We start from the raw sequence: 57,244 nt of genomic DNA, 5'->3' as shown, positions 1-57,244 counted from the left end.
GGCCTGGGTCTCGGCAACGCATTCGGCAAGCCGCGAGATCGGCACGCACACATCCGTCGATAATGCCGTCAGTTCCGGCGCCAGCGCACGGCATGCCCAGTAGGCATCGTGGCGCGCCTTCCAGAGCTTGTTGCGCTCCTCGGCATTGGCTGTCCAAAGAAACTCGCCACCGCCGCATTCGGCGGCAATCTCGGCAAACTGTGCAGATTGCAACGCAACTGTCTCCTCCGTGCCATGGAACTCGAGGAAAAGCGTCGGCTTCTCGTCGTAGGTAAGGCCCGAATAACGGTTGCAGGCGCGCATCTGCATCGCATCCAGCAGCTCGATGCGGGCGACGGGAATTCCCATCTGGATCGTCATAATGACGGCATCGCAGGCCGCCTTCACATCCGGGAATGCGCAGGCGCCGCCAGCGATCTTCTGGGGAATGCCCTGCAGGCGCAGCGTGACAGACGTCAACACGCCGAGCGTGCCTTCCGCGCCGACGAACAGCCGGGTCAGATCATAGCCGGCGGATGATTTCTTGGCGCGGCGCGCGGTGCGAATTTCCTCGCCATTGGCGGTGACGACGGTCACTGCCAGCACATTGTCCTTCATCGTGCCGTAGCGCACGGCGTTCGTGCCTGATGCGCGCGTCGACGCCATGCCGCCGATCGAGGCGTTGGCGCCGGGATCGATCGGGAAAAACAGGCCGGTGTCGCGAAGATAGGTGTTGAGATCCTCGCGCGTCACGCCGGGCTCCACCGTGCAGTCGAGATCCTCGGCATTGACTTCAAGCACGCGATTCATCCGGCTGAAATCGATGGAAATTCCACCCTGTGGCGCATTCACCTGCCCCTCCAGGGAAGTGCCAGCGCCAAAGGGAATGATCGGCACCCTGTGCTCCGCGCAAGCCTTGACGACGGCCTGCACATCCTCGCTCGTTTCAGCGAAAACGACGCCATCGGGAAGCTGCGCGGGAATATAGGTGGTGGTGTGGGCATGTTGCGCGCGAAAGCTTTCGCCGGTCTGGAAGCGCTCGCCGAATGCCTGTTTCAGGACGCCGAGAACGACTGATATCCCAGCCTCGTTACGTATCCCCGCCTTCGCATCAGCCAGAACCATAATCCGAATCTCCTATCGCGCGCATCGAAAGGCGTTAACCTTTTGACGGTTCTATGGGACATAGAAAGAGCGGTGTCCAGTCATGAAAAATGACCCGCATTCCTGACCTCATATTGCGCCTCGCGCCTTCGGGATCGGACCGGCCTCAAAGTCTTTGAAAAGGCCCCGCACAAGGAAACGCCACGGCTCAATATGCGTAAATTTTACGCAGACGCCGCACAAAATATCCGCCGAATATGACGCCCCATTGCACTGGGACCGGCAGCTAGTGGAGATCAGCGTCTCACAGGCGACTGGCATGCCGCTTGCTTTTTGCCTTCCAGCTTACATAGCCCGATTGGAAGGACATTCGATGAAGCGCAGACAATTGCTCATGGCACTCGGCATCGCGATACTCGCGACGGGATCGCTTTCCGCCCCGCACGCAGCAAGGGCCGACGCCTTGAGCGACATCGCATCGCGCGGCACGCTGCGCGTCGCCGTTCCGCAGGACTTCCCACCCTTCGGCAGCGTCGGCACGGACATGGCACCAATGGGCTATGACATCGATATCGCCAACCTGATCGGCGAAAAGCTCGGCGTGAAGACTGAACTTGTGCCGGTCACCAGCGCCAACCGCATTCCCTATCTGCAGACGAACAAGGTCGATCTGGTGATTTCGAGCCTCGGCAAGAATCCTGACCGTGAAAAGGTCATCGATTTCTCCGACGCCTATGCGCCCTTTTTCAACGGGATCTTCGGCCCGGCTGAGACGGCCGCCGCCAAGCCGGAGGATCTTTCCGGCAAGACGATCGGCGTCACCCGCGGCGCGATCGAGGATCTGGCACTGACGAAGGTCGCGCCACAAGACGCGACGATCAAGCGCTACGAAGACAATAACGGCACCATCTCGGCCTTCCTCTCCGGCCAGGTGCAATTGATCGCCACGGGCAACGTCGTCGCCGCAGCGATCCTTGCCAAGAACCCACCGAAAAAGCCGGAGATGAAATTCCTCATCACCAACTCGCCCTGCTATATCGGCCTCAACAAGAGCGAGCCGGCCCTGCAGAAGAAGGTCGATGAGATCATCGCCGCCGCCAAGGCCGATGGGACGCTGAACAAGATCTCGGAGAAGTGGCTCGGCGCCGACCTTCCCGCCGGCTTCTGATCAACGCACGACGGACCGCGCTGCCCGCTGGCGGCGCGGCCTGTCCGAGCGAGGCATCTTCCCATGCGCTATCATTTCGACTTCAGCTGGCTCGCCGAATATTACCCGGTCCTGATCAAGGGTGTCCTCGTCACGCTCGAGCTGACCCTGATCGGCGCCGTGCTCGGCATCATTCTCGGCATAGCCTGCGCCTGGGTGCGTGCGCTCGGCCCAGGCTGGCTCAAACCTCTTGTCGCCACCTATGTCGAGCTGATCCGCAACACGCCATTTCTGATCCAGCTCTTCTTCATCTTCTTCGGCCTGCCCGGCATCGGTGTCCAGATGAACGAGATGACGGCCGCCAATCTCGCCATGGTCATCAATCTTGGCGCCTATAGCTGCGAGATCATCCGCGCCGGCATACAGGCAACCCCGCGCGGCCAGTTCGAGGCCGGCGCCAGCCTCGCGATGACGCCATTCGAGACCTTCCGTCATGTCGTCCTCGTGCCCTCCCTGCAGCGCATCTGGCCGGCGCTGTCATCACAGGTCGTCATCGTCATGCTTGGCTCCTCGGTCGTCTCGCAGATCGCGGCGGAAGATCTGACCTTCGCGGCAAACTTCATCCAGTCGCGCTCCTTCCGCGCCTTCGAAGCCTATTTCGTGTCCACGGCGATCTATCTGGCGCTGGCAATCCTGCTCCGGCAGGCGCTTGCGGTCGTCGGCGCATTGATCTTTCCCCGCAGGGCCAGCCGATGATCCAGTTCACCACTTGGGATATTCTGCGCGGCCTGCTGCTGGCCACGCGCTGGACGATACTTCTGTCGCTGGTCTCCTTTGCCGGCGGCGCCATCGTCGGCGCAACCCTGCTGTTCCTGCGCATTGGCAAACGCAAGGCCGGGCGCATCGCCGTCAAGTATTTCGTTGAGCTGTTTCAGGGCACGCCGCTGCTGATGCAGCTCTTCCTCGCCTTCTTCGGCCTGGGCCTGTTCGGCATCGACGTACCGGCGTGGCTCGCTGCGGGCGCTGCACTGACCCTCTGGTCGGCCGCCTTCCTTACCGAAATCTGGCGCGGCTGCGTCGAGGCGGTCGCCAAAGGCCAATGGGAGGCCTCCGCCAGCCTCGGCATGGGCTATATCCAGCAGATGCGCTACGTCATCCTGCCGCAGGCGCTGCGCATCGCCGTGCCGCCGACGGTCGGTTTCTCCGTGCAGGTCGTCAAGGGCACCGCCCTCACCTCGATCATCGGCTTCGTAGAGTTGTCGAAGGCCGGCACCGTCATCACCAATGCGACCTTCCAGCCATTCACCGTCTACGGCTTCGTCGCACTCATCTATTTTGCCCTGTGCTGGCCGCTGTCGAAAAGCAGCCAGATCCTGGAAAGGAAGCTCAATGTCGCTCATCGAGGTCACTGAAGTCCGCAAGAGCTTTGGCACCAACGAGGTTCTGAAAGGCATCAACCTCGATGTGGAACCCGGCGAGGTGATCGCCATCATCGGCAAGAGCGGCTCGGGAAAGTCGACGCTTCTGCGCTGCATCAATGGGCTGGAGACGATCAACGACGGCTCGATCTCGGTCGCAGGAGCGCAACTCCTGCCCGACGATTTGCACCTGAAGGCGCTGCGGCTGAAGGTCGGCATGATCTTCCAGCAATTCAATCTGTTTCCGCATCTGAGTGCGGGCCGCAACGTCATGCTGTCGCAGATGGTCGTCAAGAAGATCGCCAAGGCCGAAGCGGAGGCCATGGCGCGACGGATGCTCGATCGCGTCGGCCTCGGGCACAAGTTCGACGCCTATCCGGACGAACTCTCCGGCGGCCAGCAACAGCGTGTCGCCATTGCCAGGGCACTCGCCATGCAGCCGATCGCGCTTCTCTGCGACGAGATCACCTCGGCGCTCGACCCGGAGCTGGTCGCCGAAGTTCTCGCCGTTGTGCGCGAACTGGCAAGCGAAGGCATGACGCTGCTGATGGTGACGCATGAGATGAAATTCGCCCGCGACGTCTGCTCCCGTGTCGTCTTCATGCATCAGGGGCGAGTTCACGAAATCGGGCCACCAAGCGACGTCTTCGCCAATCCACAGACGCCGGAACTCAAGCAGTTTCTCGGCCACCACTGAAAGCCCGTCAGCCCCGCCGTCCGCCTCCCCGCACCATATTGCCCCAAGCACCGGGCGCGATGCCGAAGGCCTTCTTGAAATGTCGGGTCAGATGGCTTTGGTCGGCAAAGCCGGTCGCAGCGGCAATTTCGGCGATCGGCTCACCCTGGCTGATCATGATCTTTGCCTGCTGTAGCCGCCGCATCAGCAGGAAGCGGTGCGGGCTGGTGGCGAAGGCAGCTCGAAAATGCCGGGCGAGCGCAAACCGATCAAGCCCGGTGATCCGCTCAAGGTCCTGTGAACTCACACCCCGGGTCACATGAGCCTCGAGATAGTCGCGCGCCGCTTTCGCCTGCCCCCAGGCGATGCTCCCTAGCGGCCTCAGCGGCAGGCGCGCATGCTGCACGAGGCCATCGGCAAGCTGTGAGACGAAGTCGTCGACGAAGAGTTCATCGAGTTCACGGTCGAGTTCGCCAAGTGCTGCCAACAGCAGGCCGGCAAAGCGGTTATCGTCAATCACAGGCTCGTCGACAAAAGGCAGGCCTATGCGCGCCGCCTCCAGACACTGAAACAGCACGGAAGGCTCCAGATAGAGCATCCGGTAGACAAGGCCGTCATCGGTTGCCGCGCCGCCGTCATGCAGCTCGTCCGGATGCAGGACGATCACCCGCCCCGGCAGGCTGTAGCGCTGCTCGCCACGATAGCGGAAGGTCTGAACGCCGCGCATGGTGACCCCCAGCGCATAGGTGTCGTGCCGATGGAGATCGAAGGCGTCGCCGCGAAATTGCGCCTGTATGCGTTCGATGCCCGGATAGGCGGGCGCCGACAGGATGCGGTTCGCTTCAGGCGTCACGCACAAACGTTCAAGACCCTCGAAGATCTGTCCGGCTACATCCTCGCGCAACGTCCCATTTCCAGACTGCATGAAAGTGACCACCGATGTTCGATACCAAAATCGCGATCGTCCTGCGAAGCGACCTTCAATCCTGGCAAAAACTGAATGTGACCGCATTTCTCACAAGCGGCATAGCCGGACAAAATCCGGAAATCATCGGCGAACCCTATCGCGATCGTGCCGGCAACGTCTACAACGCATTATCGATCCAGCCGATCATCGTCCTCTCGGCCGACGAAAGCAGCATTGCCACCATCCATCGCCGCTCGCTGGAACGCGGCGTCACCTCTTCGCTGTTCATTGAGGAAATGTTTGCGACCGGCCATGACGCGGCCAATCGCGCCGTCTTTTCCGAATTCGCCCCCGAAGACGCCAAGGTCGTCGGCATCGCCATCCGGGCCGACAAGAAGATCGTCGACAAGATCACCAAGGGCGCAAGCATGCACGCGTGATGACAGCGCGCAAGAAAAACGGCCGGATCGTGAGACCCGGCCGTTTTGGATTGAGAAAGGCTTAGCCGTTCTGCGTGATCGGCGCGATCTGGATCTCGACGCGGCGGTTCTGGGCGCGTCCAGCTTCGCTCGCGTTGGATGCAACCGGCTGCGTCGGACCGAAGCCAATGGCAGACATGCGGCGCTGGTCGATGCCCTGGCTGCCAAGGTAAGAGGCAACCGAGCCGGCGCGGCGTTCGGACAGATCCTGGTTATGCTGCAGGCTGCCGGTCGAGTCCGTATGACCGTTGACGTCGATCAGCGTGCGGTTGAACTTGCGCAGAACGATGGCGACCGAATTAAGCGTCGCGAAGAATTCCGGCTTGATCGCATCCCGGTCGATATCGAAGGTGATCGCTGACGGCATGTTCAGGATGATGCGGTCGCCGGCGCGGGTAACCGAAACCCCGGTGCCCTGCAGCTGCGCGCGCAGCTCGGATTCCTGCTGGTCCATATAGTTGCCGATGCCGGCACCTGCGAGTGCGCCAACGCCGGCGCCGATCAGCGCTGCATTGCGGCGCGAAGACGGCGAATGACCGATCAGAAGGCCGGCCACAGCACCGACGCCCGCACCGAGTGCCGCACCGCCTGCCGTGTTGGACATCTTCTGCTCGCCCGTATAGGGGTCGGTCGTCGTGCATGCGTTCAAAAAGGCCGCCGCTAGGGCAAGCATGGCAATTTTCTTGATCATAGAATCGTCGCTCTCCAGTTCGATGGCCGCAGCAGATATGAAGCATTGCGGCAATATGATGAAGAGAAAACTTCTCCGGACCGTTGTCCCCTGTGCACAGCGCAAACGTGCGGCTTTTCAGAACACCAATCGCCGCCCCGAGATCCCGAGGGGTCGACGATTAGAGATTCTGGAAGAGCTGCAGCACGGTGTTGTAGCTCGCATTGGCGATCGAGAGTGACTGCAGTCCGAGCTGCTGCTGCGTCTGCAACGCCAGGACCTTGCTGGACTGCTGCTCCATATCGGCGTCCACGAGCTTGCCGACGCCGCTGGTCAGCGAATCGCTGAGCTGCTGGGCGAACGCCGTCTGCAGACCGATGCGGGATTCGAGAGAACCGAAGGCGGAGCCGATTGTGTTCAGCTGCTGCAGCATCCCCGTCACGGTGTTGACCATATCGGTCAGGGCACCCTTCGTCGTATTGGCATCGAGCGAGATTTCGACCTGGCCGCTCGTATTGCCGTTCTTGCTGCCGATCAGCACATAATCCTTGGCGGAACCGGCGGCGGTGGCAAAGGCCGTCGACGTCAGCACGCCGTATCCGCCGGAGCCGCTCGACCGGTCGTCGATCAGGTAACGCGCATCGCTTGACGTGATGGTCCCGCTCGTCGATGTCACGCCTTCGTAGCTCAGCATGCCGATCGAGACGGTTCCATTGCTGCCGCGGATGAGAGAACCGGGCACCTGATGCGGCTGCGTCGGATCGGTGCCATCCTCCAGCACGGTCCAGTTGACACCGTTGAAGGTCGCCGACTCCCCGACATTGCGTAACTGCTGCTTGAGCTGCGTGATCTCATCATTGAGCTTGGTCCTGTCGACGCTCGTCTCGTAGGCGCTGACCAGCTTCGTCCTGATCTGCGTCACGACGTCGATCGCGCTGCTGACGCCCGTGGACGCGGTATTCACCGTGGATGCCGCAAGGCCGAGCGCATCCTGCACCGACGAGATCGCGCCGATGTCGGTATGCGTCAAAACCGAGATTTTCCAGTAGGTGGCATTGTCATTGGCCGTCTGCACCCGCAGTCCGGACGACATTTGCCGCTCCGCATTGGTCAATTTTGCCTGGGTGTTCTTCAACACTTCCAGCGCTGTATTCACAGAGGGACTGACCCTGATGAAGGTCGAAAAAATACTCACGGCACACGAACTCCGGACGCAACAATACGCAACAAATACAGGGAGACATCGGAACCTTGCCGCGGGCGCTCATGCACGCGGGCCGAGAGTATCGGCGGACGAGGAGCCGGGCAAAAACAACACCCGAACCCCAGCGGTTACATGCCGCTATGATTAGCAAACACGCTTAATAAACCGCTAATCGGAACGCATGATTTACCATAAATGAGAGCGTGGGACGAAGAGAAAGCAACTCATCCGTGCCGCCTTCATTCCGCAGCCCTCAGATTGGCAAGCTTCGAACGAAGTGCGGCATCCGACATCTCATCATGCAAGCGCTGCTCCTCGTGGGTTTGTGGCTTCGCAAAGCGGGCAATGAGGAGGTAGGCGACAGGCGTGATGTAGAGCGTCACCAATGTCGCAAAACCTAGCCCGCCGACGATCACCCAGCCGAGCGCGACGCGCGCCTCCGCGCCGGCCCCTTCGGCAAACACCAGCGGCACGCCGCCGAGGATGGTCGCGATCATGGTCATCATGACGGGGCGCAGACGCAGCGCACAGGCCTTCTCGATCGCATCGCGCACACCCTCGCCCTTGTCACGGAGCTGGTTGGCGAATTCGACGATGAGGATACCGTTCTTCGCCATGACGCCGACGAGCAGCACCAGCCCGATCTGGCTGTAAATGTTGAGGCTGGAACCTGTGATGACCAGAGCGAAGACCGCGCAGGCAAGGCCCAGCGGCACCGTGGACATGATGATCAGCGACGACAACACGCTTTCGAACTGCGCGGCCAGCACAAGGAAGATGATGACGATGGCAAAGCCGAAGGTCAGCGCCATGCCGCTGGAATTTTCCTCCAGCGTCGCGGCTTCCGCCAGCGGCATCAGCCGCGCGCCGGGCGGCAATAGCGGCGCCGCGATCCTCGTGACCTCTTCGACGGCTTGTCCCAGCGACATGCCGTTCTTGAGGCCGGCGGTGATCGCAACCGAGGCCAGCTGCTGCTCGCGGGTCAGCTGCGGCGCGACCGCATTTTCCTTCAGGGACGCGATTACCGACATCGGCACGATCTTGCCATCGCCCGTCTTCAGGAAGACGTTTTCGAGATCCGTGGGATCGTCGATCGGGCGCATCGTCGAGGTTAGCAGCACCGGGTAGGATTCGCCGGCAACGAAGACATCGACGACGGAACGCCCTTCCAGCAAGGACTGCAGCGCCACCGAAAGGCCCGCTATGTCGACACCGAGATCGGACGCGCGCTCGCGGTCGATGGCAACGGAGACCTGGGCCTGCGTCGGTTCGTTGTTGAGCCGGGGCGTGTCGAACTGCCCCGTCGCGTCGAGTGCCTGCACCAGCTTCAGCGCCGATTCCGTCAGCGCCTCGTGATTGTTGCCGATGAGTGCCATCTGTACGCCGCTGCCGGCGCCACGGATACGCAGGCTGTTCGCCTGAACGACGTTACCGCGAAGAGCCGGCACATCGGCCATGGCGCGATTGATATCGGAAACGATATCCTGCTGCGTGCGATGCCGTTCGCTCCAGGGCGCCAGCGTCAGCACCATGAAGCCGCTGTTCTTCTGGCTGTTCATGCCAGAGATCGCGTAGATGTTGCGGATATCGCCGCTATCCATCAGCGGCTGCAGCCCCTCCTCGACGCGCTGCAGCTGATCCTTCGTATAATCGAGCCCCGCTCCCTGCGGCGTCGTCAAGCGAAGCATGACCATGGCGCGGTCTTCGTTCGGCGTGAGCTCGCTTTTGACATTCAAGAACGCGAGAACAGCGGCGGCGGAAAACAGGGCGCAGAAGACGATGACGACCAACGGCCCGTTCAGGCAGGCTCGCAACGTTCGCCGGTAGACATCGGCAAACAGCTCGCCGAAGCGCCCGAGCACGCCATGATCCTCGCGCATCTCCTTGGTCAGCATCCGCGAAGCAAGCATCGGGCAAAGCGTCAGCGCCACGATGGATGACAGGCCGACTGAGAAAGCAAGCACGAAACCGAACTCGCGGAACAGGCCGCCCACCTGCCCCGGTAGAAACGACAGCGGAATGAACACAGCGGCAAGCGTCGCTGTCGTCGCGATAACGGCGAAGAACACCTCGCGGGTGCCAAGCACGGCCGCCGCCCGCGGCCCGATCTTCTCGGCCCTGCGGCGCACGATATTCTCAAGCACGACGATGGCGTCGTCGACCACGAGGCCGGTGGCCAGCACGATCGCCAGCAGCGTCAGGATGTTGATGGAGAAGCCAACCATGTAGAGCGCGGCAAGCGTGCCCGTCAGCGCCACCGGCATGGTGACGACCGGGATCAGCGTTGCCCGCCAATCGCGCAGGAAGAGGTAGATGACAACGGTGACGATCAGGGCCGAAAGGATCAGCGCCAGCACGACCTCGTGGATCGCTCCCTGAATGAAGACGGCGTCATCGCTGGTAATGACGATCCGCGTCCCCTCCGGAAGCGTCTTCGCAAGCTGCGCAACGACGCCCTTCACGCCTTCGGAGATATTCAGCGTGTTCGACTGCGCCTGACGGATAATGCCAAGCCCGACACCCTGCACGCCGTTGGAACGCAAGGCGGTCGTCCCGTCGCGCGGACCGAGCGTCACGGTGGCGACATCAGAGAGCCGGACGCGATCTTTAATAATCAGCCGCGCGAATTCTTCCGGTGTCTGTAGCGCCGCGGTGGCGCGCACGACGATATCCTGGCGCGCGCTTTTCAGCGACCCCGCAGGCACGTCGAGGGCCGCAGTCGCAAGCGCCGTCGTCAGATCGCCAATCGTCAGCCCTCGCCCGGCAAGCGCTGCCTGATCGACATCGATGCGGAAAACCTTCTCCTGATCGCCGTAAAGCTCGACATCGGCAACGCCTTCCACCGAAGCCAGTCGATCGGTGATCTCCTTGTCGACGAGCTGCGTCAGGTCATCCATCGTCAGCGTATTGGAGGTGACGGCAAGGCGCATGATCGGCTGCGAATCCGAATCCGCCTTGACGATCTGCGGCGCATCGGCCTGATCTGGCAATTGCTCGGTGATACGGCCGATCGCATCGCGCACATCGTTGGCCGCGACGGAAAGATCCGTGGCATCGGAAAACTCCAACGTCACTCTGCTTTGCCCAAAGGAGGAGCTGGAGGAGACCGACTTCAATCCGCTGACGCGGGCTACCGCGCCTTCGATGACCTTGGTCAACTCCTGGTCGATCGTCTGCGGCGACGCGCCGTCGAACATCGTTCTGACAGTGACGACGGGACGGTCGACGTCAGGCAGTTCGCGGACTTCGACGCCGAAATAAGCGGCGAGACCGGCAACGACCAGCAGCGTATTGAAGACCAGCGCCAGGATCGGCCGGCGCACGAAGATTGCCGTGAATGACTGCTTGGCGTGGCTAGCACCGGATTCGGTCACATCATCATTGTGGCCGGTCATTGCGTGATGACCTCCGTCGCCTGGGCGACATCGCGCGCAAAGCGCACGTCGCCGCCCTCGGTCACGCGCTGCAGCCCCTCGATGACGACGGGATCGCCATCGCGAAGATCGCCCTTGACCAAGACGGCATCAGGATTGCGTTGGACGATACTGACCCGCACCTTCGACGACTTGCCGTTAGCGACGCGCCAGACATGGGCGCCCTCCCCATCCCATTGCACGGCAAGCGGATCGACGGACGGATAGGTATCGCCGGCAAAACGCATGCCGACGTTGAAGGACATGCCGGCGCGGAGCTCATCGGCGGCATTGTCGATGCGCGCGCGAATGCGCAGGGTCCGGCTGGCGCCATCGACGCGATTGTCCACCGCCTCGACCGCACCCGTGAAGACGCGTCCTGGCAGCGCAACCGATGTCGCCTCGACCGGCTGATCGACCTTGACCGTGTTGGCAAAGCGTTCCGGCACCCAGTAATCCACCAGAATCTCGGAGCGATCATCAAGCATGACGATGCTGGTGGCCGTCGTCACGTTATCACCGACGACAACGGGCACGATGCCGACGATGCCATCGATCGGCGCAACGACGTCGCGGCGCTTCAGCGCCAGCTCCGCCGATTGCAGCGCGAGTTTCGCACCCTGCTCGACGATCTCGGCGTCGAAGACATCCATGCGCGAAACGCTGGATTTGATATTGCGATAAAGCTGAGATTTCTCGGAGGCGCTCTTCAGCGCCACTTCCGCCTGGCCGCGGGCAATGATCTGCTCGTCATCGTCGAGGCGCGCCAGCACCTGCCCCTGCTTCACGCGGTCGCCGGATTTGATGAGGATTTCACGGATCGTGCCGGCCGCCTGCGGCATGACGACCACGGAACGAATGGCATCGCCCGTGCCGATCGCACTCAGGCGATCATTGACGATAGCGCCAACCACTGGCTCGGTGACCACCAAAGGCACATTCTGCCCGCGCCGCCCTGCGCCATTGGCCGCATCCGCCTGTTTCCCACCATTGCTGTTCTTGCCAGGCGCAAGGACCGCTACGGCAGCCTCGGGAACACCTACGCCTCGCAAAAGGCCGGCTGCGCCGGGCACAAAGGCCACGGCGGCGGCAAAACCTGCTACCAGCAAGAAAAAACACAAGGAAAGTTGCTTCCAGGCGGTCATGTACGTCTCCGGCTCTTTGTGTCAGAGGCGATGAAATCGCGTCGTCAGTTCGGTATGGCCTCTTTTCGTCAAGCGCACTGACTGAGGCCAAATACGGGTCGGCGGTGGTATAACGCACGATTGTGCCCGATTTGCTGCAATATCGTTTTTTTATACATATGCGGCAAGCTTTGCTGCCGATTATGACGAAGTTGTAATCTTTGCGCGGACAACGAGGCGTTTTATTCGTAGCCCAACGTCGCCTATCGAACACCGAAAAGGCGTTTCCCCCACTGCTTTCTCCCTGTGAATGTGCACTTTTTGTTCTATTTTCGGCCCGTTTCTTTTGCCTTTCAGGGTAGAATCATTACATTGGGCCGCATGACCATCGGACATGACGACATTCCCTTCTTTGACGAGGAGCCGGAGCACCTGGCGCCGCGCCGCGCTGCGCCGGATACCGGCAGCATCGGCGGCGGCATTGCGGCACGCGCCATGGCAGCGCGCGACAGCGGTCGCCGGCCGGACTATCTCTCAGGCCTCAATCCGGAGCAGACGGAAGCCGTGGAGACGCTCGACGGCCCCGTTCTGGTGCTTGCCGGCGCCGGCACGGGCAAGACGCGGGTGCTCACGACCCGTATCGCCCATATCCTGTCCACCAACCGCGCCTTCCCCAGCCAGATCCTTGCCGTCACCTTCACCAACAAGGCGGCGCGCGAGATGAAGGAACGCGTTGCCCTGCTCGTCGGCGGGGCGGTCGAAGGCATGCCATGGCTCGGCACCTTCCACTCGATTGGCGTCAAACTGCTGCGCCGTCATGCCGAATTGGTGGGCCTCTCCTCCAGCTTCACCATTCTCGATACCGACGACGTTACCCGCCTGATCAAGCAGTTAATCCAGGCAGAGGGCATCGACGACAAGCGCTGGCCGGCCAAGCAATTCGCCGGCATGATCGACACCTGGAAGAACAAGGGCCTCGGCCCGGCCGAGATTCCGGAGGGCGACGCCCGCGCCTTTGCCAATGGCAAGGGCCGCGAACTCTACGCCGCCTACCAGAATCGCCTGAAGACGCTGAATGCCTGCGACTTCGGCGACCTTTTGCTGCATCCGATCAACATGTTCCGGCAGAATCCGGATGTGCTGAAGGATTATCACCAACGCTTCCGCTATATCCTCGTCGACGAGTATCAGGATACCAACACGGCGCAATATATGTGGTTGCGCCTCCTGGCGCAGCGGCCGAAGGGCGAGTTGCAGAATGTCTGCTGCGTGGGTGACGACGACCAGTCGATCTATGGCTGGCGTGGCGCGGAAGTGGACAATATCCTTCGCTTCGAGAAGGATTTTCCTGGCGCCAAGGTGATCAAGCTCGAGCGCAACTATCGCTCGACCGAGCATATTCTCGGCGCCGCGGCCCATCTGATTTCCCATAATGAAGGCCGGCTCGGCAAGACGCTGTTTACCGACCGTTCCGATCCCGAAGACATCAAGGTGCAGGTGCACGCCTCCTGGGATTCCGAGGAAGAAGCCCGCGCCATCGGCGAAGAGATCGAGCAGCTTCAGCGCAATCAGCATAGACTGAACGATATGGCGATCCTGGTGCGCGCCTCCTTCCAGATGCGTGAATTCGAAGATCGTTTCGTCACGCTCGGCCTCAACTACCGCGTCGTCGGTGGCCCCCGCTTCTATGAGCGTCTCGAAATCCGCGACGCCATGGCCTATTTCCGCCTGGTCTGCCAGCCGGCCGACGACCTCGCCTTCGAGCGCATCGTCAATACGCCGAAGCGCGGCCTTGGCGACACCACCATACGCGCGCTGCATGATTATGCCCGCGCTCGCAACATCCCGATGCTGGCGGCAGCAGCCGACATCATCGAGACCGACGAGATGAAGCCGAAGCCGCGCAAGGCGCTGTTCGACGTCGTGCAGTCCTTCCGCCGCTGGCAGGGCCTGCTCGAAAACACTCCGCATACGGACCTTGCCGAGCAGATCCTCGAAGAGTCCGGCTATACGGACATGTGGAAGAACGACAAATCGGCGGAAGCGCCCGGACGGCTGGAAAACCTGAAGGAACTCATCCGCTCGATGGACAGTTTCGAATCCATGCGCGGGTTCCTGGAGCATGTCGCGCTCGTCATGGATGTCGAGCAGAACGAAAACCTCGACGCCGTCTCGATCATGACACTGCACTCGGCCAAGGGCCTGGAATTCGAGACCGTTTTCCTGCCCGGCTGGGAGGAAGGCCTTTTCCCGCATCAGCGCTCGCTGGACGAAAGCGGCCGTGCGGGCCTGGAGGAAGAGCGCCGTCTCGCCTATGTCGGCCTCACCCGCGCCAAGCGCCGCTGCCACATCTGGTTCGTCTCCAATCGCCGCATCCACGGCCTATGGCAGTCGACCATCCCTTCCCGCTTCCTCGACGAATTGCCGATCACCCATGTCGAAGTCGCCGAGGTCGAGCAATCCTACGGCGGTTACGGCCGCGGCGGCTATGGCCAGTCGCGCTTCGACAAGGCCGAGCCCTTCGCCAACTCCTACTCTACCCCAGGCTGGAAACGCGCCCAGGCCAACAAGACCGACGCCACCCGCGACAATTGGGGCTCTCGCTCCGGCCACGCCGTGGAACGCATCGGCTATGGCGAAAGCGGCCCGAAGACCCGCACCATCGACGGCGAACTGGTGGCCAAATCCACCTCCTCAGAACCCTCGAAATTCATTGTCGGCGACCGCGTCTTCCACATCAAGTTCGGCAACGGCAATGTGTCGGAGATCGAGGGTAACAAGCTGACGATCGAGTTTGATCGGGCGGGGCAGAAAAGAGTGCTGGATGGGTTTGTGGAAAGGGTGTGAGCAGCTGGATCATCCGGTTTGGGACCAGAGTGTTTAGAGCCTACGAGCACCAGACTCACTTTGGGCGTCTCCTCTCCCAGCCCTCCGTCATCCTCGGGCTTGACCCGAGGATCCACGCACAAGCATTCAAATCGGACGCATTATATCCAATAAAGCCATGAGCGTGGCACGGATGCGTACAAAGCCGTCGTCATTGTCGGCAACTAGCAAGGCCTGTGCTTGGATCCTCGGGTCAAGCCCGAGGATGACGGAGTGTAGAGTACAATAGAGTGGCAAACGCAAACACCACCGTCCGGTATTCCTAGCTCTTGACGACCATCATCTCCGCCAGCATCCTGCACGCATGGGTGGATATACTTACATCATCACCAACCACAAACGTGGCACGCTATACATCGGCGTCACAGCCGATCTTGAACGTCGCATCTATGAGTATCGTGAAGGTCTGACGCCTGGATTCGCATGGAAATACGGATGCACGCGGCTCGTCTGGTATGAACACCACGCAGACATCGTTTCAGCCATACAGCGGGAAAAGTCCCTGAAACGCTGGTATCGCCAGTGGAAGATCGAGCTGATTGAGAAAGCGAATCCCGATTGGCGTGATTTATACTATGAGCTGTGGTGAGATTTCAGGCTCTCTGACCACCTGCGCATCCCGATCCTTCAGCCACAGCCCAAACTCCTTGACCACCGCCACCACCTTCTCCAGACGGCATCCGTCCTCCGTCAACGAATACTCGACCTTCACAGGAACCGTGGGATAGACCGTGCGGTTAATAAGACCGGCCTCCTCCAGCGCACGCAGGTCCAAAGTCAGCATTCTCTGCGAGATGCCCGGCATCAGCCGCCGCAACTCGTTGAAGCGTTGTGGACCATCGACCAGATAGGACACGATCAGCAGCCGCCAGCGCCCCCCCAGCAAATGCATCGCCTCCTCGACGGAGCAGCCTGTGACGGTCTTTTTCATCGGATATACCTCATGTGCATGCCGGTATAATTTTTGTACCTAGATGTCAAACTTTTCCGTTCTTACTATTCCATACCAATCGGACTACATGGATCAACGACCACCTTTCCAAGCGAAAGCTGGCACTGGAAACACCATGGAGGCCCCTGATGAAATTGTACTATCTGCCCGCAAGCTGCTCGCTCTCGCCCCATATCGTCATCAACGAACTCGGTCTCGACGCTGAGCTGATCAAGGTCGATCACACCAGCCACAAGACCGAGGCGGGGCTGGATTTCTACGACATCAACCCGCACGGCTATGTCCCCCTTCTCGAACTCGCCGATGGCAATCTCCTGCGAGAGGGGCCGGCCATCGTTCAATATCTGGCGGATTTAAAGCCCGAATCCGGGCTGGCCGCTGCCGCCGGCACGATGGAGCGCTACAACCTGCAGGAAATGCTGGGCTTCCTGTCGACGGAGATCCACAAGGGCTTCATTCCGCTCCTCTATGCGCGGCTGGCGGGGAACTATGTCGAGACGGCAAGACCGAAACTCGAGAAGCGATATCAATGGATCAACGAGCATCTCGCCGGTCGCCCCTTCCTGATGGGCGACAGGTTCACGGTAGCCGATGCCTATCTGTTTGCGCTCACCGGCTGGGGCCAGGCCGAGTGGCTCAAGTCCTACTACAAGGCCGGCATCCACTTCGATGGGCTGCGCAATCTCGAAGCCTGGTACGCTCGCATGAGGCAGCGTGACGCCGTGCGGAAGTCTATCGAGGAAGAAGGATTGGCTTTCGACTGATCGCCGAACGCCCCGGCTCACTCGCTCTTGGTAGGATGTATCGACGGCGCTGGCTCGACGGCTGGCGACCGTCGACGCAAAACTGGATGTTGCCAGTGCAGCCGGCTGCGCTTCCTAGGCAAGATGATCCCGCGCTTGCTACGCTTATCCCTGACGTGTGGGGAGTAAGCCCGAGTCTACTATTTCAGATGCCCAATGACTTTGAAGCCTTGTTCAGTATCTTCAATGGGGAAGTGTTTTCCTGTGGCCTCAATCACAGCGCGAATGGCATTTATGTCCTGTGGAACAAGTTCTGAGGGGACATTTTTGGGTCTTTTTTTCACCACAACGCGCCGAAACTCAATCCACTCTATCTCGACCAAAGGGTAAACATTCAGCGGCCACAAATCCACGTATACATAGGGTGGATATAAGCTAGGAAGCACTGGCGACCATTCTTGATTAGCACCAATGAATTTGACCGCGATCCCCTTGATATCGGCGTCGGAAGCTTCCAGTGCCTTGAACAGAAGGCGCCATTTTGTATTGGACATGAGGGAAGCCGAATAGTTCCGCGCCACTTCTTTTTTAGCGCTCAAGCGCAGCGCATTCATATCTACGGCAGGTTCTTTTATTCGCACCATTTGATCCCCAATGAGTAACAGGAGATGAGCGTAAGCCGCCTCCTAGCCTCATGATATGCAATTAACCTAACTTAAGAACGGTGAAACAGCTCAGCAGTCAGCTCACTCGCCGCGTCTTTCAAAACTACCGACGCAATTCTCACCCAAGTTATCTTTGTCGATTGGCAAATGGAACTAGCGACCTGAGATCGCGAAACAACTTGCATGATGCGATCCGACTTTATCTCGCCCTCCCGGTTCCAACAACCCTGCCCTGCAAAATCCGCATCGCTAGCATGCTACCAATGTGAGCCCAATCGATTATATCGACCTTAGTGGCTTCGGGATTCCACACCTCCCGCGGGATCTCGGCAAGCCGCTGCCAGCCTGTCTTTCGGCCCGTTCGGGCTTGCCGCCCGGGTCGAACATCGAAGCCTGGCAAAACAAGAACAGAGGATAAAAAAGTGGCTGGCTCAGCAACAAGCTCTGCGTCCACCAGCGCGCGTGCATCCGCACGCCAAGGCCAGGGCAATTATCAATTCGCGCTTATCGCACTCACCTCACTCTTTTTCATGTGGGGCTTCATCACCTGCCTGAACGACATTCTGGTCCCGCACCTGAAGAGCGTCTTTCAGCTCAATTATACCCAGTCGATGCTGATCCAGCTCTGCTTCTTCGGCGCATATTTCATCGTATCGCTGCCGGCTGGAGCGCTTGTGAAGCGCATCACCTATAAGTGGGGCATTGTCGTCGGCCTTGCCATTGCAGCCGTTGGCTGCGCGCTGTTCATCCCGGCCGCCAGCTATCGCGTCTATGGCCTTTTCCTCGGCGCCCTCTTCGTGCTCGCCACCGGCATCACGATCCTGCAGGTCGCGGCCAATCCCTATGTCACCGTATTGGGACCGCCTGATACCGCCGCAAGCCGCCTGAACCTGACGCAGGCCTTCAATTCGCTCGGCACGACGATCGCACCGCTCTTCGGCGCCATGCTGATCCTGTCGGCCGCAACCGTTGCCGCCACCAACGCCACGCCGGAACAGCTCGACGCGATACGGGTCGCGGAAGCAAGTGCAGTGAAATTCCCCTACCTGCTGCTTGCCGTCGCCTTCCTGGTGTTGGCCGCCGTCTTCGCGGCCCTGAAACTGCCTAAGGTCGAGGATGAGGAAACCGTCGAGCCGATGCGCGGCGGCGGTTCTGCCTGGCAATATCGCCATCTCGTGCTCGGCGCTGTCGGCATATTTCTCTATGTCGGCGCCGAAGTCAGCGTCGGCAGCTTCCTCGTCAACTTCCTGAGCCAGCCGGATATTGCCCACCTCTCCGAGGCGGACGCCGCTCATTATGTCTCCTATTTTTGGGGCGGCGCCATGATCGGCCGTTTCGTCGGGGCACTAATCATGCGTCATATAGACGATGGCAAGGCGCTCGCCTTCAATGCCGCCGTGGTCATCATCCTGCTCGCGGTCACCGTGCTGACGACAGGCCACGTTGCCATGTGGTCCGTACTGGCGATCGGCCTGTTCAACTCCATCATGTTCCCGACGATCTTCAGCCTGGCGCTGCATGGTCTCGGCAAATATACGAGCCAGGGCTCGGGCATCCTGTGCCTGGCCATTGTCGGCGGCGCCATCCTGCCGATGATCCAGGGCGGCCTTGCCGACACCATCGGCATCCACCTCGCCTTCCTGATGCCGATCATCTGCTACGTCTACATCGCCTACTATGGCCTCAAGGGCCACAAGCCCGTCGCGTAAGCCTTTGCAAACCATCGCGCCTCGCCGCCTTGATCGGCGGGGCGCAAAAGGCTTGATCCAAAGCTCGTCACTTGGCATCGTGCAGTGCAACAAGGACGGAAGGACAGGCCTCATGAAAGCACTGCTGCTCATCGACATCCAGAACGGCTTCTGCCCCGGCGGCAATCTTCCGGTACCTGAAGGCGATGAGATAGTGCCCGTTGCCAACAGACTGATCGACAGCGGCAGATACGACCTGATCGTGGCATCGCAGGACTGGCATCCGGCTGGTCACGGCAGCTTCGCCTCGGCCCATCACGGCAAGAAGCCTTTCGAGATGGGCATGCTCTCGGGCAAGCCGCAGATGATGTGGCCGGACCATTGCGTCCAGAATACTGAAGACGCCCAATTCCATCCCGCTCTTCATGCCGATCGCATCGATTTCATCCAGCAGAAGGGCCAGAACCCGGCCGTCGACAGCTATTCCGCCTTTCGCGACAACGATCAGGCAGCGCTGACCGGCCTTGCCGCACATCTGCGCGCTAAAGGCGTCACCGAGCTCGATCTCTGCGGTCTGGCAACGGATTATTGCGTGAAGTTCTCGGCACTCGACGCAGTCGAGATGCTGCCCGGCGTCAAAATCCGTTTCATCGAGGATTCAAGCCGCGGCATCGACCCGGCCGGTGTGAAAACCGCGATCGACGAAATGCGGACGCGCGGTGTCGCGATTGTCAGCAGCACGGACGCGCTCGCCTGAAATCAAGCACGCAGAGCTAAACCTTCCCTAAGGAAAATCATGCAAGCTGTTCCCGATCAATAAGATTTCGGGACCTATCGCGTGCAATCGATCACCATTAACGGGCGTTTCCTCGGCCAGCCACTTTCCGGCGTGCAGCGCTTTGCCCGCGAGCTGACGCTAGCGCTCGACCGCAAGATCGCTGCCGGCGCCGTGCCCGCTGCATTGAAGGGCGCAAGCTGGCGGCTGGCGGTGCCAGGCAATACGCCCGTCGATCTCGAACTTTCCGCGATAAAAACCGATAGCTTCGGCTCCGGCCCAGGTCACGTCTGGGAGCAGACGGCGCTGCTTGCACGCTCGCGCGGCGGCAGGCTCATCGGCTTCGGCGGCAGCGGGCCGCTCCTGCATCGCCGCCAAATGGTCATCATCCATGACGTCACCATCTTTCGCCACCCGCAATCCTTCAAGCGCAGCTACCGCCTGCTGCATGGCGCGCTTGGGACGGTACTCACCCGCACCGCCAAGATCGGCACCGTCTCCGAGTTCTCGCGCCAGGAGCTCGCCTCCGTCTTCCGCGTATCCGCTGCCGGCATCGATGTCGTCTATAACGCCGTCGATCATTTTGCCGCCATCGAGCCGGATGAAATCATCATCGAGCGGCTCGGACTGAAGACGAATGGCTTCTTCCTGCTCGTCGGCACGATGAAGCCGAACAAGAATCTCGACTTCGCAATCCGCGCCTTCGAGGCGCTCGGCGATATCAGCCAGAAACTCGTGGTGGTCGGCGGCACCGCCCCAAGCGTGTTCAAGTCGGATGGCCCGCAGTCGAACGATCGTTTGCTCTTTCCCGGCCGATTGACGGACGCGGAGATCGCAGCGCTGGAACGCCATGCCACAGCCTTCGTCTTTCCAAGCCTTTATGAGGGTTTCGGCATCCCGCCGCTCGAAGCCATGACGCAGGGTTGCCCGGTGCTCGCAGCCGATATCCCCGCCGTCCGCGAGGCCTCCGGCGATGCGGCTCTCTACTTCGACCCCACGCGACGGGACGAGCTTGTCGTTGCCATGCAGCGGATCGCAACGGACGAAGTCCTGCGCGACGATCTGCGTTGTCGCGGCCATGAGAACGTCACCCGCTTTTCCTGGGATGGCAGTGCTGACCGCATACTGGCCATGCTGGAAAAACTCTAGGACCGGGCCTGCTGCCGGAACATAGTGACGAAGTAGCTGTAAAGGCCGAGCAGGCAGAAAAGCGCGCCGCCGATCACCCCGACCGACACCGATAGCCACAGCGAATAGCTGAAGCCGGCAGTCGCAAGCACCGGCACGGCAAGGCCGACGGCTGCGAGCAAGACCGGCTGCCAGACAAAATCGAATGGCAGTGACACCAGCACCTTCACCCCGATCGCCATGGCAATCAATGCGCCGATCATGCCGCCCGCCATCAATGCCGCATCGCGGAAGGAACCGAGATAGCCGCCCGCCAGCGTGCCGGCGTTCAACAGCAAACAGTCAAGCAGCGCCAGCAGGAAAATTGCCAGCAATCGATGCCGCAGATGCGCGGGCGTCGGTAGCATATTTGCCGTCAGCGCGCGGCATGTAGCAAGGCCGATGACAAAGGGCGCCGCAGTCAGAAATTCGGTGCGTAGGCCTGCGGAAATGACAAACTGCCCCACAGGCTGCAGCAATGCAAAGATGCCGGCCGCCGTCATCAGTGTAAGGCCGGTCAGAAGGGAGTAGTAATCCCCGAGCTGCTTCCTGAAAGCCGGCGTTACCCCTTCGCGATCGTAGGCAGCCACCACATCCGGATACTGTATAGCCTGCAGGGCGGAAACGATGAGCACGAACGGCCGTTGCAGCAGATCGAGCGCCAGCAGTGCGCCAGCAGCGCCTCCTGCTCCCAAGACCGCTGTCAGGATGGACTTCAAGCCGAGCGGCGCCAGCATGCCCATGACCGATGCGCTGGCCGCGACGCTGCCGTAGACAAAATGCTTGCGGACCAACGCCGGCTCGAAGCTTGCTGCCTCGCGCAGGCTATCGCGAGTGAGAAACGCTGCCCAGAAACCGTAGATGACATAACCGGCCAGAAGGCCAGCAACCGTGGAAGCGAAGGTTGGCGCAACAATCGCGCCAGCGAGCGTGCCGACCGCCAGAATGGTGGCGCGCGATCCTTGCAGCCGAGAAAAGATGCGAAACTCCTGACGGAAGCGCAGCATGGTCAGATGCAGGTCGCTGCCACCCTGGAGAATCGCCACCAGACCGCCGAAGACCGCAATGTCGCCCGGAACGGAAAAGAAGATCGACGCGGAGGCTGCGATCAGGCAGATCGCCGCGCATGCCGCGAACTCGACGCCCAGAGCCTTCCGCTCAAGCGCTTCGCTTCCCGGTGTCGATCCTGGATAGAAGCGGCTGCAGGCGAAGCGGACCCATTCGAAACAGAAGATTGCGGCAAACTGGCTGATAGTGATGAACAGCGAATAAGCGGCGTAGTCCACAGGCGTAAGCAGATGCGCCACCGCAATCAGCAGCCCGAAGGCCACCGCTGCCTGATAGAAATATGCCGCCAATGCCACGATCTTTGCCATGCAGGCAGCTAACAGCAAAAGATTGAGAAAAGCGCTAATTCCGAAGGGGAGATTCCGGAGCAGGATGACAAGTGCCACTGATGATGAGGTGGCCGACCGGCCTGACATTATCAGCCAGTCCCCGCCACCTGATCTCTCATTCCTCAAAAATCTGCTCGATCGGCAGACCAAAAACCCTGGCGATGATAAAGGCGAGCGGCAGGCTGGGATCATAGCGCTCGTTCTCGATCGCATTGACCGTCTGCCGGGAGACATCGAGCTTAGCAGCAAGCTCGCCCTGGGACCAGCCGCGCTCGGTCCGCAATGCTTTCAACCGGTTCTTCATCGATAGCGCAAATGGCTGACAATGCCGCCGACGATCCACAGGGCCGACATCAGCGGCCATACGGCGAACATCGTCAGCTTCGGATAACCGACATTCTCAAGGAAGCCATAGCTGAAGGTGATCAGCGCGGTACCGGCGAAGGCGATCGAAAAGGCTTCCAGCTGAATCTTGCGCTGCAGCTCGTCAATGCGGCGAAGATGGCGCAGCACCGAGGCGGCAATGAAAAATGCCGGCAGCATCGGCGCCAGTGACACCATTGTTTTCCAGGTGGTTCCTTCGACCATATCGTGATTGATCAGCCACAGCGAGAGCGTCAGTATGACGCCATAGGCGACCATGCTCGCCCCAATCTCCAAGCGATAGCGGTATTTTCTCATGTCGGCTTCCTGTAAAGCATGCTTTACATATGGCGGCGTCGAGATTCATGTCAAGCATGCTTTACATCATTCCGGATATGATTGGGAGATTCACCAGAACGAACCTGGGTGACGTGCACCCACTATTTCCTCTTCGCTTCCTCGCTCATCCAGGCGATCACTGTCTCGATTGCTGGCGATTTACGATAGCGCGGCCAGACGAGATAGAAATCGGAGGGACCGCTGAGCGTACCCTCAACGACTTGCGTCAAACGCCCTTCCGCCATATCCCGTGCGACGAAATCCCGGTTGGCGAGAACAATGCCCTGCCCGGCAATGGCGGCCTCGATTGCATGCGACGTCTGGTTGAAGCTGATCCCCTTGTAGGAAGGCTGCGCCGCCCGTCCGAAATGGGTATCGATAAATTCGGGCCAGGAATTATGGGCGTCGTGAAGGAGTGCGTAGTCCGCAAGCTCCTCCGACGTTTTTGGCGGCCTTCGGTCGCGCAGCAACACAGGGCTGCAAACCGCAATGATCTCCTGTTCGAACAACAGCTCCGACGCCAAGCCCGGCCCGAAAGGCGGACGCCCATAGCGAACCGCGAGATCCACCCCATCCGCTTGAAACCCCGACATGCGCTCGGTCGCGAGGATATGAAGATCGAGATCGGGATGACGGCTCGTAAAATCCGGCAGACGTGGGATCAGCCATTTCGATGCGAATGTCGGTGTGGTGCTGATGGTGAGCCTGACCGGTTGCGGCCGGAGATCACCCGTCGCCTGGGCGATGATTTCGAAGGCGCGCCTGATATCGGCGATGTAACCGCGCCCTTCGCCTGTGAGAACCAGGCTTCGCGGCATCCGCTCGAACAGCTTTACGCCAAGCTCCGCCTCTAGCCCGCGGACCTGCTGCGCCACCGCACCCTGGGTAACCCCGAGTTCCTCGGCGGCCACCCTGAAGCTCAGATGACGCGCCGCCACCTCGAATGCCTTCAAGCCGTTCAGAGAAGGAAGTTTACCGAGTGAGCCGTTCATGCGATAGTTTTTCTACTGAGAAATAAGAGCGTAACTGCTTCGCTCGCGCGCAAGAAAGATGATATTTCATCGGCAAGTTTGAAGCAATCAGCCCATTCGGGCAAGACCAAAGAGGAGACGCATATGTCAATAGAAAAAGTCGCGATCATCACCGCGGGCGGCAGCGGCATGGGCGCCGAGAGCGCCAGACGTCTCGCCGCCGACGGGTTCAAGGTGGCCATCCTCTCGTCCTCCGGAAAGGGCGAGGCTCTTGCGGAAGAACTCGGCGGCATCGGCATCACCGGCTCCAACCAGTCCAATGACGACCTCAAGCGCCTGGTCGATGCGACGATGGCAAAGTGGGGACGGGTCGACGTGCTCGTAAACAGCGCCGGCCACGGCCCGCGCGCACCCATCCTCGATATCACCGACGAGCAATGGCACACCGGCCTCGACGTCTATCTGATGAACGTCATCCGCTCGGTCCGCCTCGTCGCCCCCATCATGCAGAAGCAGAAGTCCGGCGCGATCGTCAACATCTCCACAGCCTGGACGTTCGAACCCTCCGCGATGTTCCCGACCTCGGCCGTGTTCCGCGCAGGCCTTGCTTCTTACACCAAGATATTCGCCGACACCTATGCCGCCGACAATGTGCGGATGAACAACGTCCTGCCCGGTTGGATCGACAGCCTGCCCGCCACAGAAGAGCGCCGCGACAGCGTGCCGATGCAGCGCTACGGCACCAGCGCCGAAATCGCCGCCACCGTCGCCTTCCTCGCCTCCGATGGTGCCGGTTACATCACCGGCCAGAACCTCAAGGTCGACGGCGGATTGACCCGTTCGGTGTAGGTTTGGAACAAGCCAGGCCACATTGCTGTCGCTCTCCCAGGCATCACTTGGAAGAGCGATATCATTTTGGAGGACAGCAACTCAGATAGCTCCCACCCCGGCTGAATCTGCCTCCGCGCTGGCCTAGTCGAAGCCGGAAGCAATGAACTACGCAGGCAAGACACGAAGCGCCCATTCCCTTGAATTGCCTTTTTGCACTGCACACGTTAGAAGGGCCGCCAAATTACGGGATGGAAATGGGCGGCACGGGGCGGCGCTGCCTCGGGAGGAGTGCCACGATGGATGTCATCAACACGATAGCGGCACTGCGCGAGAGGCTCGGCGAGCATCGCAAGGCCGGCCAGAGCATCGGCCTGGTACCGACCATGGGCTATCTGCACGCCGGCCACATGGAACTCGTTTCCCGCGCCAAAGCCGAGAACGACATTGTCGTCACCTCCATTTTCGTCAATCCGCTGCAATTCGGTGCCAATGAAGATCTGGCGAAATACCCGCGCGATCTTGAGCGCGATAGCGCCATGCTGCGAGACGGTGGCGTCGATTTCCTCTTCGCACCTGGCGTCAGCGATATGTATCCCCGCCCGATGGAAACCGTCGTCGACGTGCCGAAACTTGGTGCCGAATTGGAGGGCGCAGTGCGCCCTGGCCATTTCGCCGGTGTGGCAACGGTCGTCACCAAGCTCTTCAATATCGTCCAGCCGGATAGCGCCTATTTCGGCGAAAAGGACTATCAGCAGGTGGCAATCATCCGCCGCATGGTGGAGGATCTGGCCCAGCCCGTTCGGGTCGTGCCGGTGCCGACAGTCCGTGATGTGGACGGGCTCGCTCTGTCCTCCCGCAACGTCTACCTCTCGAAGGAGGAGCGGGCAGCGGCGGCTATCGTCCCAAAGGCACTGGCGGAAGCCGAAAGGCTCTATGAGCTCGGCACCGATGATCCCTCTGCATTCGAGGAGGCATTGCGAACTTTCATCGAAAGCGAGCCGCTCGCTACCGCCGAAGTCGCCGCCGTTCGCGATCCCGACACGCTGGAGCAACTGACGAAGCTTCACGGCCAGCCTGTGCTCATCGCCCTGTTCGTGCGCATCGGCTCCACCCGCCTGCTCGACAACCGCGTGATCGGCCGCAAGCAGGCTGCCGGCGAAAAGGCTGCATGAGATGAGCACAGTCGGACAGACCAAACGCACCACCACAGCCACCATCGAAGCGATGAAGGGCACCCGCCCAATCGTCAGCCTGACGGCCTATACGACACCCATCGCCCGCCTGCTCGACCCGCATTGCGACCTGCTGCTGGTCGGCGATTCCCTCGGCATGGTGCTCTACGGCATGGAGACCACAGTCGGCGTCACGATGGAAATGATGATTGCCCATGGCCAGGCCGTCATGCGCGGTGTCAAGCATGCCTGCGTCATCGTCGACCTTCCCTTTGGCGCCTATCAGGAATCGAAGGAACAGGCCTTTCGCAATGCCGCGCGCATCCTGAAGGAAACCGGCTGCGACGGCGTGAAGCTCGAGGGCGGCGAGGAGATGGCCGAGACCGTATCCTTCCTCACAGCCCGCGGCGTCCCCGTCTTCGGCCATATCGGTCTCATGCCCCAGCTCGTGAACACCACCGGCGGCTACCGCTCGCTCGGCCGCTCCGAGAAGGAAGCAGACAAGATCCGACGCGACGCCAGGGCGATTGCCGAGGCCGGTGCTTTTGCGATGGTTGTCGAAGGCACGATCGAACCCCTCGCCCGCGAAATCACCGCTGCAGTCTCCATCCCCACCATCGGCATCGGCGCCTCTGCCGCCTGCGACGGGCAAATCCTCGTCTCCGATGACATGCTTGGCCTCTTCAACGATTTCAAGCCGCGTTTCGTCAAGCATTTTGCCGAATTGGCGCCGGCGATCTCGAAGGCTGTGGAAGCCTATGCTGACGAAGTCAAAGCCCGCAGCTTCCCGGCCCTGGAGCACACATTCCAGCCGAAGAAGTAAATACGGATCAGCCCTTGGGTGGCTCCTTCTCCAGCAGATAGATCGCCTCGCCGAAATCCTCCATCTTGCTCATCAGCGCCGCGTGGGCGTCGCGCAGACCCTGATTGTAGTAATAGGGACCGATCTCGGTGGTGAAGAAATCGAGCAGGAATTCCGTGGGCAATGTGCCGATCGACTGGTCGAGTTCTTCGGAGAAATAGCGCTGAATGCGCGCAACGATCGCTGCCTTTTCTTCCTTGGTGAAGGTGATTTTCTGCATGTTCCGTATCTCCCGATTTGCGAGCAGTCTCCGGGGGCTACTTCAAGAAAATCAATTTATCCATCAAGTAAATTCAATTGCTGCATCCCAGCGCGCGGCTTACAGCTCGCGCCATTGAACAGCGCTTGGGCGCAGATGCGCAAGCGGCGATCACGGTTGTAAGTCGCGCTTGATCTGTGTGCCGGAACTGCAAACACAGCATCTGGGCGTAGGCTCCGGATTTTCCATGAAGGACAGAGCGGACGATGGGTCGCGCGGATTTTATTGACGGGTTGAAGGGCGGCATCCCCGTCGGCCTCGCAACGGCACCTTTCGGCGCCCTGTTCGGTGCCTTGGCGCGCGATCAGGGCATGTCGGTCGGCGAATTGACGCTGATGAGCAGCACGGTCTATGCCGGCGCCAGCCAGATGGTGGGTCTCGATCTCTTTGGTCACAACGTCCAAGCCTGGCTGATCGTGTTGTCGATCCTGGCAGTCAATTTCCGCCACGTACTCTACTCGGCGGCGATCGCCCGCTATATCAGGAGCTTCTCGCTCGTCGAAAAATTCCTCACCTTCTTCTTCCTTGTCGATCCGCAATTTGCCGAAACGATCAAGCGCGACGAAAGCGGCAAGCCCGTAACCTTCGCGTGGTATATCGGCTCCGCGACGATGATCTACATTCCCTGGGTGCTGGCAAGCTTTGTCGGTGGCTTGCTCGGCAGCCTCATCGGTGATCCCAGGTCGATCGGTCTCGATATCCTTCTGCCGATCTATTTCCTAGGCATTGTCATCGGCTTCCGCAAACGCGACAATTTCCTGCCGGTGGTGGTGGCGAGTGCCGCCGCATCGGCAATTGCCCACCGCTATATCGGCTCGCCCTGGCATGTGAGTATCGGCGCCCTGGTAGGCGTCGCCGTCGCCGCGTTCTTGCCGCCGGTGAAGGCAAATCGCAAGTCCGACCTCGCTCGCGAAAACCACGAGGTCTGAGCATGTTCGATTTCAATGCGAATATGGTCCTGCTGATTCTGGCCGCCGCCATCGTGACCTTCCTCACGCGCATCGGCGGCTATATCCTTATCGTCAAGATGACCCGCATTCCGCCGCGCGTCGAAGCCGCGCTGAATGCCGTACCCGCAGCGGTGCTGACGACGCTCGTCGCGCCGTCCTTCTTCATCGGAGGATGGGATACCAAGGTGGGGCTGCTTGCCGCGCTTCTCGTCGGCCTGCGCTACCCCTCGACCTACATGCTGGTCGCGGGATGGATCGTCGTGATGGCGTGGCGACATTCGATCGGCGCCTAAGCCGTCGTAATGCCATCCCGCTCTCAGGTGAAAGCGGGATGGCATAGCCTGTCAGTGGCTGAGTTCCAGCGTCGCATTCTCCAGCCAGGCCCGAATGTCCGCATCATGGATGAGGGGCATCAGCGCTTCGCGCGTCTTCACATGATAGTCGTTCAGCCAATGCAGCTCTTCGTGCGTCAGCAGTTCCACGAGGACCAGGCTGCGATCGATCGGGCAGAAGGTTAGCGTTTCGAAGCCAAGCATCGGCATATCACCGCCTTCGATCTCCTCCGGATCGCGAATGTAGATCAGGTTCTCGATGCGGATGCCGAAATGGCCGGGGCGATAATAGCCTGGCTCATTCGACAGGATCATGCCGGGCAGCAGCTCCTGCAAGGCGAGCCGAGCGATGCGCTGCGGCCCCTCATGCACCGAGAGATATGAGCCAACGCCATGGCCGGTGCCATGGGCGAAATCGACGCCCGCTTTCCACAGCGCAATGCGCGCCAGCGGATCGAGATCGCAGCCGCGCGTGCCCTTGGGGAAGCGCGCCGTGCTGATGGCGATCATTCCCTTCAGCACCAGCGTGAAGAGACGCTTCTTTTCTTCCGAGACAGCACCAATGCCGACCGTGCGGGTGATATCCGTCGTGCCATTGATGTACTGAGCGCCTGAATCGATCAGGAAAAGCTCGCCGGCCTGAATCATCTGGTCGCTCGCCGTCGTCACGCGGTAATGCATGATCGCCGCATGCTCGCCGGCGCCCGAGATCGTATCGAAGGAAATGTCCTTCAGCGGGTTCTGCATGCTCTGGCCGACGCGGGCACGGCAGGCCTCCAGACGCTCGGCGGCGGCAATTTCCGTCACCATGCCCGGCTTGCTGGTTTCCAGCCAGTAGAGAAACTCCACCATGGCGGCGCCATCCTGCAGATGGGCGGCCGCAGATCCGTTGATCTCGGCGGCATTCTTGCAGGCGCGCGGCAGCTTGGCGGGATCATTGCCCTCGACGACTTCGCCACCCTCATGACGGATAATATCGGTCAGCGCATAGGAAGCCAGATCCGGATCGATCAGGATGCGTCCGCCATTTGCAGCCGCGGCACCCAGCCGCCTGGCCAGCTCGGACGGCGGCAGCTGCTTGCAGATCTGGGTGAGATAGGCTTCCGCCTCGACCTTGGTCTTGCGCTTGTCGAGAAAGAGCTCAGCCTCGCCTTCGGCATGAATGATGGCACGCGCCAGCGGATGCGGCGTGTGCGGCACGTCGCTGCCGCGAATATTGAAGATCCAGGCAACCGAAGACGGATCGGTGATCAATACCGCCTTGAGGTTCTTTTCCTTGAGACTGGCTGCAATCGTCGCGAGCTTGTCCTTCGCCAATATGCCGGCCTGGGCGATATCCTGGATAATGACGCCGCCAAGCGGCTCTGCCGGCCGGTCGCTCCAGAGCTTGTCGAGGGGATTATGGGGAAGAAAGACCAGCTTGCCGTCGATCTCGCTCAACGCCTTTTCCAGGCGGCGGACTTCGGCCCCCGTATGCAGCCACGGATCGATGCCGAGCCGGAATCCCGTCTTGGCATGTCGCGGCAGCCAGATATGCGGCGGCTCGTTCACCAGATCGCCACCGGTGAAGACACCGCGGTCCACCTGCTCAGCAAGCTGCGTCACATAGCGGCCATCCACGAAAACCACGGCCTGCGTGTGTGTCACAAGTGCAACACCCGCTGATCCAGTGAAACCTGTGAGCCAGGCAAGCCGCTCTGAACATTTGGGCACATACTCGCCCTGATACTCGTCGGCACGCGGCACTAGGAAGCCGTCAATACCGAGATCGCCAAAGGCATTGCGCAGCCCAGCGACCCGTTCGCGGCCGAATTGCGGGGTGGAAGTGACGTCGAAAGACTGGAACATGGCTTAATCCGAGACTGGTGGGAATCCGTGAAACTGAATAGTGCCAGTATGTTAGAACATGATTGCAGGAAGTGCGACGTGATTTTCGGGGGAGAGCGAAAACTGTCGGTGATGTGGCGATTCAAGCCCGCCGTGCTGCCAGGCTCGCCATAGGCGCCGTTAACGAATCCGCCCATTTCGTGAGCATGAGAGGTCAAATATGACATCTTCACGGCAGGCAATATGCATATCGCGCATAGCTCCCATGAAGCCTCCCCCCTGCCACGCAAGCGAACGAGTCGCTATATCCGCCACATCAAACGGGGTTCACGAAGAACCCAAGCGAAAAGGACTAAAGACAATGCCTATCTCTCGCTCCGCATATGTTAGCCCGGCGCTGGCTGGCGAGCGTCGCACCGTACGCCACTCTGTCGGCTCGCTTCGTCAGCTCGAAGTCGAAACGTCGAAGGCAATCGGCGCAAGCCGTGGTGATCGCCACTAACAGTTATCAGCTACGCGTTCACCAGATCGCGATCCGATTCTCCTCCTCCCTCCCCGGATCATGATCAGAACGCTAGAGCCCGCTTGAGCACTCCTCCTCCACACGCTCGCGGGCAAGATCGGTCTAGGCCGATCTCAAGGCGGTGCCTCGGCACCGCCTTTTTTGTTGTCTTCCATTGGAAGCAGGATTATCGGGAGGCGACCGGCTCAAGGCCGGTCGAGATGGATGGTGACCCAGCCATTGCGCCAGATGGTGCGCACGTGGCGCAGCTTGGCGCCATTATAGGCGGCCAGAACCTTCCAGCGCTGCTCGGCAAGAATGCCTGAGAGGACGACCGAGCCGCCCGGCGCCAGATGTGCCACAAGCTGCGGCGCCATCTTGATCAGTGGACGCGCAAGAATATTGGCAATGATCAGATCGAACGGCCCGTGACGCGAAAAGGCCGTCGAGTGAAAGCCCGGCGCCGTCTCAAGTGCAATTCCGGAAGCAATGCCGTTGCGGCGGACATTCTCGCGCGCGACACGGACGGCGATAGGGTCGATATCGGTTGCCAGGACCGGAATATTACGCAGCTTGCGCACTCCGATCGCCAGCACACCGCTGCCGGTACCGAGGTCGAGGGCATTGCGGACCTGTCGGCTGGCAAGAACCTTCTCGATGGTTTCCAGGCAACCGGCCGTCGTGCCGTGATGGCCGGTGCCGAAGGCCTGCCCTGCATCGATCTCGATGGCAATATCGCTCGAACCGACCTTGTCCCGATCGTGAGAACCATGCACCAGGAAGCGTCCGGCGCGAACCGGCTTCAATCCCTCCAGCGACTTGGCAATCCAGTCGACGTCGGGAATGATTTCCTTTTCGATCGCGAGCTCGGGAAAGGCCTGCTCCAGCAGGGCTGCGAAGCGAGCGCGAACATCGTCTTCATCTTCCGCGTAGAGATAGATCGACGTTTCCCAGATGTCCCTCTTCTCATCGATCTCGCTGGTCGCGATCGGCAGTTCCTCGTCCTCGAAAACGGGCGTCATCAGATCGAGGACCTGTTCGGCCTTCTTCTCGGTCGTCGTCACATAAAGGCGGATTTCACTCAACTCGTCGCTCTTTCTTGTCTTACTCGGCCCAATCGATCCAAGGCGGTTTTGGAGTATCATAACCAGCCACGCTTCGAAGCAAAACCCGTCTGGCCGGGCCGAAGCGCAGGACCAGCGGTGCAATGAGATTGCGCATCGCGATCGCCAGCGGATTTGTCATGGTGATCAGTCGCGTCAAGCCATAGGTCTGCTTCAACACCTGCTTCACGGCGGGAATTCTCAGCGCCGAATACTCCTGTTCGCGGCCTTCCGCAATGAGCCAGGCAAGCCAGCAGGCATCTTCGATACCGAGATTCATACCGCGCGCACCGGCCGGCGAATGGATATGCGCGGCATCGCCGGCCAGAAAGACATTGCCTTTGGCCATAGGCTCGACGTGACGAAAATGAATGCGGAACTGCGAAGCCCACAGCCTTTCGGCAATGGTGGCCGGATGAACGATACGGCTTTCGAAATCTTCCAGCGTCGAGATATAGCGAACGACATCCGATGCGACAGGCAAGCGCCCGATCATGCCGGGATCGAAGATCGAAACCTCGCCGAAATGCGTATCGATCTGGCCTGAATAGCGAAAATCAACCAGATAGAAATAGGCCTCCAGCGCTTCGCCCGGAAAACGCGCGCCGAGAGCCTTGCGAACGACGGAATGGGCGCCGTCAGCACCCACCAGAATATCAGGCCGAACCGTTTCCATAGCGCCGTCAGGCCGCCGAACTGTAACCTCCGGCTTCCGGAAATCGGCGATTTCGCCCGCAACGATCGCCGTCCGCCACTCCGGCAAGATGCCATAAGACGACAGCGCCTCCAGCAGTAAACGCTCCGTCTGCCCCTGAGCCAGGCCGCGAATAGCGCTGAATCGGCCTTGCACCTGGCTCGCATCCAGTTCGAAGAGAGTTCGCTCACCGGCACGAACACGGAAGCAGTCTATGGATTGGGCAGCGTCAACGATGCGCTCTGCGACACCGGACGGGGAAAGCAGCGTTAGCGTCCGGGCATTGACACCCAGAGCCCGGCTTTCCTCCACCGGCGTCGGGCCAGGACCATCATCAATGATCCGTGGGGTAAAGCCGCGCCGGGCAAGCTCAAGCGCAGCAGTGAGGCCAACAGGCCCTGCTCCGGCAATCAGAATGGATCTGAATGTCGCCTCTCCGCCGATCTTCTCGCCCATCTATGCCCCTACCCCTTCTTGATCAGGTTCTCCAGCTTCTTCACCGCCACGTCCGGGTCTTCCTCGTAGGCAATAGTTCCGGCAAAACCGCCGGACGAATCCAGCAGGAAGACCGAGGCAGTGTGATCCATAGTATAGTCGCCGTTCGGCTGCTTGTCGTCGGTCGGCACCTTCTTGGCATAGACACGAAAGCCCTTGACCATATCCATCACCTTGGCCGGATCGCCCGAAATGCCGGTAATCCGTTTGGAGACATTGGAAACATACTGATCCATGATCTCGGGCGTGTCGCGCTCAGGATCGACGGTCACGAAATAGGCGTTGAGTTTCGTGCCATCGGGGTCAACCTTCGCCAGCCAGCTGTTGAGCTCAAACAGCGTTGTCGGACAGACATCGGGACAATGCGTATAGCCGAAGAACACCGCCGAAGGCTTGCCGCGAAACGCCTGCTCGTTGATCGACTTGCCACTCTGCGAGACCAGCGTGAAGGGCACGCCATAGGGTCCCTCAGCAGCCACCTGCGGCGCCTTGCTGCCCCCGAAACTCAGCCAGCCCAATACGCCGGCAATGATCAACACCACTACCCAGACACCAATGCGCACACTTCTCATGACTGCCATTCCTCATCCTACCCCGGCGACGGCACCTGAAAGGCGGTACGGTCGGTCTCCCAGCCGGTGTAACGGCTCGAAGTGGAGGACGCAATTCAAGAAGATGTTCCGGGCAGGCCGAAATCGTCGCAGCAGTCGGCTCGATCCCCAGAGAACTTAACTGTTCTACCACTATGATTTCGCAAGTCGCTCAAGGCGAATTCTGCTTCGGTGTTAAAGTAATCCTAACCTGTCCGCGCGAACATCTGCATCAAATGTCGAACACGACTTCGACCGCCGCCGAAACGCGCGGCAGACCGATTTTCAGAAGGGCATGACGCCCGCCGGAGCAGCCAGGCATTACCAGCCGAAGCACCGGACGCTGCCGCTGCCCAAGCCGCTCCAGCCGATCTCTCTTTTCAATCGCTAGCGTCGTTTGCCATCGGCGCCAAACGGGAAGTCCATACTCATGACGAACGCCATCAAGCAATCCGGCGCCTATCTGGAAATCGTCTCCTTCCACCTCGGCGATCAGGAGTTCTGCATCGACATCATGGCCATCCGCGAAATCCGCGGCTGGGCACCCGTAACGCCGATGCCGCACACGCCGCCTTACGTGCTCGGCCTGATCAACCTGCGCGGTGCGGTGATTCCGGTCATCGACATGGCCTGCCGCCTCGGTATGAAGATGACGGAGCCCTCCGAGCGTTCGGCGATCATCGTCACCGATATCGCCGGCAAGCTTGTCGGCCTCTTGGTCGAGCAAGTCTCGGACATGATGACCATCAAGAGCGAAGATCTGCAGCCGGCGCCGGAAATCATTCCGGAGGCGCAGCGCGCCTTCTGCCGCGGCATCGTGGCGCTGGAAAAATCGATGGTCTGCTTCCTCAACCTCGACACGATCATTGCGGATCAGCTGGCACAAGCCGCCTGATTTCAATGCATTAGCCCAAAAACAAAATCGCCCTGGAGCCTCGGCTTCAGGGCGATCGATTTTCTAGCTGACCAGCATTGGCAGGGGTGTAGCCAACGCGCCAGTCATGCAGGCCGTGAACAAGCGGGAGATTCACTCCCCTGTTCGCTTTCGAAATTGCATCAAAAAGGTGCAAACCGAAAGCAACCAGAGGGAATTAGACAACTCAAGAGTAAGACTTTTTTTGGTATTACCCTTCTCTCGGTTGCCTTTGAGGTATCCTGGTAGCGTTATTTCGGCTTGCCGTTTTTCCAGCTAACATTTTGGCCGAACAAGGGTATCGTCGAAATTGCCATCTTCGCCGAACCGTTCGTCAACTGGCGCGAGTGGATGAGGTAGACAAGCGTATCGTTCTTCTTGTCGTAGATGCGCGTCACCACCAGCTTCTTCCAGATGAGCGACAGCCCAGCGCGAAACACTTCCTCGCCGCTCTGCGACAGATTGATATCGCCGATCTCGATCGGCCCGGTCTGGCGGCAATCGATGGAATTGTTGGAGGGATCTTCGAACCAGTTGCCCTTGCGTAAGCGGTCAATGACGCTGCGATCGAAATAGGTGACGTGGCAGGTGACGCCAGACACCCCGGGATCAGGCACGGCATCGACCAGAATATCATTGCCCGTCCAGTCCACGCCAACCTTGCCAACAACCTCGGCGGACGCGGAAACAGGCGCCACTGCCAGAAAAGACGCGGCAATCGCGGCAAAGAACTTCGCTGAATGCATCGATCATCCTCCAATAAAGCCGCCGGAAGCGAAAGCGGCTTGGCTAAGGTAGGATGGCCTACGGGCGATGCAAGATAGCTTTGCTCTTCTCCACACCGCGTGCCTGATGCGCGATATTGCAGGCATTACCCTTGATTAGGCAACGCCTGCAACGCAGGCACGGCGTGCCCGCCTCATTTCTGGCTCATAGCCACCGCTCCCGTTTCCAGAAGCGACTTGAGATTCGACAGGATTTTTGGCCAACCGCCGGATACGGCGTCGATGAACTTCGAATTCTCGACCTCGATCGTGTGACGAACGGTCAGCTTCACGGCCTCGCCCGCCGGCTCCAGTTCCATCACACAGCGGGACCAGCCCTCGTCCTTCAGATCCGGGCGCCATTCGTTGCGCCATTTGAAAGCAAGGCGTTTGGGCGGATCGAATTCCGCGATCTCGCCGGCATCCGCGACCCTGCCATCCGGAAAAAGCATCTTCCATGGCGACCCGACCTTCCACTCCGCTTCATGGACCATGTCGAACCAATATTGCTTGATAAATTCCGGTGTGGTCAGCGCCGACCAGAGCTTTTCCGGAGTGGTGCGGATGAAGGTGACGTAGACGAACTTGCTTCCGGTCATGTCATTTCTCCTTGTTTCAATAATTGCTCGCGGGACGATTATTGGCCGCCCTCGTCTTCCAACGCCTTCTTCAGCGCCGAAAGCGCACTCAGATGTCGGCGCTCGAACTTGTTGATCCAGCGCTCGGCAATGCCGTTGATCGGAACCGCGTTGATGAAATGCAGCTTCTCCCGGCCCTGTTTCTCGGAGGACACCAGCTTGGCCTCCTCCAGAATGGCGAGATGCTTGGCGACCGCCTGACGCGTCATCACCAAGTCCTCGCAGAGCGCGTTCAGCGTCTGCCCGTTGCGCTCAAAGAGCCTGTCGAGCAACTGCCGCCGACTGGCATCCGCCAGCGCCTTGAAGACTGCATCATCATCCACGGATACGAAACCATTTGGTTGCCTATTATCGAGTTTATAAGCAACCAAATGGTTGCCTGTCAAGCAATATCCTGGGAAACGACAATCCTGCGCACTCAGCGCGCGGTCGCTCAGTCGACGCAATTTGGGAGAGGCGCGATTGACAATGGTCGCATCGCATTGGATCATCCACCCATGATCGCAAACCGCACCATGGTAACGCACCTTCACACCATCTCCCCCTTCGCAGGGCGAGTGGACGGCGTGTTGCGTTGAAGTAGCCGCGATCCATATCAACCCTGCCGAGGCGAGCAGGGTTGAAATCTCCTTGCTCTCCTCCCCCATATCAAGGAGAGCACATGTCTTTCAAAGAGCAAGAACCTGCCAAACGACGACCCGCCAAGGTCGGCCCAGTGGCGATTCGCGCAACCCACCCGGCCGATGCCGAGGCAATCGCGGCCATCGCCAATCTCCCCGGTTTCCGCGCCGGCACACTCCGCCTGCCCTTTCAAGGCGTCGAGGAGACGCGGCGCTGGCTGGACAAGCAGGATCTCTACGCAACCCGCCTTGTTGCGGAAGTGGATGGGCAAGTCGTCGGCAGTGCCGACCTGAGGCGGCTTTCCGGCCGGCGAGCTCATATCGGCCAGATCGGCATGGGCGTGCACGATGATTTCACCGGCTGCGGTATCGGCTCGGCACTTATGGCCGCGCTCGTCGACGCCGCCGACAACTGGCTGGCGCTCAAGCGGCTGGAATTGACCGTCTATGTCGACAACACGCCAGCAATCGGCCTTTACGAGAAGTTCGGTTTCGAGACCGAAGGGCGCTTGCGCGCCTTTGCCTTCCGCAACGGCGAATATGTCGATGCGTTCACAATGGCGCGGCTGAGATTCTGAGCGATATGAGAGCGGCGGATTACGCTACCGCCGTTCTCCTCACCCGCCGATGAGCTCGAGCCACTCGTCCTCGGTCATGACCTGGACATTGAATTCCTGCGCCTTGTCGAGCTTCGAACCCGCGCCCGGTCCAGCCACGACGATGTCAGTCTTCTTCGAGACCGAGCCCGAAACCTTGGCGCCCAGGCTCTCCGCCTTGGCCTTGGCTTCATCGCGGGTGAACTTTTCCAGCGAACCGGTGAAAACCACCGTCTTGCCCGCGACGGGGCTGCCTGAGGTCACCGGTTGTTCGGCCTCTTGAGGCTGAACCTCCTCCAGCAGCCTTGCGATCACCTCGGTATTGCGGGGCTCCTTGTAGAATTCAACAAGCGCGCGCGCCACCACCTCACCGATGCCCTCGATATTGTTGAGGTCGCTCCAGGCATCGCCCGCCAGCGGGGCCGCCTCCTTCATCGCCGCCTCGAAAGCCCCATAAATGCCGTAGGAACGTGCGAGCAGCTTGGCCGTCGTCTCGCCCACATGGCGGATGCCCAGCGCGAAGATGAAACGATGGAGCGCGATCTCACGCCGTTCGTTGATCGCCGCGTAAAGCTTGCCGACGCTGACCTTGCCGAAGCCGTCAATATTCTCAAGCTTGGCGAGCGACGTCTGCTGGCGCTTCTCCAGGGTGAAGATGTCGGGCGCAGTCCTGATCTGCAGCGCCGCGTCCTCGCTCTCGAAGAAGAAATCGATCTGCTTCGAACCCAACCCCTCGATGTCATAGGCATTGCGTGAAACGAAATGCTTGAGATGCTCCGTCGCCTGCGCGCGGCAGATGAAGCCGCCGGTACAACGGGTCACGGCGTCGATCTTGCCGGTCTTCTCGTTGATATCGCGCACCGCATGGCTGCCGCAGACCGGGCACACCTTCGGAAACTCGTAGGACACGCTAGACGGCTCGCGCTTCTCCATGACGACATCGACGATCTGCGGAATGACATCGCCGGCACGCTGCACGATCACCATATCGCCGACGCGGATATCGCGGCCATCGCGGATCGGTTCGCCCTTGTTGCCGATGCCCCTGATGTAATCGGCATTGTGTAGCGTCGCATTGGTGACGACGACACCGCCGACGGTGATCGGCTCCAGCCGCGCCACTGGCGTTAACGCTCCGGTACGCCCAACCTGGATATCGATGTCGACCAGCCGCGTGAATGCCTGCTCCGCCGGGAACTTGTGCGCCGTCGCCCAGCGCGGTGAACGCGAACGGAAACCGAGGCGGGCCTGCAGTTCGAGGCTGTCGACCTTATAGACGACACCGTCGATGTCATAATCGAGATCGGGCCGCTGCAGGCCGATCTCCTGATAGTGGCCGAGAATGTCGGCGACCGAACTCAGCCGCTCCATCAACGGATTGATTGGGAAGCCCCATGCCTTGAAAGTCTGCACCATGCCGAATTGCGTATCGGCCGGCATTTCCGACATTTCGCCCCAGGCATAGGCAAAGAACTTCAACTTGCGGCTTGCCGTCACCTTCGCATCGAGCTGGCGGAGCGAACCCGCCGCGGTGTTGCGCGGGTTAACGTAGGTCTGCTTGCCCTCTGCCTCCATCTGGGCGTTAAGCGCCAGAAAGTCGCTCTTGGCCATGTAGACCTCGCCACGCACCTCGATGACCGCAGGCGCGCCCGCTGGCAACGTCTGGGGGATTTCCTTGATGGTTCTGATATTGGCGGTAACATTCTCGCCGGTCGTGCCATCGCCGCGCGTTGCAGCACTCACCATCCGGCCATTCTCATAGCGGATCGACATCGACAGCCCGTCAATCTTCGGCTCGGCGGTAAAGGCAATCGAATTGTCGGGCAAGCGGCCGAGAAAGCGATAGACACCCGCGACGAAATCCTCGACGTCTTCCTGCGAAAACGTGTTGTCGAGCGACAGCATCGGCCGGGCATGGACAACGGGCGCGAAGGTTTCCGATGGTGCGGCGCCCACCCGCCGCGACGGGCTGTCGGCACGAATCAGCTCCGGAAACCGCGCCTCGATGGCATCGTTGCGCCTCTTCAGCGCATCGTAGTCAGCATCCGAAATCTCTGGCGCATCCTTGGCATGATAAAGCGCGTCATTGCGGGCGATCTCCGCAGCCAGATAGGCAAGTGCAGCGGCCGCTTCCTCTTCGGTCAGACCTTCGACCGGTTTCTGTTCGGTGCTCATGAATCGACACTCCCCGATTTTCGAAATGTTTTAGAGCACTTCGAGGAAAAGTGCGAAGCGGTTTTCCATTCGAGGTGCGCAAATACCAAGAGAAAAATTCTGAAATTCGATGACTGACGGCGACCGCCGGCACGGCGATATCGCACCACGGGCGATCATGGGGATAGCTGCGTCATCACGGCGACAAAGATCGCTCAATTGCTCGCAAACTGTTTCAAAATGCTGGACCAAAGTTCGACCAGCTCGGCATTCCCCACTCCATGCATCTTTGTGCGCACGGCGGTGTGAACGAGCACCAGATGCGTTGTCGGATCAACAAGAATGCGCTGCCCTTCCAGGCCGTCCATGAAAAATGTTCGGTGCGGACCGGGCATCAGCCAGGTTTGATAGCCGTAACCCCAGGGGTGAGCTTCTTGGGTGACTGCGAGGAATGAACCTTGCGTCGCAGGCTGTGTGGCATCCAGCAGCCACTGCCGCGGCATGATCTGGCGGCCATTCCAGGCACCGTCATGGGCGAGCAGCATGCCGAAGCGAGCATAATCGCGAAGCGTCGCGCTGAAGCAGCAGTAGCCGACCTCCTGGCCAGTGCTGTCAACCTGCCAATTCGCGCTCGCCTCCGCGCCCATCGGCTGCCAGATCCTGGATTGGAGATACTCCGCCATCGTCATGTGAGTGGCGTGGGTCAGCACCAGGCTCAAGCCCTCTGTGTCCAGATTGCTGTAGTGCCAAACGGTGTTGGGAGCGGCAACCCGCTTGTTGAACCTCGTAACCGCTGCAATCGGATTGAGCTGTTCCGGGCCAAGCAATGAGTTGCGAAGCTTTTCCGCATCCTGAGGTGTGCCGAAGTTTTCGGTAAAGGCGATGCCGGAAGCCATATGGAGAAGCGCACGGATCGGCGTTACGCCCATTTCCGTGCCCTTCAGCTCCGGTACATAGGTCTCCACGGTATCGTCGATCGAATGAATGGCCCCCTCTGAAATCGCAATCCCGATGAGCATGCCAGTCAGGGTCTTTGCCATGGATTGGGAGAGAAAGCGGTCCTGATCGGTACGGCCATATTGGTAATGTTCGAACAGAATCACGTCATTATGCGCAACCAGCAAGCCGGTGGTCGGATTCGTGTCCAGATACTTCATCAACGAAGTGGTTTCGGTGCCGAATTTGAAGCTGGTCGAAAGCTCGGACGGCGCGCGCAACAGCGTCGACGGTTGTTCCGCGGCAGCTACTGTGTGGGTCGGCCAAAGTCGGTCCGCATGCGTGTAATTGCCGACCATGTGGGGCTGGTCTTTGAACGGAAGGCCGACGGGATAACCGAGCTTCTCGCCATAATCCGCAGCATCGGGCCCGGTCTGAGAAAAGACGGGAACGGCTTTCGGTTGTGGCTGCAAAGGCGCAGCACTTGCCTGAATGGAAAGTGCTCCAAAAAAGATGGCGACAATGCTGCCCCAAAGCCTCACGTAAAAACCCTTCTCAACAGAAATGCGACGTCGTCTAGCAAAGCCCGGTAACAGGCATTTGACGAATTATCCCGGCAATCAGCCGTTGCCGGCCAGCAGCCGCTTTGCAGCCGCCCTCGCCTCTTCCGTCACCGAAGCGCCGGCAAGCATACGGGCGATTTCCTCGGTGCGATCCTTCGGCTCCATGGTGGCAACGCGCGTCGAGATCTTTTCCGAGCCATCCGCGATTGGCCCCTTGGAGATCAGGAGATGGGTCGCCGCGCGCGCCGCGACCTGCGGTGCATGGGTAACGGATAGCACCTGGACACGATCGGAGAGCCGCTTCAGCCGCTGGCCGATGGCATCGGCCACCGCACCGCCAACACCGGTATCGATTTCATCGAACACAAGGGTCGGCGCAGACCCGCGATCGGCAAGCGCCACCTTCAGCGCGAGCAGGAAACGCGAGAGCTCGCCACCGGAAGCGACCTTGGTGATAGGGCCCGGACGCGTGCCCGGGTTGGTCTGAACATGGAACTCGACCACATCGATACCGTCAGCCGTGCCGGCATCCGGATCGCTGGTGATTTCCACCATGAAACGCGCCCGCTCAAGCTTCAGCGCCGGCAGTTCCGCCATCACAGCGGCGGCAAGCGCCGCGCCAGCATGATGACGCTTGTCGGATAGGCTGCGCGCGGCGGCGTCATAATCCGCCTTGGCGACAGCCAGTTCGCTATCCAGGCGCGCCAGCCTTTCCTCGCCGGCATCGACGTCGGCAAGATCGGCGATCATTCGCACGGCCAATGCCGGAAGCTCGCTGACCGGCACGGAATATTTGCGCGATGCTCCCCGGAGCGCAAACAGGCGTTCCTCGACCCGCTCCAGCTCCCGCGGATCATATTCGGTCTTGCGGAGCGCGGCCTCGACTTCCATCTGCGCGTTGGAAAGCTGATCCAGCGCCGCATCAAGCAGCGCTACGGTGTCTTCCAGCAGGCCCGGAGCCTCGTGGCTCTTGCGCTCAAGCCTTCGCACAAGCGAGGCGATATGCGGCACGGGAGACGCATTGCCGTTCAGAAACTCGGAGGCTTCGGCAATATCGCCGGCAATGCGCTCGGCCTTCATCATCCGCGCGCGGCGTTCCGCCAGATCGTCCTCTTCGCCATCCTGCGGCGAGAGCTTCTCAAGCTCCTCGACGGAAGCACGCAGATAATCAGCCTCGCGCGCCGCCTTCTCCACCTGCTCACGCTGCTTCTTCAGCGTCCGCTCGGTATCGCGCCAGACCTTGTAAAGCCTGCCAACAACTTGCGTCTCTTCGGCAAGGCCTGCGAAGGCGTCCAGCAGCATGCGATGCGCGTCGGTATCGACCAGCGCGCGGTCGTCATGCTGTCCATGAATTTCGACGAGGAGCTGGCCTACCTGGCGCATCAGCTGCACGCTCAGCGCCTGATCATTGACGAAAGCCTTGGTGCGTCCATCGGCCGACTGGACGCGGCGAAAAATCAGGTCGCCATCGTCATCGATACCATTGTCACGCAGGAGCTTGCGGGCGGCATGCTGCGTGCCCACATCAAAGACCGCAGTCACCTGGCCGCGTTCTTCTCCATGGCGCACGAGACCGCCATCGCCGCGCCCACCAAGGGCCAGCGACAGACTGTCAAGCAGAATGGATTTGCCTGCACCCGTTTCGCCGGTCAAAACCGAGAGACCGGACTCGAAGGCAAGATCCAGCCGCTCGATCAGAACGATATCGCGGATCGAAAGCTGGATCAGCATCTTCGCTCAATCTCACGTCCCAAGAAGAAGTTTCTTGCCCGCTCTGGAAATCCACGAACCGGAATTTTCGCTCGGCTCCACGCCACCCTTCTTCAGCAGCTTGTAGGAATCGGCATACCAGCGGCTGTCAGGATAGTTGTGGCCGAGAACGGCAGCTGCCGTCTGTGCTTCCGGAACGATGCCCATCGCATAATAGGCTTCCACCAGGCGTGCCAGGGCTTCCTCGATCTGGTTCGTGGTGGGATATTGCTCCACGACGATACGGAAGCGCGAGATAGCGGCAAGATAATCCTTGCGCTCAAGATAGTAGCGGCCGACCTGCATTTCCTTGCCGGCGAGCTGGTCCTTGGCGAAGCGGATCTTTTCCTGCGCGTCGCTGACATATTGCGACTTCGGATAGTTGTTGACGAGCTTGGTCATCGCCTCGATCGTCTGCGCCGCGGCACGCTGGTCCTGCGTGACGTCGACGATCTGCTTGGCATAGGACGAACCGACCAGATACTGGACGTAATCGGCATCCTCGGAGCCCGGATACTGCTTCAGATAGCTATTGCCCGTCTGCACGGCATCGTCATAGCGACCTGTGCGGTATTTTACGAAGGTGCTCATCACCATCGCCTTGCGCGCCCATTCCGAGAAGGGCTGCTGCTGGTTGATGGCGTCGAACTTCTTGCCCGCCTCCGTCATGTTGCCTGCCTTGATATTGGCAAGGCCCTGATTGTAGAGCAATTCCGGCGGATCGGTCTCGACACCCAGCTTGGTGATGTCGATATCCTTCTTGGTGTTACAACCCGTCACCACCGCACCGATACCAGCGAGGAGAAGCGATACGAGCAGAGCCCGTGCTGTGACATTCATGCTTTCAGACCTTGCAAAACCCATCGGATCACTGTCCCACTAGCCGTCGTTGCGGAGACGGCATTCTCTCGCTGGCGTTTCTAGCCGCAAAAACACCATCAGGGCAACGCATTGATGATGCATTAACGCATTTTTGTGGCAAAGACCGCATATCGGCAGGCTTAATCACTGTTTTGACAATGAATTCTTTCGTTGGACGGCCTGACTTCGATGTTGCGCGCCAACAAAAAATAAACCTCGCGAATCTCTCGCCAAAAAAAAGCCGCTCCTTATCGGAGCGGCTAATTTTTTCATCTCTGTTTCAAAAGATCACGCCGACCAGGGCGCGAATTCCGGCGCATTGACCGAAACGAAATCGCGGCTGTGAGCACGCTGGCGCGGCGCCGCAGTTTCGACGACGTCATAGGCGCTCGCATCGCTGAGCAATGCCTTCAGGGCGTTCGCATTCATGCGGTGACCACCGCGATACGAACGGTAGTGGCCAATGAACTGTGCGCCGGCCAATGCCAGGTCGCCAACGGCATCAAGTGCCTTGTGACGAACGAACTCGTCCTTCGGGTAACGCAGGCCTTCGACGTTGATGACGGTGTTGTCGTCCGAGATGACAACGGAATTTTCCAGCGACGAACCCAGTGCATGACCCGAAGCCCACAGAGGCTCGACATCGCGCATGAAGCCGAAGGTACGCGCACGCGACAATTCGGTCTTGAAGGTCTCGGCAGTCAGATCGCCTTCCCACTTCTGCCGGCCGATGAGCGGGCATGCAAAATCGATCTCGATCTCGAATCGCGTTCCGTCATACGGACGAAACTCGCACCAGGAGCCGCCAGCCTCGATACGAACCGGCTTGATGACCTTGATATAGCGGCGCTTGACGCCGAGCGACACGATACCGGCCTGCTCGATGGCTTCGATGAACGGATAGGAGCTGCCGTCCATGATCGGCATTTCAGCACCGGTGACTTCGATAACGACGTTGTCGAGGCCAATCGCGTAGATCGCCGCCATGACATGCTCAACCGTCGCAACCGAGCGCAGCGGCGAGAAGCCGAGGACGGTGCAGAGGTCTGTGTTGCCGACCTGAGAGGAAACAGCACGCAGTTCAGTCACGTCGCCATTGTCATGCTGGCGCTGGAAAACGACACCCGTGCCGGCTTCGGCGGGATAAAAGGTGATCGACACATTGGCGCCGGAATGAACGCCTATACCTGAAAGTGTCACAGGATTTGCAATGGTGGTCTGAAAACCCAACAATCCGATTGCCATATAAATTCTGCCTTCGTCTATCTGATCCAGGCTGGGGCGGTCATTCTTCGGACGCTTACCCATATTGCCGGTTCAGTCTGTTAATCCTGCCGCGGGCGCCACATACATTCATCGATGAACGTGATTCCGCAGGCTTGCTTGCCCTCTACATACTCGCCGAGGCATCTCATTCCAAATCACTGTTTCTTTCGCTTTGTTACGAAAGCAGTCGATTGAATTTGCTGGATAATTTCAGATACGGCATCAAGTCTAAAATAAGGAAATCCGGGGCTTTGAGGCCCCGGATTTCATCAGGATGGTTAGCAACCTATTAAAAAACCGTCCAATAACGGATCAGTTCGACTGGCGGCGCAGGAAGGCCGGAATTTCGAGCTGATCGTCTTCATGGCTTGCCATGCGTGCCGACGGAACTTGACGGCCCTGATCGTCGAGCTGGCCACGACGCGGAGCGTAGAGGCTTGCTTCCGGCGAAGGCGCACGGCGCTGCTGCGGAGCCGCGGTGTTGGTCGAAGCCATCATATCGTCGAACGCCGGGTCTTCTTCGCGGCGGCCAAGCGAGTTGGTGATGCGCTTCAGCAGGCCCATCGGACCGCGCTCTTCGGCAGCCTGAGCGGCAACCGGCTGGGCACGATGTTCCATTTCAGCCTTAACCACCGGCGGGAAGTCCTCCACCTTCGGCATACGGACCTGCTCAGGAGCCTGACGGATGATCGGCTGCTGATGCATGACCGGAGCCGGCTGCGGCTGAACCGGAGCCTGACGGACCGGCTGGGCTTCGGGCGCGGCTGCGAAGATACGGCTTTGCGGACGGAAGTTGTCTTCCTGTGCCGCGGGCTGCTGCATGACCGGCTGCGGCTGCTGTACATGAGCCTGGCGGGCCATCTGGATTTCCAGTTCGCGTTCCAGGTCGGCTTCCGCCGCACGAATGGTCTGTGCAACAGGATCCACGGTACGGGGAGCTGGAGCAGCGGCCGGTGCGGTGTAGGCCTGCGCGACATGGGCAGGCTGAGCTGCGGCCGCTGCAGGAGCGGCGGCCGCGGAAGGACGGATAGCCGGCTTTGCGACAGGGCGGAATTCCATGCCCCGGTCGGCTGCTTCGTTCACTGCGCGGTCGATACCGGTTGCAACGACGGCGACGCGGATGATGCCTTCGAGCGATTCGTCGAAAGTTGCGCCGAGGATGATGTTGGCGTCCGGGTCGACTTCTTCACGAATGCGGGTCGCGGCTTCATCGACTTCGAACAGGGTGAGGTCACGACCACCGGTGATCGAGATCAGCAGGCCCTGTGCGCCCTTCATTGAGGTTTCGTCGAGCAGCGGGTTGGCGATAGCGGCCTCAGCAGCCTGCATCGCACGACCCTGGCCGGAAGCTTCGCCGGTGCCCATCATGGCGCGGCCCATTTCGCGCATGACCGAACGGACGTCGGCGAAGTCGAGGTTGATGAGACCTTCCTTCACCATCAGATCGGTGATGCAGGCAACGCCCGAATAGAGAACCTGGTCGGCCATGGCGAACGCGTCGGCGAAAGTCGTCTTGTCGTTGGCGATGCGGAACAGGTTCTGGTTCGGGATGACGATCAGGGTGTCGACCGACTTCTGCAGTTCCTGGATGCCCATCTCGGCGAGACGCATACGGCGGCCGCCTTCGAAGTGGAAAGGCTTGGTGACGACGCCGACGGTCAGGATGCCCTTGTTGCGGGCTGCCTGTGCGACAACCGGAGCAGCACCCGTGCCCGTGCCGCCGCCCATGCCGGCGGTGACGAAGCACATATGCGTGCCGTTGAGATGATCGATGATCTCATCGATGCACTCTTCGGCAGCTGCACGGCCGACTTCCGGCTGCGAACCGGCGCCGAGACCTTCCGTGACGTTGACGCCGAGCTGGATGATCCGCTCCGCCTTCGTCATGGTCAGCGCCTGGGCGTCAGTGTTGGCGACGACGAAATCGACGCCCTGCAAGCCTGCCGTGATCATGTTGTTGACGGCATTGCCGCCACCGCCACCAACACCGAACACGGTGATACGCGGCTTAAGCTCGGTGATATCTGGCTTATGCAGCTTGATAGTCATTGTACCCGTTCCTTCTCTTTATGGCCGCATCGCCACGCCGGCCAATTCACTCGATTTCACTTGCCTGACGCTTGCCCCGGGAAACATTCCCGGGATCAGGCACTCAAAAACTCTCTTTCAGCCATTGGCCGACGCGGCCGATGCGGCTGTTGTTCCCTCCAAGCGACGAGAGCAGTCCGCTGCTCGGCGCATGTGTCTCCATGTCTGCGACCTGAGGATAGATCATCAGGCCCACCGCCGTCGAAAAGGCCGGCCCCTTGGCCGCCGTCGGCAGGCCGGATACGCCCATGGGGCGACCGATGCGGACATTGCGGGCAAGAACACGACGCGCCACATCGGGCAGACCGGTCAATTGACTGGCACCGCCGGTCAGAACGACACGCTTGCCGACGATCGGGCTGAAGCCCGAGCGCTGAATGCGATCGCGAATCAGTTCGAGGGTCTCTTCGATACGGGCCTTGACGATGCGCGACACCAGGGCCTTCGGCACTTGTGTCGGCTGGTCACGCTCGTCTTCGCCGATTGGCGGGATGGAAATCAGCTCGCGCTCATCCGAGGAGTTCGCCAGCGCCGAGGCGTGCACCACCTTCAGCCGCTCGGCATCCTCGATGCGGGTCGAAAGACCGCGGGCAAGGTCGGTGGTGACATGATGGCCGCCGAGGCTCACCGCATCGGTATGTACCAGTTTGCCCTCGGCAAAGACCGAAATCGTCGTCGTGCCGCCGCCCATGTCGATCGCAGCGCAGCCAAGCTCGACTTCGTCGTCGACGAGAGCCGCAAGACCGCTGGCGTAAGGCGTTGCCACCATCCCTTCGACCGAGAGATGCGCACGATTGATGCAGAGCTCGAGGTTGCGCAGCGCCGCACGCTCAGCCGTCACGACATGCATGTCGACGCCGAGCGCATCTCCGAACATTGCCAGCGGGTCACGAATGCCGCGTTCGCCGTCGAGCGAATAACCGGTCGCCAGCGAATGCAGTACGGCGCGTTCCTGACGGATCGACTGCTGGCAGGCTGCCGCCAACACCTTCTTGAGATCGTTGCTTTCGACTTCCTGGCCACCCAGATCGATGGTCGCGGTATAGATATCGCTCCCGAGCCGGCCGGCGGAAACATTGACGATCAGACTGTCGACGGTAAGGCCCGCCATGCGCTCGGCGGCATCGACCGAAAGCCGGACGACACTTTCCAATGCATCGAGATCGGCGATGACACCGGTCTTTATGCCGCGCGAACGCTGATGGCCGATACCGATGATCTCGATATTATGCGTGCGGTTCGGGAGAACCTGGCTCTCCTCGCGCGGCGTCAGCCGACCGATCATGCAGACGACCTTCGTCGAGCCGATGTCGAGGACCGACACGATGTGCGATCGCTTCGAAGACAGCGGCTTCAAGCGCGGCAGGCCGAAATGGGACGAACCGAATAAGCTCATGTATCCTGCCCTGCTTTCTTCAAAGCCTTGTTTCTCGCATCGACGGCGGCCTGGCGGCGAAGCGTTGCGTCCGGGGTCAATTCTATGGCGGTACGATCGTCGAGACGAAGATCGACGGCAGCGATGTCGCGCTGCAGAAGGTTCTGGTCCTTGTCGAGATCGATAAGCCGCGCGAGCGCGCCATCGATATTGTCTTCAGGCAATTTAACAATCACGCCGCTGTCGAGATACAGATCCCAGCGGCGTCCGGCGACGCGCACAAAGGCCTTCACATGGTTGCGAATGTCGGGCCACTTGGCAAAGACATCATCGACGGAAGCGGCGGCAGTTTCAGCATCGCGACCGACAAAGAGCGGCAGTTTTGCGAACTTGTTATCCCGCAGCGGCGCGATGACGCTGCCATCCTTCTGGATCAGGGAAAGCTCGGAACCATGCTGCCAGATGGCATAGGCCTTACGCTCCGTCAGCTTAACCTCGACCGTCTTCGGGTAGACCTTGCGAACCTGGACGGTCTGCACCCAGGGCAGGTTCGCGATCTTCAAGCGAGCCGCATCGGCATCCAAAGCGACAAGCGAGGTCGTGCCATCGAGACCGAGCAGCTGCAGGATCTCGATCTCAGACGTCTCGTCATTGCCGGAAACCTTGACATCTTCGATGGCGAAGCCGGCAGCAGACGTCGTCGCTTCCGCAACCGCCTGACCGTGCCCACCGACCGACATGCCATAGAGGCCCGTAGCAGCAAACAGGAGAAAGGCGGAAACCGTACCCGTGTGATTGGGAATGTTGACACGCCCGGAGCCAAGGCTGACCAGGAAGCGCACGGCGCGACGAAGTGGGCGCGGCAGCACGAACGCATCCTCGACATCATCGATGGCGAGAGGGACGCGATGACGGGACCGCCTCATATTTTTGACCGTCAGCGCAAACAAGACGCGTCCTCCACCATCCACCGGAGAAATTCACCAAAAGAGTAGCCAGCATGAGCGGCCATTTCAGGCACCAGCGAGGTAGGGGTCATGCCGGGCTGGGTGTTAACCTCAAGCCAGACAAGTTCACCTTCTTCGGAAAAGCGATCATCGAAACGGAAGTCAGATCGACTGACGCCGCGGCAGCCGATAGCTTCATGCGCCCTTAACGATAATGTTTGTATCTTTTGGTAAAGATTCGGTGAAATTTCCGCCGGGAGGACATGTTTTGATCCACCTTTGGCGTACTTGGCATCATAATCATAGAAGCTGTGGCCCAGCGGCACGATCTCGGTGACCCCGAGAACCTTGCCGCCCATGACGCCGCAGGTCAGCTCACGGCCGTGAATATAGCGCTCGACCAGCACTTCATCGCCATAACGCCACTCCGAAGAGGTAACGATCTGCGGCGGATGCGTTTGATCTTCCTTGACGATCACGACGCCGAAGCTCGACCCTTCGCGTACCGGCTTTACGACATAGGGCGGCTTCATCGGATGCTCGCCGACAATCTCGAAACGATCCATGACAACCGAAGCGGCAACCGGAATACCAGCCGCAGCGGCAACCGTCTTTGCCCGCGACTTATCCATTGCAAGAGCCGAAGCGAGTACGCCCGAATGGGTGTAGGGGATCTGCAGATATTCAAGGATACCCTGAATGGTGCCGTCCTCGCCGAAGGGGCCATGAAGAGCATTGAAGACGACTTCGGGCTTCAGCTCCGCAAGGCGGCTGGCGACGTCATGGTCGACATCGACACGAGTGACCTGAAAGCCTTCGGCCTCCAAGGCGTCAGCGCATGCCTTCCCCGAGGAAAGGCTGACAGGCCTTTCCGAGGAAAATCCGCCCAAAAGGACAGCCACATGCTTGCCACCCATTAATACCCCCGGTCTCACGATCTCTGCTTTGCGGTTACTCGGCCTCGCCTAACAGCGATTCTAGCTCCGCTTTCAATAGGTCGATTAGAACGACATTAAGGTTAATGAAGCGTTTACTTTCGTTAACTTTCCGCCGCCCAGCCGATGATTGAATAATTCGAATCAAACTGACTTAAAGAATTCTGCCATTGGAATCAGAGTGTTGCTACTTTTGAAATATCTACTTTTAGATTTTTTAAACAAAGAGGCCCGCATCGGACGTCCGATGCGGGCCTGAGTGCGTTAAGACGACACTGATTTTACTCGCTGTCGTCGACCAGTTTCCAGACCAGTCCGCCCAATGCACCGCCGACGATCGGCGCGACCCAGAACAGCCAGAGCTGCTGCAGCGCCCAGCCGCCGACGAACAGAGCCTGCCCTGTCGACCGCGCCGGATTGACCGAGGTGTTGGTGATCGGGATCGAGATCAGGTGGATCAGGGTCAGCGTCAGGCCAATGGCGATCGGCGCGAAGCCGGCCGGCACCTTGCTGCTCGTCGAACCGAGAATCACCACCAGGAAGAACAAGGTCAACACGATCTCGGCCACCAGCGCGGATACAAGCGAATAGCCGCCTGGCGAATGCTCGCCATAGCCATTCGCGGCAAAGCCTCCCAGCTGGAAGTCCGCCTTGCCGCTGGCGACCAGATAGAGCACGGCTGCCGCCACGATGGCACCGACAACCTGCGCGACGATATAGGGAATGAGCTGACTGCCGGGAAAGCGGCCGGCCACGGTCAGGCCAACCGACACGGCCGGATTGAAATGCCCGCCCGATATCCCACCGACCGCATAGGCCATGGTCAACACAGTCAAACCGAACGCGAAAGCAACACCTAGAAAACCGATACCGAGGCCCGGATATGCGGCGGCGAAGATTGCGCTGCCGCAACCGCCGAATACGAGCCAGAACGTCCCAAGAAACTCTGCGATAAGCTTTTTCTGCATGAAACCCTTCTCCTCTGCCCTCAACCGAGGCGAAAATCAGCAGTCCATGAAAAATGGTCCGGAAAAGACCCGCCGGAGACATCCCCACGCCCTGGCAAACGCTCGCCCAATTGCTCGCGAATCAACAATTACGGCTAAATAATAGCATGCAACCGTTGATTTCTTGCGCAGTTGGCGTTTGCGCTGATCAAAAATTACGCTAAGCACAGATTTTAGCCCCTAGGAAACCTCAACGTCATCTAAATTGGTGGGATTATGACTGACGCGATATCGCCTCTATCGCCGACCCCCTCGTCATCGAACAACGCCGCCGCGAATTCTCCGGCGCGTGTTCTGATCGCGAGCCTCATCGGCACGACAATCGAATTCTTCGATTTCTATGTTTATGCAACGGCGGCGGTCATCGTCTTCCCGAAGCTGTTCTTCCCGGCAAGCGATCCGACCTCGGCGACGCTGCAATCCTTCGCAACCTTCTCGATCGCTTTCTTCGCACGTCCGATCGGCGCGATGATCTTCGGCCATTTCGGTGACCGCATCGGCCGCAAGGCGACGCTTGTCGCCGCCCTGCTCACCATGGGTCTGTCGACCGTCGTGATCGGCCTGCTTCCCACCTACGAATCGATCGGCGTTCTCGCCCCGATATTGCTGGCGCTTTGCCGTCTCGGCCAGGGTCTCGGCCTCGGCGGCGAATGGGGTGGCGCGGTGCTGCTTGCCACGGAGAATGCTCCGGAAGGCAAGCGCAGCTGGTATGCGATGTTCCCGCAGCTCGGCGCACCGATCGGCTTCATTCTCTCGGCAGGCCTTTTCCTGATCCTGCGCGAAAGCATGGCCGATACGGATTTCCTGAGCTTCGGCTGGCGTATCCCGTTCCTAATCAGCATCGTTCTGGTTGCGGTCGGCCTCTATGTCCGTCTGAAGATCACCGAAACCCCGGAATTCCAGCGTGCGATCGAGAAGGAAGAACGCGTTTCCGTTCCGATCGCCGTCATTTTCGGCTCGCACCTCCGCAGCCTGATTCTCGGCACCATCATCGCGGTCGCAACCTTCGTGCTGTTCTACCTGATGACGGCCTTCACGCTGAGCTGGGGCACCCGACCGGTGGGCACCGGCGCACTCCCGGCAGGCCTCGGCTATTCACAGGGTCAGTTCCTCGTCGTGCAGCTCGTCGGCGTCGTCTTCTTCGGCCTGATGATCCCGGTTTCCGGCCTGTTGTCCGACCGTTATTCGCGCCGGCTGGTCCTGATCCTCACGACCATCGGCATCCTCATCTTCGGGCTGTTCTATTCGTCGCTGCTGACCGCCGGCCTTGCGGGCGCGTTTGCCTGCTCGATCATCGGCCTGGCCTTGATGGGCTTCACCTACGGTCCGATCGGCGCTGCCCTGGCCGCGCCCTTCCCGACCACCGTGCGCTATACCGGTGCATCGATGACCTTCAATCTCGGCGGCATCGTCGGTGCGTCCCTGGCTCCTTACATCGCCACATGGCTCGCAACGACCTACGGCCTCGTCTACGTCGGCTACTATCTGGCAGCGGCCGCCTTGCTTTCGCTGATCGGCATCCTGCTCTCGGGCAACGACGAGATTTAAAGCACTTCCAGGAAAAGTGCGTAGCGGTTTTCCGTCCGGAATGCGTCAAGAAACAAAAATATAGAGCGTTTTCGCGATTCGAGGAAAAGCGGAAATGCTCTGAGGATCTTGAAATAACCAATTGAAAAGGCCGGGTTTTGACCCGGCCTTTTTCTTGAATCAATTTGTCAGCTACAGACGGATCGAAGCGTCTTATTCCGTCGTCACGCCCTGGAAAGGCCGAACCTCGCGGCCGGGCATGAAGTGGCCGAGACGCTTGATTTCCCATTCCAGCTTGACGCCGGAGTTCTCGAAAACCTCACGACGAACCTGCTCGCCGAGATATTCGAGATCGTAGCCGGTCGCCTGTTCCATGTTGATCATGAAATTGCAGTGCAGCGACGACATCTGCGCACCGCCGATGACGAGACCGCGGCAGCCTGCTTCATCGATCAACTTCCATGCCGAAAGACCCTCAGGATTCTTGAAAGTCGACCCGCCGGTCTTTTCGCGAATAGGCTGCACCGTCTCGCGATGGGCACGCACGGCATCCATCTCGGCTCGAATCTTGGCCTTGTCCTCGGGATAGCCCTCGAACAGAACATGGGTGAAGATCAGATCTTCCGACGCATCGGAATGCCGATAGCTATAGCCCATCTCGGCATTGCTGAGCACGTGCTTCTCGCCCTTGCGGTCTACGGCATGCACCTCGATGACACGCTCGCGCGTTTCGCCGCCATTGGCGCCGGCATTCATCCGCGCAGCACCGCCGATGGTCCCCGGAATACCGTAATAAAAATGGAAGCCGCCGATGCTGTTATCCATGGCCATGGCGGCGACGTGCTTGTCCGGGCATATGGCGCCGGCCAGGATACGATTTTCGCCGGCAAGCTCGACGGAACCGAAACCCTTGGCCGAAAGCCGAAGCACGACCCCCGGAATACCTCCGTCGCGCACCAATAGATTCGACCCTACGCCAACAACCGTCAGCGGCACCTCTTCCGGCAGGATCTTCAGGAACGCGATCAGATCGTCCGTGTCGTGGGGCTGGAACATCAGTTCCGCCAAACCACCGGCGCGAAACCACGTGACGCGATCCATTGGCGCGTCCGGCGTCAGCCGACCCCTGATATCCTTTACACCGTCGCCGAGCGACGCCAGAAGCTTTTCCCCATTTACCTGTTTCATGCGGACTTACCCGAGAGGCCTTCCAATTCCTTTGGCAATGACGCTGCCCAATATGTGATACTGCCAGCTCCCAACAAAACCACAAAATCACCCGGTTGCGCAATCTCTGCAACCATGGCGGCAAGATCTTCCTGCGACGGCAGGTAGCGCGCATCGCGATGGCCGTTGGCCTTGATGCGCGACACGAGCGCCTGCGAATCGATGCCCTCGATCGGATCCTCACCAGCGGCATAGACGGGCGCCAGGAAAATGCTGTCGGCATCGTTGAAGCAGGCGGCGAATTCCTCGAACAGGCTCGACAGGCGCGTGAAGCGATGCGGCTGATGCACAGCGATGACGCGGCCCTTGCAAGCCTCGCGCGCTGCCTTCAGCACCGCCTTGATCTCGACAGGGTGATGACCGTAATCGTCGAAGATCTTGATGCCGTTCCATTCACCGGTCAGCGTGAAGCGGCGTTTGACCCCGCCAAAGGAAGCCAATCCCTTGGCGATCGCCTCGCTGGAAATGCCGAGCCGGTTGGCAACGGCAACCGCCGCGGTCGCATTGGAGATATTGTGGCGGCCAGGCATCGGCATGACGAGATCCTTAATGTGGATCACCTTGCCTGTACGACGCCTGCGGATCTCGACGTCGAAGAGCGACCGCGTACCGTCGATGCGCACATTCGAGAAACGCACATCCGCCTGCGGGTTTTCACCATAGGTGATAACCTTTCGGTCCTCGATGCGTCCGACCAGCGACTGCACTTCCGGATGGTCGATGCAGAGAACGCCGAAGCCATAGAACGGCACGTTCTCGACGAACTGCCGGAAGGCGGCGCGTACGGCATCGAAATTGCCGTAATGGTCAAGATGTTCCGGATCGATATTGGTGACGACAGCGACATCGGCAGGCAGCTTCAGGAAGGTGCCGTCCGATTCGTCGGCCTCGACCACCATCCATTCGCCGGCGCCCATACGCGCATTTGTGCCATAGGCGTTGATGATGCCGCCATTGATCACTGTGGGATCGAGACCGCCGGCTTCGAGAAGCGTGGCTACAAGCGATGTCGTCGTGGTCTTGCCGTGCGTGCCCCCAATGGCGATCGCGCTACGGAAGCGCATGAGTTCGGCCAGCATTTCCGCACGACGCACCACCGGCAGCAGCTTTTCGCGCGCGGCGATGAGTTCCGGATTACTCTTCTTGATGGCGGTGGAAACGACCACGACTTCGGCGTCGCCGAGATTTTCAGCCTTGTGACCGATATGGACCGGAATGCCCTTGTCGCGCAACCGTTGCACGTTTGCGCTTTCCGATTGATCGGATCCCTGAACGCGATGACCGAGGTTATGCAAAACCTCGGCAATGCCGCTCATCCCGATACCGCCGATACCGATAAAATGCACAAGGCCGATTGCCTTCGGCAGCTTCATACGCCTGCCCCCTTGAATTGCTGAATTGAACGTCCGCCGGCAATAGCCTCAACCATGTCGGCGAGCAAGTTTGCCGCATCCGGCTTGCCGGCCTGCTTGGCGGCAGCGGCCATCTTTGCGAGTTTCTCTGGCATCGTCATCGAACCGCGCAGGATCGTCGAAAGCTTCTCCGGCGTCAGCTCCGATTGAACGATGACCTTGACGCCGCCGGTGGCCGCCAACGCCGCCGCATTGGCTGCCTGATCATGATCGAGCGCATGCGGATAAGGCACCAGGATAGCCGGGCGGCCGATGACGGCCAGCTCGGACACCGTGGAGGCACCGGAGCGGCAAAGAACGAGATGCGCGGCTCCAATACGCTCGGCCATGTCGTTGAAGAACGGCGCGACATCGGCGCCCATCTCAAGTCGTCTGGTGCAGCTGTTGACCGTCTCCATATCTTCCGGGCGAACCTGCTGCGTGATCCGCAGCCGCTTGCGCAATGGCTCTTCCAAAAGGCTGATGGCCGTCGGAACCGCCTTGGAGAAATACTGGGCACCCTGGCTGCCGCCGAAAACCACGAGATTGAACGGGTCGTCCGGCCCAGACGGCACATAGGGCTGCTTGGCTGCCTCGATGACGGCCGGGCGCACGGGGTTGCCGGTCGTGACAGTCTTCTCCGCAAAAGGTCCGTTGTCCGTCAGAAAGCCGCCGGCAATCGCGCGCACCCGCGTCGCCAGCATCTTGTTGGCGCGGCCCATGACGGCATTCTGCTCATGGAGCATGGACGGCACGCCCATGCGGGTGGCGGCCAGCAACGGCGGAACGGTCGGATATCCGCCGAAGCCGACGACGCAAACCGGCTTGATCCTCTGGATCAACTTGCGCGCGGCGCGCATGCCGGTCCACAGCGTCCACAGGGCGCGCGCGACCTTCAGGGGATTCTTCGAACCGATCGTTGCAGACGGCACGACATGGATCTCATCGGCCGGAAACTTGCCGGCGTAGCGCTCAGCACGGCTGTCGGTGACGAGGTGCACGGAATAGCCGCGCTCCCTCAGCTTGTAGGCCAGCGCTTCGGCCGGAAATACGTGGCCGCCGGTTCCGCCGGCGGCAAGCAGGACAATGCCTTTACTCATAATTTTCGCTCCCGCGAATACCCCATTACCCGGGGCATCTCCCTAATATAGGAAGTCGCCACTACCGCGTCATCGGCGCGGACCAAACCCTCGTCATAGACCGCCACTCCCGGAAAAGCGACCGGAGATTGCGCAGACGACAGGAGGTGTTGGGGATGGAATACAGGCAAATTCAAGACCGTTACTCCGCGGGCAGTCCATGCGTCACGCGGAACAGGCTGCGATCCTGCGCGCGCTTTTCTGGACGATGGCGCGTCAAGGCCAGAATGAAGCCTGCGGTGACGCAGATCGCCGTCATGGACGAGCCACCATAGGAGATCAACGGCAGGGTCATGCCCTTGGCCGGCAGAAGCTGCAGGTTCACGCCGATGTTGATGATCGACTGGATACCGATCTGCAGGACCAAGCCTGCGACGGCAAACCGGTTGAAGTCGTTCTTCTCCTTGTAGGCATGGGAGAGGCCGCGAAGGACGAGGACCGCGAAAATGCTGACGAGCACCATGCAGAAGATGACGCCGAATTCCTCGGCAGCCACCGAGAAGATGAAGTCGGTATGGGCGTCCGGGATGATGCGCTTGACGATACCTTCACCCGGACCTACACCGAACCAGTTGCCGTGAATGATCGCTTCCTTGGCGGTGTCGACCTGGAACGTATCGCCCTCACCCGTCATGAATTTATTGACGCGTTGCGCCACGTGATCGAAGACGTAATAGGCGGCCACGAAGCCACCCGCGCCCAGACCGCCAAGGACGATGATCCATAGCCAGGGCATGCCGGCCATGAAGAACATGCCGCCCCATACCGCGGTCGTCAGGATCGTCTGGCCAAGGTCAGGCTGCGCGACGAGCAGTGCAACGACGATACCGAAGAGGATGATGGCGAAGAGATTGCCGGGGATCT

Annotated in this window: 54 protein-coding genes (2 of these 54 running past the window's edge); 20 read left to right on the top strand and 34 right to left on the bottom strand. The window is 60.0% G+C overall.

What is annotated here, in order from left to right; all coding sequences use genetic code 11:
- Positions 1-1,104, bottom strand: the 5' portion of a protein-coding gene (locus tag A6U86_RS28570; RefSeq protein ID WP_068398538.1) for an FAD-binding oxidoreductase. 309 nt of this gene lie to the left of the window's left edge; the window shows 1,104 of its 1,413 coding nt (coding positions 1-1,104); it begins with the start codon at positions 1,102-1,104; its stop codon lies beyond the left edge, outside the window.
- 352 nt (positions 1,105-1,456) lie between these two features.
- On the opposite strand from A6U86_RS28570, the gene A6U86_RS28565 reads away from it, so the two are divergent.
- The 4 genes from A6U86_RS28565 to A6U86_RS28550 all read left to right on the top strand — a co-directional run bounded on the left by A6U86_RS28565 (position 1,457) and on the right by A6U86_RS28550 (position 4,345).
- The gene (locus A6U86_RS28565; protein WP_068398535.1) at positions 1,457-2,251 is read left to right on the top strand and encodes a transporter substrate-binding domain-containing protein; all 795 of its coding nucleotides are present in this window, start codon (positions 1,457-1,459) and stop codon (positions 2,249-2,251) included.
- Positions 2,252-2,314: 63 nt separating this feature from the next.
- Positions 2,315-2,986: an amino acid ABC transporter permease gene (locus A6U86_RS28560; protein ID WP_068398532.1), complete on the top strand. Its 672-nt coding sequence runs from the start codon at positions 2,315-2,317 to the stop codon at positions 2,984-2,986.
- A complete protein-coding gene (locus A6U86_RS28555) occupies positions 2,983-3,642 on the top strand; it encodes an amino acid ABC transporter permease (RefSeq protein WP_068398530.1) in 660 nt (219 codons plus the stop codon). The genes A6U86_RS28560 and A6U86_RS28555 overlap by 4 nt, the downstream gene beginning before the upstream one ends.
- Positions 3,620-4,345, top strand: coding sequence for an amino acid ABC transporter ATP-binding protein (locus A6U86_RS28550; protein WP_068398527.1), 726 nt, complete (start codon positions 3,620-3,622; stop codon positions 4,343-4,345). Before A6U86_RS28555 ends, A6U86_RS28550 begins: the two co-directional genes overlap by 23 nt.
- Positions 4,346-4,352: 7 nt before the next feature.
- Here the strand turns inward: A6U86_RS28550 and A6U86_RS28545 are convergent, their stop codons facing one another.
- On the bottom strand, positions 4,353-5,228 hold the full coding sequence (locus A6U86_RS28545) for an AraC family transcriptional regulator (protein WP_068398926.1): 876 nt from the start codon (positions 5,226-5,228) through the stop codon (positions 4,353-4,355).
- A 35-nt stretch (positions 5,229-5,263) separates the two neighbouring features.
- Here A6U86_RS28545 and A6U86_RS28540 point away from each other — a divergent pair, with 35 nt between their 5' ends.
- Entirely contained in the window at positions 5,264-5,671 is a 408-nt protein-coding gene (locus A6U86_RS28540; protein ID WP_068398524.1) for a DUF2000 family protein, read from the top strand.
- A 61-nt stretch (positions 5,672-5,732) separates the two neighbouring features.
- On the opposite strand, the gene A6U86_RS28535 is transcribed toward A6U86_RS28540, so the two are convergent.
- From A6U86_RS28535 to A6U86_RS28520, 4 genes are all read right to left on the bottom strand, one after another.
- Positions 5,733-6,401, bottom strand: a complete 669-nt coding sequence (locus A6U86_RS28535; protein WP_068398924.1) for an OmpA family protein — start codon at positions 6,399-6,401, stop codon at positions 5,733-5,735.
- A gap of 160 nt (positions 6,402-6,561) precedes the next feature.
- A complete protein-coding gene (locus tag A6U86_RS28530; protein ID WP_068398520.1) occupies positions 6,562-7,575 on the bottom strand; it encodes a flagellin in 1,014 nt (337 codons plus the stop codon).
- 248 nt (positions 7,576-7,823) lie between these two features.
- Positions 7,824-10,979, bottom strand: a complete 3,156-nt coding sequence (locus tag A6U86_RS28525; RefSeq protein ID WP_068398517.1) for an efflux RND transporter permease subunit — start codon at positions 10,977-10,979, stop codon at positions 7,824-7,826.
- On the bottom strand, positions 10,976-12,142 hold the full coding sequence (locus tag A6U86_RS28520) for an efflux RND transporter periplasmic adaptor subunit (protein ID WP_068398516.1): 1,167 nt from the start codon (positions 12,140-12,142) through the stop codon (positions 10,976-10,978). Before A6U86_RS28520 ends, A6U86_RS28525 begins: the two co-directional genes overlap by 4 nt.
- 360 nt (positions 12,143-12,502) lie before the next feature.
- Here A6U86_RS28520 and A6U86_RS28515 point away from each other — a divergent pair, with 360 nt between their 5' ends.
- Both A6U86_RS28515 and A6U86_RS28510 read left to right on the top strand, forming a co-directional pair.
- Positions 12,503-14,968 carry an ATP-dependent helicase gene (locus tag A6U86_RS28515; RefSeq protein ID WP_068398515.1) on the top strand — a complete coding sequence of 822 codons (2,466 nt, stop codon included), beginning with the start codon at positions 12,503-12,505 and terminating at the stop codon, positions 14,966-14,968.
- Between the two features lie 343 nt (positions 14,969-15,311).
- Positions 15,312-15,596: a GIY-YIG nuclease family protein gene (locus A6U86_RS28510; protein ID WP_068398511.1), complete on the top strand. Its 285-nt coding sequence runs from the start codon at positions 15,312-15,314 to the stop codon at positions 15,594-15,596.
- On the opposite strand, the gene A6U86_RS28505 is transcribed toward A6U86_RS28510, so the two are convergent.
- Positions 15,576-15,938: a helix-turn-helix domain-containing protein gene (locus A6U86_RS28505; protein WP_068398506.1), complete on the bottom strand. Its 363-nt coding sequence runs from the start codon at positions 15,936-15,938 to the stop codon at positions 15,576-15,578. The genes A6U86_RS28510 and A6U86_RS28505 overlap by 21 nt on opposite strands.
- Positions 15,939-16,087: 149 nt before the next feature.
- Here A6U86_RS28505 and gstA point away from each other — a divergent pair, with 149 nt between their 5' ends.
- Positions 16,088-16,723 carry a glutathione transferase GstA gene (gene gstA, locus A6U86_RS28500; RefSeq protein WP_068398503.1) on the top strand — a complete coding sequence of 212 codons (636 nt, stop codon included), beginning with the start codon at positions 16,088-16,090 and terminating at the stop codon, positions 16,721-16,723.
- Positions 16,724-16,902: 179 nt separating this feature from the next.
- Here gstA and A6U86_RS28495 read toward each other — a convergent pair whose 3' ends face one another.
- Complete coding sequence (locus tag A6U86_RS28495; protein WP_068398500.1) at positions 16,903-17,346, bottom strand: DUF6678 family protein; 444 nt, start codon at positions 17,344-17,346, stop codon at positions 16,903-16,905.
- 443 nt (positions 17,347-17,789) lie between these two features.
- Between A6U86_RS28495 and A6U86_RS28490 the strand changes: the two genes are divergently transcribed.
- The 3 genes from A6U86_RS28490 (at position 17,790) to A6U86_RS28480 (ending at position 20,979) form a co-directional block, all read left to right on the top strand.
- The gene (locus A6U86_RS28490) at positions 17,790-19,076 is read left to right on the top strand and encodes a sugar MFS transporter (protein WP_068398497.1); all 1,287 of its coding nucleotides are present in this window, start codon (positions 17,790-17,792) and stop codon (positions 19,074-19,076) included.
- A gap of 112 nt (positions 19,077-19,188) precedes the next feature.
- Positions 19,189-19,812: a bifunctional nicotinamidase/pyrazinamidase gene (gene pncA, locus A6U86_RS28485; RefSeq protein ID WP_068398494.1), complete on the top strand. Its 624-nt coding sequence runs from the start codon at positions 19,189-19,191 to the stop codon at positions 19,810-19,812.
- Between the two features lie 81 nt (positions 19,813-19,893).
- Entirely contained in the window at positions 19,894-20,979 is a 1,086-nt protein-coding gene (locus A6U86_RS28480) for a glycosyltransferase family 1 protein (RefSeq protein ID WP_068398491.1), read from the top strand.
- Here the strand turns inward: A6U86_RS28480 and A6U86_RS28475 are convergent.
- The 4 genes from A6U86_RS28475 to gcvA form a co-directional block, all read right to left on the bottom strand.
- A complete protein-coding gene (locus A6U86_RS28475) occupies positions 20,976-22,373 on the bottom strand; it encodes a hypothetical protein (RefSeq protein WP_068398488.1) in 1,398 nt (465 codons plus the stop codon). The genes A6U86_RS28480 and A6U86_RS28475 overlap by 4 nt on opposite strands.
- Before the next feature lie 136 nt (positions 22,374-22,509).
- The gene (locus tag A6U86_RS28470; protein ID WP_068398485.1) at positions 22,510-22,698 is read right to left on the bottom strand and encodes a helix-turn-helix transcriptional regulator; all 189 of its coding nucleotides are present in this window, start codon (positions 22,696-22,698) and stop codon (positions 22,510-22,512) included.
- Positions 22,695-23,075 carry a hypothetical protein gene (locus tag A6U86_RS28465; protein ID WP_068398479.1) on the bottom strand — a complete coding sequence of 127 codons (381 nt, stop codon included), beginning with the start codon at positions 23,073-23,075 and terminating at the stop codon, positions 22,695-22,697. The genes A6U86_RS28470 and A6U86_RS28465 overlap by 4 nt, the downstream gene beginning before the upstream one ends.
- A 122-nt stretch (positions 23,076-23,197) precedes the next feature.
- A complete protein-coding gene (gene gcvA, locus A6U86_RS28460) occupies positions 23,198-24,088 on the bottom strand; it encodes a transcriptional regulator GcvA (protein WP_068398477.1) in 891 nt (296 codons plus the stop codon).
- A gap of 123 nt (positions 24,089-24,211) precedes the next feature.
- Here gcvA and A6U86_RS28455 point away from each other — a divergent pair, with 123 nt between their 5' ends.
- From A6U86_RS28455 to panB, 3 genes are all read left to right on the top strand, one after another.
- A complete protein-coding gene (locus tag A6U86_RS28455) occupies positions 24,212-24,916 on the top strand; it encodes an SDR family oxidoreductase (RefSeq protein WP_068398921.1) in 705 nt (234 codons plus the stop codon).
- Between the two features lie 278 nt (positions 24,917-25,194).
- Positions 25,195-26,070, top strand: coding sequence for a pantoate--beta-alanine ligase (gene panC, locus A6U86_RS28450; protein ID WP_068398918.1), 876 nt, complete (start codon positions 25,195-25,197; stop codon positions 26,068-26,070).
- 1 nt (position 26,071) lies between these two features.
- Complete coding sequence (gene panB, locus A6U86_RS28445) at positions 26,072-26,893, top strand: 3-methyl-2-oxobutanoate hydroxymethyltransferase (protein WP_068398474.1); 822 nt, start codon at positions 26,072-26,074, stop codon at positions 26,891-26,893.
- Positions 26,894-26,900: 7 nt separating this feature from the next.
- Here the strand turns inward: panB and A6U86_RS28440 are convergent, their stop codons facing one another.
- Complete coding sequence (locus A6U86_RS28440; protein WP_068398471.1) at positions 26,901-27,152, bottom strand: DUF2164 domain-containing protein; 252 nt, start codon at positions 27,150-27,152, stop codon at positions 26,901-26,903.
- A gap of 245 nt (positions 27,153-27,397) precedes the next feature.
- Here A6U86_RS28440 and A6U86_RS28435 point away from each other — a divergent pair, with 245 nt between their 5' ends.
- The gene (locus tag A6U86_RS28435; RefSeq protein ID WP_068398467.1) at positions 27,398-28,120 is read left to right on the top strand and encodes an AzlC family ABC transporter permease; all 723 of its coding nucleotides are present in this window, start codon (positions 27,398-27,400) and stop codon (positions 28,118-28,120) included.
- 2 nt (positions 28,121-28,122) lie between these two features.
- Positions 28,123-28,434, top strand: coding sequence for an AzlD family protein (locus A6U86_RS28430; protein WP_068398464.1), 312 nt, complete (start codon positions 28,123-28,125; stop codon positions 28,432-28,434).
- Positions 28,435-28,485: 51 nt separating this feature from the next.
- Here A6U86_RS28430 and A6U86_RS28425 read toward each other — a convergent pair whose 3' ends face one another.
- The gene (locus A6U86_RS28425; RefSeq protein ID WP_068398461.1) at positions 28,486-30,321 is read right to left on the bottom strand and encodes an aminopeptidase P family protein; all 1,836 of its coding nucleotides are present in this window, start codon (positions 30,319-30,321) and stop codon (positions 28,486-28,488) included.
- A 340-nt stretch (positions 30,322-30,661) separates the two neighbouring features.
- On the opposite strand from A6U86_RS28425, the gene A6U86_RS35735 reads away from it, so the two are divergent.
- Positions 30,662-30,802 (top strand): hypothetical protein, encoded by a 141-nt coding sequence (locus tag A6U86_RS35735; protein ID WP_168807084.1) that lies wholly within the window; start codon positions 30,662-30,664, stop codon positions 30,800-30,802.
- Between the two features lie 206 nt (positions 30,803-31,008).
- Here A6U86_RS35735 and A6U86_RS28420 read toward each other — a convergent pair whose 3' ends face one another.
- The 3 genes from A6U86_RS28420 to A6U86_RS28410 are packed head-to-tail and all read right to left on the bottom strand — an operon-like array spanning position 31,009 to position 33,666.
- A complete protein-coding gene (locus tag A6U86_RS28420; RefSeq protein ID WP_068398458.1) occupies positions 31,009-31,887 on the bottom strand; it encodes a 50S ribosomal protein L11 methyltransferase in 879 nt (292 codons plus the stop codon).
- Between the two features lie 19 nt (positions 31,888-31,906).
- Positions 31,907-33,055, bottom strand: a complete 1,149-nt coding sequence (locus tag A6U86_RS28415) for an NAD(P)/FAD-dependent oxidoreductase (protein ID WP_068398455.1) — start codon at positions 33,053-33,055, stop codon at positions 31,907-31,909.
- Positions 33,056-33,063: 8 nt separating this feature from the next.
- Positions 33,064-33,666, bottom strand: coding sequence for an SCO family protein (locus A6U86_RS28410; protein WP_068398916.1), 603 nt, complete (start codon positions 33,664-33,666; stop codon positions 33,064-33,066).
- Between the two features lie 448 nt (positions 33,667-34,114).
- Here A6U86_RS28410 and A6U86_RS28405 point away from each other — a divergent pair, with 448 nt between their 5' ends.
- Positions 34,115-34,579, top strand: coding sequence for a chemotaxis protein CheW (locus A6U86_RS28405; RefSeq protein ID WP_068398452.1), 465 nt, complete (start codon positions 34,115-34,117; stop codon positions 34,577-34,579).
- Between the two features lie 269 nt (positions 34,580-34,848).
- On the opposite strand, the gene A6U86_RS28400 is transcribed toward A6U86_RS28405, so the two are convergent.
- The 3 genes from A6U86_RS28400 to A6U86_RS28390 form a co-directional block, all read right to left on the bottom strand.
- Positions 34,849-35,343: a CreA family protein gene (locus A6U86_RS28400; RefSeq protein WP_068398449.1), complete on the bottom strand. Its 495-nt coding sequence runs from the start codon at positions 35,341-35,343 to the stop codon at positions 34,849-34,851.
- A 173-nt stretch (positions 35,344-35,516) separates the two neighbouring features.
- The gene (locus A6U86_RS28395) at positions 35,517-35,960 is read right to left on the bottom strand and encodes an SRPBCC family protein (RefSeq protein WP_068398446.1); all 444 of its coding nucleotides are present in this window, start codon (positions 35,958-35,960) and stop codon (positions 35,517-35,519) included.
- A 38-nt stretch (positions 35,961-35,998) separates the two neighbouring features.
- Positions 35,999-36,322 carry a helix-turn-helix transcriptional regulator gene (locus A6U86_RS28390; RefSeq protein ID WP_068398913.1) on the bottom strand — a complete coding sequence of 108 codons (324 nt, stop codon included), beginning with the start codon at positions 36,320-36,322 and terminating at the stop codon, positions 35,999-36,001.
- A gap of 338 nt (positions 36,323-36,660) precedes the next feature.
- On the opposite strand from A6U86_RS28390, the gene A6U86_RS28380 reads away from it, so the two are divergent.
- Complete coding sequence (locus A6U86_RS28380) at positions 36,661-37,197, top strand: GNAT family N-acetyltransferase (RefSeq protein ID WP_068398441.1); 537 nt, start codon at positions 36,661-36,663, stop codon at positions 37,195-37,197.
- A 39-nt stretch (positions 37,198-37,236) separates the two neighbouring features.
- Here the strand turns inward: A6U86_RS28380 and ligA are convergent, their stop codons facing one another.
- The 10 genes from ligA to aqpZ all read right to left on the bottom strand — a co-directional run bounded on the left by ligA (position 37,237) and on the right by aqpZ (position 51,057).
- Entirely contained in the window at positions 37,237-39,390 is a 2,154-nt protein-coding gene (gene ligA, locus A6U86_RS28375) for an NAD-dependent DNA ligase LigA (RefSeq protein WP_068398438.1), read from the bottom strand.
- Between the two features lie 194 nt (positions 39,391-39,584).
- A complete protein-coding gene (locus A6U86_RS28370; protein WP_083197009.1) occupies positions 39,585-40,847 on the bottom strand; it encodes a serine hydrolase in 1,263 nt (420 codons plus the stop codon).
- A gap of 78 nt (positions 40,848-40,925) precedes the next feature.
- Complete coding sequence (gene recN / locus A6U86_RS28365; protein WP_068398433.1) at positions 40,926-42,599, bottom strand: DNA repair protein RecN; 1,674 nt, start codon at positions 42,597-42,599, stop codon at positions 40,926-40,928.
- A 12-nt stretch (positions 42,600-42,611) separates the two neighbouring features.
- On the bottom strand, positions 42,612-43,481 hold the full coding sequence (locus tag A6U86_RS28360) for an outer membrane protein assembly factor BamD (protein WP_198929107.1): 870 nt from the start codon (positions 43,479-43,481) through the stop codon (positions 42,612-42,614).
- A gap of 285 nt (positions 43,482-43,766) precedes the next feature.
- Complete coding sequence (gene lpxC, locus A6U86_RS28355; protein WP_068398427.1) at positions 43,767-44,723, bottom strand: UDP-3-O-acyl-N-acetylglucosamine deacetylase; 957 nt, start codon at positions 44,721-44,723, stop codon at positions 43,767-43,769.
- A gap of 333 nt (positions 44,724-45,056) precedes the next feature.
- Complete coding sequence (gene ftsZ / locus A6U86_RS28350) at positions 45,057-46,793, bottom strand: cell division protein FtsZ (protein WP_068398424.1); 1,737 nt, start codon at positions 46,791-46,793, stop codon at positions 45,057-45,059.
- Between the two features lie 103 nt (positions 46,794-46,896).
- Positions 46,897-48,228: a cell division protein FtsA gene (ftsA, locus tag A6U86_RS28345; RefSeq protein ID WP_068398421.1), complete on the bottom strand. Its 1,332-nt coding sequence runs from the start codon at positions 48,226-48,228 to the stop codon at positions 46,897-46,899.
- Positions 48,225-49,133 (bottom strand): cell division protein FtsQ/DivIB, encoded by a 909-nt coding sequence (locus A6U86_RS28340; RefSeq protein ID WP_198929106.1) that lies wholly within the window; start codon positions 49,131-49,133, stop codon positions 48,225-48,227. The genes ftsA and A6U86_RS28340 overlap by 4 nt, the downstream gene beginning before the upstream one ends.
- Positions 49,134-49,144: 11 nt before the next feature.
- Positions 49,145-50,071 (bottom strand): D-alanine--D-alanine ligase, encoded by a 927-nt coding sequence (locus tag A6U86_RS28335; RefSeq protein ID WP_068398415.1) that lies wholly within the window; start codon positions 50,069-50,071, stop codon positions 49,145-49,147.
- A gap of 299 nt (positions 50,072-50,370) precedes the next feature.
- Entirely contained in the window at positions 50,371-51,057 is a 687-nt protein-coding gene (aqpZ, locus tag A6U86_RS28330) for an aquaporin Z (protein ID WP_068398412.1), read from the bottom strand.
- 255 nt (positions 51,058-51,312) lie between these two features.
- Here aqpZ and A6U86_RS28325 point away from each other — a divergent pair, with 255 nt between their 5' ends.
- Positions 51,313-52,644 (top strand): MFS transporter, encoded by a 1,332-nt coding sequence (locus A6U86_RS28325; RefSeq protein ID WP_068398409.1) that lies wholly within the window; start codon positions 51,313-51,315, stop codon positions 52,642-52,644.
- Positions 52,645-52,836: 192 nt separating this feature from the next.
- Here the strand turns inward: A6U86_RS28325 and murB are convergent, their stop codons facing one another.
- The 4 genes from murB to ftsW form a co-directional block, all read right to left on the bottom strand.
- A complete protein-coding gene (gene murB / locus A6U86_RS28320; RefSeq protein ID WP_068398406.1) occupies positions 52,837-53,811 on the bottom strand; it encodes a UDP-N-acetylmuramate dehydrogenase in 975 nt (324 codons plus the stop codon).
- Entirely contained in the window at positions 53,808-55,223 is a 1,416-nt protein-coding gene (gene murC, locus A6U86_RS28315) for a UDP-N-acetylmuramate--L-alanine ligase (RefSeq protein ID WP_068398404.1), read from the bottom strand. Before murC ends, murB begins: the two co-directional genes overlap by 4 nt.
- Complete coding sequence (gene murG / locus A6U86_RS28310) at positions 55,220-56,341, bottom strand: undecaprenyldiphospho-muramoylpentapeptide beta-N-acetylglucosaminyltransferase (RefSeq protein ID WP_068398401.1); 1,122 nt, start codon at positions 56,339-56,341, stop codon at positions 55,220-55,222. The genes murC and murG overlap by 4 nt, the downstream gene beginning before the upstream one ends.
- A 181-nt stretch (positions 56,342-56,522) precedes the next feature.
- Positions 56,523-57,244, bottom strand: partial view of a putative lipid II flippase FtsW gene (ftsW, locus tag A6U86_RS28305; RefSeq protein ID WP_068398399.1) — the 3' portion only. The gene runs 433 nt beyond the window's last position; the window shows 722 of its 1,155 coding nt (coding positions 434-1,155); its start codon lies beyond the right edge, outside the window — the gene reads right to left on this strand; its stop codon occupies positions 56,523-56,525.

Origin of the sequence: Rhizobium sp. AC27/96, assembly GCF_001692325.1 — a bacterium.
In the GTDB taxonomy this organism is placed as follows: Bacteria; Pseudomonadota; Alphaproteobacteria; order Rhizobiales; family Rhizobiaceae; genus Rhizobium.
The sequence above is the reverse complement of the archived record's forward strand: the minus strand, read 5'-3'. Positions and strand labels throughout refer to the sequence as shown.

Excerpts from the sequence above, each read along its gene's own strand:
- A6U86_RS28565 (WP_068398535.1), top strand. The coding sequence starts at position 1,457 with ATGAAGCGCAGACAATTGCTCATGGCACTCGGCATCGCGATACTCGCG.
- A6U86_RS28560 (WP_068398532.1), top strand. The coding sequence starts at position 2,315 with ATGCGCTATCATTTCGACTTCAGCTGGCTCGCCGAATATTACCCGGTC.
- A6U86_RS28555 (WP_068398530.1), top strand. The coding sequence starts at position 2,983 with ATGATCCAGTTCACCACTTGGGATATTCTGCGCGGCCTGCTGCTGGCC.
- A6U86_RS28550 (WP_068398527.1), top strand. The coding sequence starts at position 3,620 with ATGTCGCTCATCGAGGTCACTGAAGTCCGCAAGAGCTTTGGCACCAAC.
- A6U86_RS28540 (WP_068398524.1), top strand. The coding sequence starts at position 5,264 with ATGTTCGATACCAAAATCGCGATCGTCCTGCGAAGCGACCTTCAATCC.
- A6U86_RS28535 (WP_068398924.1), bottom strand. The coding sequence starts at position 6,401 with ATGATCAAGAAAATTGCCATGCTTGCCCTAGCGGCGGCCTTTTTGAAC.
- A6U86_RS28525 (WP_068398517.1), bottom strand. The coding sequence starts at position 10,979 with ATGACCGGCCACAATGATGATGTGACCGAATCCGGTGCTAGCCACGCC.
- A6U86_RS28520 (WP_068398516.1), bottom strand. The coding sequence starts at position 12,142 with ATGACCGCCTGGAAGCAACTTTCCTTGTGTTTTTTCTTGCTGGTAGCA.
- A6U86_RS28515 (WP_068398515.1), top strand. The coding sequence starts at position 12,503 with ATGACCATCGGACATGACGACATTCCCTTCTTTGACGAGGAGCCGGAG.
- A6U86_RS28510 (WP_068398511.1), top strand. The coding sequence starts at position 15,312 with ATGGGTGGATATACTTACATCATCACCAACCACAAACGTGGCACGCTA.
- A6U86_RS28505 (WP_068398506.1), bottom strand. The coding sequence starts at position 15,938 with ATGAAAAAGACCGTCACAGGCTGCTCCGTCGAGGAGGCGATGCATTTG.
- gstA (WP_068398503.1), top strand. The coding sequence starts at position 16,088 with ATGAAATTGTACTATCTGCCCGCAAGCTGCTCGCTCTCGCCCCATATC.
- A6U86_RS28495 (WP_068398500.1), bottom strand. The coding sequence starts at position 17,346 with ATGGTGCGAATAAAAGAACCTGCCGTAGATATGAATGCGCTGCGCTTG.
- pncA (WP_068398494.1), top strand. The coding sequence starts at position 19,189 with ATGAAAGCACTGCTGCTCATCGACATCCAGAACGGCTTCTGCCCCGGC.
- A6U86_RS28475 (WP_068398488.1), bottom strand. The coding sequence starts at position 22,373 with ATGGCAAAGATCGTGGCATTGGCGGCATATTTCTATCAGGCAGCGGTG.
- A6U86_RS28470 (WP_068398485.1), bottom strand. The coding sequence starts at position 22,698 with ATGAAGAACCGGTTGAAAGCATTGCGGACCGAGCGCGGCTGGTCCCAG.
- A6U86_RS28465 (WP_068398479.1), bottom strand. The coding sequence starts at position 23,075 with ATGAGAAAATACCGCTATCGCTTGGAGATTGGGGCGAGCATGGTCGCC.
- gcvA (WP_068398477.1), bottom strand. The coding sequence starts at position 24,088 with ATGAACGGCTCACTCGGTAAACTTCCTTCTCTGAACGGCTTGAAGGCA.
- A6U86_RS28455 (WP_068398921.1), top strand. The coding sequence starts at position 24,212 with ATGTCAATAGAAAAAGTCGCGATCATCACCGCGGGCGGCAGCGGCATG.
- panC (WP_068398918.1), top strand. The coding sequence starts at position 25,195 with ATGGATGTCATCAACACGATAGCGGCACTGCGCGAGAGGCTCGGCGAG.
- panB (WP_068398474.1), top strand. The coding sequence starts at position 26,072 with ATGAGCACAGTCGGACAGACCAAACGCACCACCACAGCCACCATCGAA.
- A6U86_RS28440 (WP_068398471.1), bottom strand. The coding sequence starts at position 27,152 with ATGCAGAAAATCACCTTCACCAAGGAAGAAAAGGCAGCGATCGTTGCG.
- A6U86_RS28435 (WP_068398467.1), top strand. The coding sequence starts at position 27,398 with ATGGGTCGCGCGGATTTTATTGACGGGTTGAAGGGCGGCATCCCCGTC.
- A6U86_RS28430 (WP_068398464.1), top strand. The coding sequence starts at position 28,123 with ATGTTCGATTTCAATGCGAATATGGTCCTGCTGATTCTGGCCGCCGCC.
- A6U86_RS28425 (WP_068398461.1), bottom strand. The coding sequence starts at position 30,321 with ATGTTCCAGTCTTTCGACGTCACTTCCACCCCGCAATTCGGCCGCGAA.
- A6U86_RS35735 (WP_168807084.1), top strand. The coding sequence starts at position 30,662 with ATGCCTATCTCTCGCTCCGCATATGTTAGCCCGGCGCTGGCTGGCGAG.
- A6U86_RS28415 (WP_068398455.1), bottom strand. The coding sequence starts at position 33,055 with ATGGGCGAGAAGATCGGCGGAGAGGCGACATTCAGATCCATTCTGATT.
- A6U86_RS28410 (WP_068398916.1), bottom strand. The coding sequence starts at position 33,666 with ATGAGAAGTGTGCGCATTGGTGTCTGGGTAGTGGTGTTGATCATTGCC.
- A6U86_RS28405 (WP_068398452.1), top strand. The coding sequence starts at position 34,115 with ATGACGAACGCCATCAAGCAATCCGGCGCCTATCTGGAAATCGTCTCC.
- A6U86_RS28400 (WP_068398449.1), bottom strand. The coding sequence starts at position 35,343 with ATGCATTCAGCGAAGTTCTTTGCCGCGATTGCCGCGTCTTTTCTGGCA.
- A6U86_RS28395 (WP_068398446.1), bottom strand. The coding sequence starts at position 35,960 with ATGACCGGAAGCAAGTTCGTCTACGTCACCTTCATCCGCACCACTCCG.
- A6U86_RS28380 (WP_068398441.1), top strand. The coding sequence starts at position 36,661 with ATGTCTTTCAAAGAGCAAGAACCTGCCAAACGACGACCCGCCAAGGTC.
- ligA (WP_068398438.1), bottom strand. The coding sequence starts at position 39,390 with ATGAGCACCGAACAGAAACCGGTCGAAGGTCTGACCGAAGAGGAAGCG.
- recN (WP_068398433.1), bottom strand. The coding sequence starts at position 42,599 with ATGCTGATCCAGCTTTCGATCCGCGATATCGTTCTGATCGAGCGGCTG.
- A6U86_RS28360 (WP_198929107.1), bottom strand. The coding sequence starts at position 43,481 with ATGGGTTTTGCAAGGTCTGAAAGCATGAATGTCACAGCACGGGCTCTG.
- lpxC (WP_068398427.1), bottom strand. The coding sequence starts at position 44,723 with ATGGCAATCGGATTGTTGGGTTTTCAGACCACCATTGCAAATCCTGTG.
- ftsZ (WP_068398424.1), bottom strand. The coding sequence starts at position 46,793 with ATGACTATCAAGCTGCATAAGCCAGATATCACCGAGCTTAAGCCGCGT.
- ftsA (WP_068398421.1), bottom strand. The coding sequence starts at position 48,228 with ATGAGCTTATTCGGTTCGTCCCATTTCGGCCTGCCGCGCTTGAAGCCG.
- A6U86_RS28340 (WP_198929106.1), bottom strand. The coding sequence starts at position 49,133 with ATGAGGCGGTCCCGTCATCGCGTCCCTCTCGCCATCGATGATGTCGAG.
- A6U86_RS28335 (WP_068398415.1), bottom strand. The coding sequence starts at position 50,071 with ATGGGTGGCAAGCATGTGGCTGTCCTTTTGGGCGGATTTTCCTCGGAA.
- aqpZ (WP_068398412.1), bottom strand. The coding sequence starts at position 51,057 with ATGCAGAAAAAGCTTATCGCAGAGTTTCTTGGGACGTTCTGGCTCGTA.
- A6U86_RS28325 (WP_068398409.1), top strand. The coding sequence starts at position 51,313 with ATGACTGACGCGATATCGCCTCTATCGCCGACCCCCTCGTCATCGAAC.
- murB (WP_068398406.1), bottom strand. The coding sequence starts at position 53,811 with ATGAAACAGGTAAATGGGGAAAAGCTTCTGGCGTCGCTCGGCGACGGT.
- murC (WP_068398404.1), bottom strand. The coding sequence starts at position 55,223 with ATGAAGCTGCCGAAGGCAATCGGCCTTGTGCATTTTATCGGTATCGGC.
- murG (WP_068398401.1), bottom strand. The coding sequence starts at position 56,341 with ATGAGTAAAGGCATTGTCCTGCTTGCCGCCGGCGGAACCGGCGGCCAC.